The sequence below is a fragment of the Primorskyibacter marinus genome (assembly GCF_003313245.1).
Classification (GTDB): Bacteria; Pseudomonadota; Alphaproteobacteria; order Rhodobacterales; family Rhodobacteraceae; genus Primorskyibacter; species Primorskyibacter marinus.
In genome coordinates this window covers 1-57,671 of sequence record NZ_QJSD01000017.1, presented here as the reverse complement: position 1 = coordinate 57,671, position 57,671 = coordinate 1, and the positions used below count along the sequence as shown (strand labels likewise).

Below are 57,671 nucleotides of genomic sequence, written 5' to 3'. Positions count from 1 at the left end.
TCAAGCCCTTCGGTCGGCTCGTCCAGCAGCAAGACGGAGGGGCGGCGCAACACCGCGCGGGCAAGGGCCAGCCGCCGCGCCTCGCCACCCGAAAGACCAGTTCCGCTTTCGCCAAGCGTGGCGTCCAGCCCGCCAATGCGTTGGACCACGCTGTGCAATTCGACTGTGGTTAACGCCTCCCACGCGGCGCTGTCGTTCAGGTCGTCGCTGGCGATGGCAAGGTTTTCGCGGATCGAGCCGCCGACGGGCCGCGCGCGTTGCGGCACCAGCGTCAGATGCCTGCGCAATTGCTCATCTGGCCAATCCGAAATGGAGGTGCCGAGCAGCGTGACCGTACCCGATAGCGGCGCACTCACAGCGGCGATGGCATCCAGTAGCGTGCTTTTGCCCAGTCCGCTGTGCCCCGTCAGCGCCGCCGTTTCGCCGGGGCGCAGGGTCAGCGACAGCGCCGTCATAAGCGGAGTTTGGCGACCGGGTGCCGCAACCGTGACACCATCAAGAACAAGGGCCGTCTGATGGTCTGGCGACACCTCGGGCAGGGGCAGGGCTGCGGGCTTTGGCGTTTCAGATGGCAATATGCGACCGGCGGCATCGTGCATCCGCCCCAGTTCTGCCAAACCGCGCCGCAAGGGCAGCAGGGTTTCGGCAAGGCCAAGTGCCGCGAAAAATCCGATGGCCGCTGCGGCGGGGCTTAGCGTGCTCAGCCCGACAGCAATATCACCGGCGAGAAGGGCGGCGGCGGCGGTCAGGGTGACAATAAGGTTCAGCGCCAACCCGGCGCGTTCGTCGATCACATTGAGGCGGCTCTCGGCATTTTGTTCCGTGCGCTCGCTTCGGGTCAGTTCATCCCGTCGCCGCGGTAGCAAGCCTTGCTGGATCGTCTCGCGCTGGCCTCGAAACAGGCCGATCACTTGACGGCGCAGGGTCTGGCGGCTGCGTTCGGCGGTTTTGGAGGGCACAAGCGCGGCGCGCGCCGTCAGCCACAGGACAAGCCCGCCACCGAAGATGTAGCCGCCCGCAATCGACAGCGCCACGCTTGGCACGGTCAGCCACCAGAGCATCGCAAAGGCCGCGATATGGGTCAGCAGCCCGGCAAGAAGCGGCAGGATCAGGCGCAGCACCAGCCCGTCAAGCGCATCGACATCTGCCGTGATCCGGGTCAGTTCGGCAGCGCTGCGCAGACGTCGCAGTTGGTCAATCGGCCAGTGCCGCAACCGGTCGAGCAGTGCCAGACGCAGCTTCGCCAGCGCACGCAGCGTGGTGTCATGCGTCAGCAACCTCTCGGCATAGCGCGCGCCGGCGCGTCCCAATGCCAGAAACCGGACCCCGGCACTGGGGCGGAAGACGTCGAAGGCAATGCCGATCCCGGCCAGCCCGGCAGCCCCCGTCGCCGTGATGAACCAGCCCGACAGGCCCAGCAAAGCGGCCCCCATGACCAGCACCGTCAGCGCCGCCGCAGCGCCGCGCCACATCGCCCAAGGGGACGCCTGCCAAAGCAAGCCTGCGACACGCCAGAGCCGCCTCATGCCTGTACCTCCGGCAATGCCACGGCGCGGTCCATCGCATCTATCAAAAGCGGGTCATGCGATGCGACGATGACGGTCTTGCCGCTGTCCTGCGCGCGGCGCAGCGCATCGATGATCAGACCAGCCGTGACCGCGTCAAGATCCGCTGTAGGTTCATCGGCAAGGATAACGTCCGCCCCGCTGAAGAAAGCGCGCGCCAGAAGCAACCGCCGCGCCTCGCCACCTGAAACGCCTGCGCCAAGTTCTCCCAATCGGGTATCAAGCCCGTGCGGCAGGGCGGCGACGATGTCGCTTGCATGGGCGATCCTCAACGCGGGGCCGGGATCGCCTTTGGTGCCGTGCGGGTCAAGAAAGTCGCTCAGGGTGGTGTCGGGAATATGGATGTGCTGCGGCATCAGGGTCAGGCGCGCGCGCCACGCGTCGGCGTTTTGGGCATCCAGGGTCTGATCCATCACGGTGATGCGTCCGCAAGACAGGGGCAGCAGTCCGGCCAAAGCAATCAAACAAGTCGATTTCCCCGATCCGCTGGCACCTGTCAGGGCCACGCTTTCGCCGGGTCCAATGGCGAAATCGGGCATGCGGACACGGGTGACGGTGTCGGCCTGCTCAACGCAAATCGACACCGGGCCGGGCAGCGGGGTTGCTTTTGCACCCAGCCCAAGGATCGGCAGGGCCGGGGCGGTGTTCAGTCCCGCAAGCTCGTCCGCGACGGCCTCTGCCGCGGCCTTGTCATGCCAGGCGGCTGCCAGATCACGAAGGGGCTGGAAGAAATCGGGCGCAAGAAGCAGCAGAAACACACCCTGAGAAATGCTCAACGGTGCCCCCCATGTGCCAAATGTGATTTCGCCCAGAAGCGAGAACCCGACATAAAGCGCAACCATCGCCACGCCGATGGCCGAAAACAGCTCCAGCACCGTCGAAGACAGAAAGGCGATGCGCAGAACCGCCATGGTCTTTTCACGCAATGCGTCCACGCGGGTGACAAACAGGGCGCGCGATCTGTCGAAACCCCCAAGCAACAGGATGTCCGGCAAGGCGGCGATCCGGTCCACGAGAAGGCGGTTCACGGTCCCAATCTCGACCATCTGGCGGGCGCTGGCATCGCGGGCGGCCAAGCCTATCAACGCCATGAAAACGGGGATAAGTGGACCTGTTACCAAAAGCACAATCGCGACCGCCCAGGATTGGGTCAGCGCAATCAGCACAAACGCCACAGGCACCACCCGCACTCGGATCATCGCCAACCGAAATCGTGTGAAATAGGGGGCCAGAAGCGGGATTTTGTCACAGACAAGCGCGGCGATTTCTGCCGAAGACAGGGCTGCGTCAATCCGTACCGTCTGCGCATCAAGCAACCTGCGCCGCGTGTCTTGCACCACCCGCTGTCCAAGATCGAAGACAAGTCGTCCTGCGCCATATGACAGCAGGGCGCGCAGAACACCGGTTGCGGCAAAGAGGATGACAAGGGCGACCCCATGGTCACCATCCCTTAGCCAGCCGGCGATCACTTCGGCAACTGCATAAGCCTGAACCACCCACAGCAAATCGGCACAGATGCGCAGGATCGCGCAGATCCGCAATCTGTCGGCTTGAGGTCTTGTCAGGGTCAGCACATCTCGCATCGGCTTGCCTTGCCACCGTATCTATCTTGCAAGCATATAGCCCAAGCCAGAGGCAGATTTGTTGTGTCATATTGACCGAAAGCGGATGGTCAAAACGTCATCGCTACGATGACCACTTTGCCGAAGGAAGGCATCGGAACCAGACAGCGACGCGCACGACAACCGGCAAACGCTTGTCGTCCGAAGAAACTCCGCACGGTACAATGTCCGACAAGCGGTGTAGACGGCGGTGACAGTGTCTGCTTTCTGGGACGTGGAAACAAAGGAGTGCAGCAATGGATGATGAACAACGGATTGGGGTTGCGTTGATCGGCGCGGGCATGATCGCCAAGACCCATGTTGCCGCGCTTTCCGCAGCGGGCGACCGGGTTCGGTTGGTGGCCGTTGTCTCTACCCGACCGGAACGGGCCGAGCACTTGGCTGCGCAATACGACGGTGCGGCACCACTGTTCACCTCGGACCTGTCGAAAGTGACGGATGATCCGTCGATCCGGATGGTTATCGTCGCGACGCCGCCCAGTGTGCGGATCCCGTTGATTGAAACGCTCGCCAAGGCAGGCAAGCATATTCTGTTGGAAAAGCCGGTCGCGCGGACGCTGGACGAGGCTGTGCAGGTTGTCGAGATTTGCGAAAGCGCGGGTGTCACGCTGGGCGTTCTGTTCCAGCATCGCGTGCGCTCGCCGTCCAAGGCGGCAGCACAGCGCATTGCAAGCGGTGCGTTCGGCAAGCTTGGACATGTCGAGATCGCCGCACCGCTGTGGCGGGATCAGTCCTATTACGAAGAGCTTGGGCGCGGCACCTACGCGCGCGACGGCGGCGGGGTATTGTTGACACAGGCGATCCACACGATCGACCTTGCGCTTAGTCTGACCGGACCTGTCGCGTCAGTGCAGGCGATGACCGCAACGACGCCTCTGCACCGGATGGAAGCCGAGGATTTCGCCGTGGCGGGCTTGCGCTTTGCGTCGGGGGCAATCGGCTCGCTTGTTGCCAGCACCGCCAGTTTTCCACAGCGAAAAGAGAGGATTACACTTCATTTCGAACATGCGTCTCTGCGTCTTGGCACGGATATGCTGGAGGTTCTCTGGCGTGATGGTCGCATTGACGACGAACCCCTTGCAACCGGCAGCGCGGGCGACACTGGTCCGATTGTGAACAACCACGAATGGCATCAGGGCATGATCGAGGATTTTGTCGACGCGATCCAGGAAAACCGGCCGCCCGTGGTCACCGGGCGCGCGGCGCTGGCGTGTCACCGGCTGATCGACGCCATCGAAAGGTCGTCGCGTGACGGGTGTCCGGTCGACATTCGGCAGTAATGGCCTCCGGCGATAGGCCGCGACAAATCCGGGCAACGCGGCGCGGATCCCGACGATAGCATCAAAGCCAGGCCGCAGGGTCGGTGGGGGCGGCTCTTTGGCCGGCAAATTGTTGCGGCCAATACGGTTGCCAACCGGTATATTGCGCACCGGCGGGAGCCGGAGAATTCAGCCCATCATCGCGCGAGAGAGTGATGGCTCAACTTTAAGAAAAATCCGTCGAATCGACGCAGTTCTTGATTTTTTAACGAGACTGCGCCAACAATCTTCTATCAATCTTTTATTTTTATCTGGGGTGGGGAAGTTGTTTCGTTCGATTGTCTTGGCGTCTCAAATCATCGTCCTGCTGAACGTCGCCCTGCCGGCTGTCGGTCAGGGAACGGAACCGGCCGCGACGGAGAATGTAAACCAGCTTTCTCAGAAAGCGTCAGCGTTCAGAAAGATCATCGCGACTCTTGAAAGCGAGTCCGCCGGGATCGAGGCCGCACTGGAAGAGAAAAAGGCCGTGCTCAGCGATCTGGAAAGCCAGATCGAAACATCGCGGGCGCAAGTCGGTGAGGTTCAGGAAACCCTCGTCGCCGCGCGATCAGAGGTGGATGCCCTCACGACCAGCCTTGCCGAAAAGCAGTCGGAATTGGCGGAGCTTGAGTCCGACGCGCAAGCTCGTGCAGGTGCTGTCGCCGAGCGGCTTCAAGCGGTGCAGGCCGACATCGCCAAGGCTGAAGAGACCAAAGCCGCGCTTGAAGCCAGGAACGCTGAACTGACCGCGCAGGCGGACGCGCTTGATGGCGAGATTGCGACCGCAACATCCACGCTGGAGGCGCAAAAAGCCGATGCTTTGGCGGCACAAGAGCGCGCTGCGGCGCTGCAAGAGCAACAGAAAACCGCCGAAGCCGAACGCGCCAAGGCGCGCGCGCAGGCTGACAAACTGGCAGACAACATTCAGGCGGCCGAAGCACAGCTGAGCGATCTTCAGGCCGAAATTGATGCCGCGGAAAGCACCAAGACGACCGCACTGCAAGAGGCGCAGACAGCGCGTGAGGGTGCCCTTGTCGCGGTCGAAACCGCCCAGGCAGATGCTGAAACAGCGCGGACAGAGACAGCAACGGCGATTGCCGAAAGAGACGCGCGCAGAAAAGAGCTGGAGGCGGTCACCGCGCAGCTTGAAACGGTACAAACCGACGTTGCCAAGGCCGAAGAGCGCGCGGGTGAGTTGGCGCAGGAAATCAAGACCGCCGAAGCCGCCAGTCAGCAGAGCAAGGACCAACTGGATGCCGCCGCGCAAGAGCGCAACGCCCGGTTGGAGGCAGAGGCTGAAGACCGCGCGGCCCGGATTGAGGCTTCCGCGCAAGAGCGGATGGCGCAGGTCGAAGCCGACGCGCAGGCCCGCGAAGCAGAATTGGAAGCTGAAGTGGCGGCCAGAATCGCAGGGCTTGAGGAAGAAGCGCAAGCGAACAGGGCGCGGCTAGAGGCGGAAGCACAGGATCTGGCGGCTCAGGTGGATACCGCCAATCAGCGTTTGGCACAGGTTCAGGAAGAAACGCGGGCGCGGGTCGCGCAGATGGAAGCCGCTGCACAGGAACGGATTGCCCAGATGGAAGCCGATGCGCAGGAGCGTGCGGCACAGTTGGACGCGGAAGCGCAGACCCGTCTGGCCGAGATTGAGCAGACCGTTTCGACACGGCAAGCGGAACTGGATGCACAAGCGCGGCAAGCTGAAGCTGCCCTGTCTTCCTTGAATGCTCAGGTTGCGTCGGGCGAGGAACGTCTGGCCGCGTTGCAATCGGAGTTGATCGAAGCGCGCGACATGCTTGCCACTCAGCGTGCGGCACTTGAAAGCACAGAAGAAGCGCCCACAAGCACGCCCGCTGCGGCGCAACCCATGGCAGCACCTCGCGGCAATCCTCGGCCTTTCGGACTGGTGGCAAGCACTGTGTCGAACGCCCCCGGTCTGGCAACCGCAACACAAGAACAAACCCAGCAATTGTCCACCTTGTTGAGCGAGGGCGCATGTACCCATGAAGCACTTGCCAGTGTCTTTGGAACCGTGAACCGTCAGACGCTGCTGTTCCTGCTTCAGGATCTGGGACGTTGTTGATGATTAGCATGAAACGAGAAAAGGGGATGGCAATGGACGTCTTGCACAGATGCATGCTGCATGTTTTTGCGACGGGCCTTGTTCTGTTATTGGGGGTCTCCTCTGCGCAGGCTCAGGAATTCGAGAAGAATATTCTGACCGGATCGCCAACGGGGACATATATTCAGTTCGGAAACGATATTGCCAATCTGATGGCCGAATGTGACCAGACGCTGAATGTCGTGGAAAGCGCCGGCTCGCTTGAAAATTTCCTTGGGGTGCGCAAACGGCGGGCGACGCAATTCGGGATCGTGCAAAGCGATGTGCTCGAATATCTCAAGACCTATTCGGCGAATGATCCGGCAATTGCCCGCGCGATTGCAGGGGTGCGGATTTCCTTTCCGCTCTACAATGAAGAAGTGCATTTGCTGGCGTCCAAGGGTATCGCAAACCCGGCGGATCTGAACGGCAAGCGCGTGGCCATCGGCGTCGAGGACAGCGGCACCTTCCTGACCGCTTCGTTGATACTGGACCTTCTGGGCATCACGCCCGCAGAGGTGCATACTATCGGCCCGCAAGAATCGATGGATCAACTGCTGGCGGGCGAGCTTGACGGCTTTTTCTATGTCGCGGGCGCGCCGACCAAACTGTTTCAGGATACAAGGATCGACGCGGAGCGTTTTCATCTCGTGCCGTTCGAAGACCCGCTTCTGCAAGCGGTTTACGTCCCGACACAGATCCCGGCATCGACCTATCCGTTTCAGGCCGATGTTGTTCCGGTCGTGGCGGTAAAGGCCGTTCTGATGACCTATGAGTACGCGCCGCGCCGAAATTCCTATCATGCTGCAAGCTGCAAGGCCGTGTCCGATGTCTCGCATCTGATTTTCACCAGATTTGGCGATTTGCAGAAAAACGGGCATCCCAAATGGAAACAAGTCGACCTGACGGACATTCCTCCGGGATGGGATGTCGCCGAATGCGCGAATGCGGGCCTCGCGGCAAACTATCCGCTAAGCTGCTCCTCTGGTGGGATGGAGGCGGTTCCGGATAGCGAAGCGAATAGCGCCTACCGTCAGCGCATCTGTTCTGTCATCGGCTGCTAGTCAGACACTTTCCGCACCCCATGTTCAGCCCCCTTTCACGGGGGGCTTAGTCGTTCCGGAATGGGATGGCTTGCCAGTCGAAGGACGCTCCGGATCCTGTTGTTACACGCCAGAACGCAGCCTGTTCCGGCAGCTTCACGCTAAGAGCAGTCAATGACGAGGCTGCAACACCGATGGGTGTTTTATCCTGATTGGCCAATTCGACTGAAAACACGTCGGCATTGCCATCCCAGATAAATTCGGCGGTCCCGTCCGTCACGAAAACTGTCAGCGGCCGAACGCTTTGCTGCCCGGCGGCGACGCTGCCCGGCGCGATCTCTGTCTGAAACACCATGTCGGCGTCATCGGCAACCGCGTACCAGCGTTGCGCAATCCCCGAGGCAAGCGCCACACCATCGCCGGTATCGAACAACTGACCGAGATATTCGGCGGCGCGCGGATGTCCCCGCAACGCCGCACGCGTATAGTTGATCGCGCTGTCCCTGGGGGTGGCGCTGTCCAGCCCGGCGTGGAAATAACCCAGCCGCTCTTCGTCATTCGTGGTCAGGCGCACAGGTTCAAGCCGCGCGGGTTTCGGTGGCTCGGTCTTTGACAGGCCATGCGGCCCGAGCGGCTGGATCGCGGATCTGGACACTGCTTGCGTGACATCGATCCTGCCAACTGGTGGTCTTTTTTGTTCGAACACGGCGGCCAGATCGGATGCCGGATCGGGTGTCTCTGCGCCTCCGGCGTCGGGTCTGTCTTGCTGCGTGTCCGTCTCGCGACCCTTGTCCGGGGTCTGTGCTATGCGGTTTGTGACCTCCTCGCTGTCGCTGCCGGCTGCCGAAGGTGTTGCCTGAAGATTTTGTAATTGCCGCGCAAGTTCAGCCTCTAACGCCTGCTGTTCTGCCTTGGCCGCAGCGATGGCTTGTTTCAGGATGTTCAACTCCTGCGCCGTCGGCTGAGCGCCCGTGTCGGGTGCAGGCGCAATAGCTGTTTGAGCGGGCACCGAAACGGACTCTTTGGTGGTGGTCGGTGACCGCGACGCATCGCCGGCCTGCTGGATCGATCCGGTCGGTGGCTCTTGTACCGGCTCATTTATCAGGTTCAGAACAAGAAGGGCGGGAACGGCGCAGGCCGCCGCAGCCAATCCACCCAGAACCAGCCGTGTCCTGCGACGACGGGGCAGGGGCGGCGGATCGGAGTTTTCAGACGGCGTTTGGGCTTCAGGGGCGGGCGATCTTTCTACCACCCAACCTCGCGGCGTCTTGGGGTCAGAGGGCAAAGTGTTTTCGGACGGCCGTTCGTTTGTACTCGGTGCGGCTGCCGCAATCTTTTTCGGCAGCGTTGGTGGTGCGTCTGGCTGACGAGGTGCAGCTGTCGAACCCTCCCGCGCAATTGACGAGGGCGGTGACGACAGCGGTTTGAAATCCGGTGAAGGGGGCGAATGATCCAAGGTGATCGGGGCACCGCCGGGTGGGTTCCACTCCTCCTGCACTTCACGGATAAAGGCCGCGTCAATTGTTTTGCGGCCCTGCTTCGCCGCACAGAAAAGCGCCAGATCACACAGCTTGTTTATCAAGCGTGGCGTGCCTCGCGAATATGCATATATCTCGTCGAGCGCATCGCCTTCGAACAGACGATTGCCTGCATAGCCAGCCAATGCAAGCCGCCCCTCGACATAGGCCGCAATTTCGTCCCCAGGCAGTTGTTGCACCTGAATCCGATCGTCGATCATGTCGGCAAGGGGTTTCATCGACGCCCGTGCGACAAGCTTCCGAAGTTCGGGTTGTCCGGCAAGAATGATCGAGCAGCGCAAGTCTGCTTGTGGCTCGTCCCATGCAATATGAGCCAACAAGAGTGCCGCATCGTCAGCCAGGGTTTGGGCTTCGTCGATAATCAGCAGCGGCGGCATTTGTTCCGCAGCCGTTCTGGCCATCTCGGCTATCGCAAATGCCGCCAGTTCTTCGGTCGGGCGGTTCGCGAATGGCCTTCCCAGGCTCAACAGGATTTGTTGAGGGACCTCTCTGGCTGAATTCAGGCGGCTTGAAATCAGGATGACGCGACGCCCTTGCTCAATCTCTCTCGCCTTCATAAGTGCCTGAAGGATGGTGCTTTTTCCACAGCCGACCTCACCGGTGAACAAGGTCATGTTCGCTCCGGTCAGGACGTTTCGCACTAGTTTTTGGTAGACAGTTTTATGCTGCGTTGTCCAAACCAGAAAATCTGGATCCGGCACAATCGCGAATGGGCGACTCTGAAGATTGAAAGAATCTATATACATAGCGGTTTATGTTAATCCCCCATAAATTATGAACTATCGCGGCGAATATTGCGAGTCTCATAACACTTGGGGTTGTGAGGGGGCTGGATGGTCATACTGTGTGGTCGTTGGGCCGCCCGAATATGTGACCGTCGCTCCCAATGTCGCGAAGAAAAACCTTTCGTCAGTTGCAACGCATGATCAGCAGGTTTCGGTCTGTTGGCGTAGCTCGCAACAAGTTGCCAGCGGACCTGCCGACGCTTGGCGGGTCACCCGCAGAGTTGCCCGATACTACTTGGAAGATTGATTAAATATGTTCACTGACATAACAATATAGTTGAATACTAATTGAGTTCCGGTGGGATTTCGTGGCGACCGATGAAACGACGGCCACAGGTGCAGGCACCGATCCAGACCGCGCGCCCTGTCTGCGTCCGGCATTCTGCCGGTGACATCTGAAAATCCGGCGAGGGACCGTATGACTTTAGCGAATGACACTGACGAAGACAACTCGGCCCAGCCGTCTGACAGGTTGTTGCGTCAGTTCGTCGGCTACAACATAAAACGGGCCTATATACAATTACAGGGCGATTTGACCCAAACGCTGGCACCTTTTGGCCTGCGGATCGGCACATTTTCGGCGCTTGCAGTTGTGGTGGGCAGCGAAGGCATTTCTCAGACACAGCTTTCGGAGGTGCTGAATATCAAGCGGTCAGGTGTCGTGGTGTTGGTCGACGAACTGGAGAATCTGGGCGCAATTGACCGCAAGCCCGTCGAAACCGATCGCCGCGCCTACGCGTTGCGGGTGACAGCAAAGGGTTGGCATCTTTGGCAAAATGCGGAGCGTGCCGTGCAATTGCATGAGGATGCGCTGTTTGACAAGCTTGCGGTCGAGGACATCCGCACGCTTCGGGAATTGCTTGTGCGTGCGACGCGCAGCGCGACACGGAAACGACAGGAAGCGGGCGAATGAAAGACCCGGTCACAGGTCTGAGGCTGGTGCCCCATTCCGTCGAAACGCAGCACGAAGGGCCCCATATCTTTCTGACGTCGAAGGTGCCTCTGGACGCCGTCGTGGACCGTACATCTGATTGGCTGCATCACTGGGCGCGTGCGGCACCCGACCGTGTGTTTCTGTCCGAGCGGGCAGGCGATAGCTGGCGCGAGGTTACCTATGCGCAGGCACTGCGGCAGGTGCGCGCCGTCGCGGCGTCACTGGTGGCGCGCGGGCTGACGCAGGATACGCCCATCGTCATCCTGTCAGGCAATTCCATCGATCACGCGCTGCTGTCTTTCGGGGCGCAATATGTCGGCGTTCCGACCGTGCCACTGGCCGAGCAATATTCGCTGATCCCCGAGGCACATGGACGGCTGACTTATGTTCTGGACAAGGTCAATCCGGCGATGGCCTTTACAGACGATGTCGGGCGCTATGCCACTGCCCTGATGCTGCCGCAGTTCGACGGGGTAGAAGTTGTGGCCTCGAACCCCACCGGCGCGCCGCGCGACGTGACAGCCTTTGCCGATTTGCTGGATGGCGATGCGACCGTCGATCTGGGCACCCGCCATGCCACGGTAGGGGCTGATACCGTCGCCAAGATCCTTTTCACCTCTGGGTCGACCTCCGATCCCAAAGGCGTGCTGACCACGCAAGCGATGATGTGCACCAATCAGGCGCAGATGGCGTCTGTTCTGCCGTTCCTCAAGGATCGTCCACCGCGGATTTGCGACTGGCTGCCGTGGAACCACGTCTTTGGCGGGTCGCATAACGTCAACATGATGCTCGCCCATGGCGGCACATTGGTGATCGACAGCGGCAAGCCGACCAAAGACCTTTTTGCCGATACCGTGCGCAACATCATCGAAAAACCCGGAACTTTGTCTTTCAACGTGCCCGTGGGATTTTCCTTGCTGGTGCAGGAAATGAAAACCAACGCCGCGCTGCGCGAGGCATATTTCCGCGATCTCGATCTGATCTTCTATGCCGGTGCCTCGCTTCCGCAAGAAGTCTGGACCGGGCTAGAGGACATGGCGCGCGAGGTGCGCGGCAAGCTGCCCCTGATGATTTCCAGCTGGGGCATGACCGAAACCGCGCCCGCAACGGTGATGTTGCACGAACCTATCGGACGGTCGGGCGTGATCGGCGTGCCGCTTCCGGGGACCGAGATCAAGCTGACTCCCGACGCTGAAATGCGCTGCGAGCTGCGCGTGAAAGGCCCCAACATCATGCCGGGATATTACGGCGATCCTGACAAGACGACGCAGGCTTTTGACGACGAGGGATTCCTGATCACCGGCGATGCTGTCCGCTTTGTCGATCCCGGCGACCCGGATCGCGGGCTGAGTTTTGACGGGCGCGTGTCCGAAGATTTCAAACTGCTGACCGGGACATGGGTTCAGGCGGGCAAGCTGCGGATTGACGCGCTGGAAGGGCTGCGCGGGCTGGCGCAGGATGTGGTGATCTGCGGCCATGACCGCGGCGCAATTGGTCTGTTCATCATCCCGCAACCCGATCAACCGCGCGGCGGCAACATTTCTGAAGGGGCGGTGATCGATGCTGCGCTTCAGGCCCGGATCGAAGAGCGTCTGCGCGAGATGGCCCGCGCCGCCACCGGATCGGCCAGGCGCATCAGCCGCGCGATCATTCTGGCCGAACCGCCCTCGCTCAAAGATGGCGAGATTACCGACAAAGGCTCGCTCAACGTGCGCAAGATCATCACGCGCCGTGCCAATTTGCTTGAGCGGCTTTATGACAACGAAGACCCGGCGCTGATCCGCGTCTGAAGGAGGCAACCATGGTCGATTTTTCCAAGGTCCGCGCGATCGACATTCACACCCATGCAGAAGAACCCTGCGGTTGCCATGCCGATGACGGATATGACGAGTTGCAGCGCACGATGGCGGGGTATTTCGGTGCACCGTGGGAACATCCCCCGACCATCCCCGAGACCGCCGCACATTACCGCGAACAGAACATCGCGGCGGTGATCTTTCCCGTCGATTCCGAGCGTGAGACCGGCTACCGGCGCTATTCCAACGACGAGGTTCTGGACCTGGTCAAACAGAATGACGACATCCTGATCCCCTTTGCCTCCATCGACCCGTGGAAGGGCAAGATGGCGGTGCGCGAGGCACGGCGGCTGGTTGAGGATCATGGCGTCAGGGGCTTCAAGTTCCATCCGACCTTGCAGGGGTTCTATCCCAATGACCGGATGGCCTATCCGTTCTACGAGGTGCTGGCAGAGCATAACTGCGTGGCGCTGTTTCACACCGGGCAGACAGGCGTTGGATCGGGGATGCGCGGTGGCAACGGAATGCGGCTGAAATATTCCAACCCGATGTATCTGGATGATGTGGCGGTGGATTTCCCCGACATGAACATCATCGCCGCCCATCCCAGCTTTCCCTGGCAGGAAGAGGCGCTGGCCGTCGCCCAGCACAAGCCCAACGTCTATATCGACCTGTCGGGCTGGTCTCCGAAATACTTCCCGCCGATCCTGGTGCGCTATGCCAACAGCCTGCTGAAGAAGAAGATGCTGTTCGGATCTGACTGGCCGATGATCTCGCCCGAGAAATGGCTGAATGCTTTTGAGAAGGCGGATTTCAAGGACGAGGTGCGCCCGCTGATCCTGAAGGAAAACGCGATGCGGCTGCTGGGCGTTTCTGGCTGACCGGGCCGGACACCCCCGGCGGGGGCATCCAGTAGTTCTTGCAGGGTGGTGCCAAAGGCCAAATCTGCCCGGTTTGGAGTGGCGACCGTTCGCGCGATGATCCAAAGGCGCTTGCGGACGGCGTATGACGCCGCCCGACAAGTTCAATCCGGCGTCGCGCGTCAGGCGGTTACATCGACGACGACCCGGCCCTTGACCTGACCTTTCAGGATGTCGCGGCCCAGACCGGGCAGGTCCGCAAGCGTGGCGGTCTGTACCATCGCCTCCAGCTTGTCCATCGGCAGATCCCTGGCGATCCGGCCCCACGCGCGGACGCGGTTCTTATACGGTTGCATCACGCTGTCGATGCCCAACAGATTGACGCCGCGCAGGATGAAGGGCGTGATCAATGCGCCCTCAATCGCTGCGCCGCCCGCCAGGCCAATCGCAGCGACGGAGCTTCCATATGTCATCTGCTTCAGCACACGACCCAGCATGGCACCAGCGACGGCATCGACGCAGCCGCCCCAAAGCTCTGCCTCCAGCGGTTTGCGGGTGACCTCCGTCAAGTCCTCCCGCGCGACGATCTGCGTGGCGCCAAGGCTTTTGAGGTAGTCCTCCTGCTCGGGGCGTCCGGTAACGGCGGCGACCTCGTGACCCAGATGGGCAAGGATCGCGGTCGCGACCGACCCCACACCGCCCGCAGCACCGGTGACAAGCACCGGGCCATCCTTCAGCCCCTGATCCTCCAGCGCCATCACGGCCAGCATCGCGGTCAGACCGGCGGTGCCCACGGCCATGGCCTGACGGGTGGTCAGGCCGTCGGGCAGCGGCACCAGCATGTCGGCCTTGACGCGCGCCTTTTCGGCATAGCCGCCCCAGCGGTTTTCGCCGACACGCCATCCGGTCAGCACGACCTTGTCGCCGGGCTTGTAGCGGTCGTCCTCCGACGCCTCCACCGTTCCGGAAAAGTCGATGCCGGGCACATGGGGGTAGGTGCGCACCAGCCCGCCACCGGGGCCGATGCACAGCCCGTCCTTGTAGTTCATGGTGGAGTATTCGACCGCAACGGTGACATCGCCCTCGGGCATTTGATCTTCGCTGATGTCCTGAACCGAGGCAGAAGTCTTGCCCTCGTCATTCTTTTCAACAAGCAGAGCCTTGAACATGGTGTCCTTTCCTGAAAGCCAGTCTTCTCGTGAACGGGTCCGGGGCGCAGGCCATCGGGCGCCCCGGCCGTATATGTGGTCTTGTCGCGTGCGACTGCTGTCGCTGGTTCAGCGTGGCCCGTGCCAGTCAATCTGGCAGATCTCGGCCGAGCGGCCTTCGAAATCCCAGACCCGGCCATGGGCGCGGACGCGCGCTTTTGTGGCTGTGGCGACGGTGATGTCTGGCCCCATCCAGTAATCGGTGTTGGAGATCACGATCTCTTTGCCGCCATTTCCGGTGACGGGAACGACCTCGCCCTGGATTTTCTTGCCTACCATCAGCCGCCGAGTGGTTCCTTCGGTCTCGAAGGATACAGGCGCGCGTTCGGCCCCCAGAAACTCAGAGACCAACATGCCGAACAGGCCCGTCGTGCCGCGCGCCGCGCCGCTGAAAATTGCGACCAGCGCATCATAGGCGGCCTCGCTTGCCCTCTCGTCGATATAGGCGGCTGCCTTCCAGTTGCCACGGCCCATATTGCCGGGGATGTCCATGATCAGCCCGACACTGAGACCTGACAGCACCTCGTCGCCGAACGCACCTTCGTCGATGCGGATGCCGACCCAGGCCTGACAGTAACCTTCGGTCGGAGGGTGTTTGCCAAGGCTGACGACGCAGGGGCAGAACACCGTGCAGTTGCAGTTCAGGATCAGCTCTCCCTTGAGCGTCCAGTCGGGAATGGTGGTGGCGTCCAATGCCATTGCGGGGCTCCTCCCTTTCAGAATAACGGTATTGCAAGCCCGGCGACGATCAGGGCGACGCCAAGCGGTTTGGTCAGGTAGCGCCCAAGTTCGGGCAGTTTCTCCAGCGTCATCAGAACCATGGCCAAGCCCATGAAGGCCAGGTTCATGGTGCCGCCGACAAATCCCAGCAGCATCAGCGCCCAGCAGCACCCGACGCAATCCAGCCCCAATCGCAATCCGTTGCGGAAGGGGCCTTCGTCCCAATACTGCATGAAGAATGTCAGCGGTGCACGGCAGCGCGACAGGCAGGCGTCTTTCAGTGCGCTGAATTGATAGAGGCCCGCGCCGATCAGCAGGGCCATCGTCAGCGGGACGGACACGCTTTGTCCAAGGCCGCCGATCAGGCCCAGCTCGAACAGGCTGACCTGAGCGAGCGCGGCGATCGCGGAAAATCCGAACCATGCTGTCAGGTAGCCCCCCATCAACTTGCCAAAGCCTGTTGGGGTGACGTGACCGAGATCGTCATAGGTGGCAAAGGCGGGCAGGGCGGTGGGGGCCATCATCGCGGCGCTCATCAATGCCCACATCGCGAACGCAGATGCAAAACCGGACGCGCCGAACCCGCCGCTACACAGCAAGTCGATAAATGACGCGCCGTATGTGGCCTCAAGGCTTCGCAAATCTGCCGGGATTGCCATGCGGAACAGCACCGCCCAGCACAGCAATGTGCCGGCAAAGAAGGCAAGCCAATGGGCCCCGCGCAGGGATCTGATACGCAATGCGAGCATGGCCCCTCCTTCCTGTCCTGCATCCGACGATGAAGCTTGAAATCAAAATGCCTGACATTTAAATGTAAGACAAATGAAAAGAAACAAGCGAAATCAAACACCAGATCTGCCCGCGCAGATTGCCAAGGCAATTCGCGATTCCATTCTGGCCGGTGATTTGATGGCCGACGACCGTCTGCCGTCAGAGGCAGATCTGGCCGAGACATTCGCAGTGTCGCGCCCGACAGTGCGCGAGGCGCTGAAACGGCTCGCCGCGCAATCGCTTATTCGCACGGAACGGGGGGCCTTTGGCGGGGCTTTCGTCCGACGCCTGTCCTACGAGGAAGCGCAAAGGCTGCACGCGACGGCCTCGACCTTGCTCTTGTCGATCAACGAGGTCGATTTCGACATCGCCTGTGAGGCACGTTTCGCGATGGAGAAATCCTGCACGGCACTGGCTGCGCTTCGCAGGACAGGGGATGATCTGGCGGCGATGCGGGCCGAGATTCACCGCCAAAGCCAACCCGATCTCAGCGACGAGGCGTTCTGTGCGTCGGATGTCGCCCTGCACCGCGCGCTGGTGGATGCGGCGGCCAATCCGATCCTGTCCTATCAGCTTGCCGGTGCGGTCGAGGCAATGCAGCCCTTGATGAACATGATCACCTTCAGCGCCCGGTCGCGGGGTCAGATCGTTCGCCTGCATACAAGGCTGACGGATGCGGTAGAGGCCCGCGACGCGATTGGCGCCGATACCGTGCTGTCAGAGCTTGAGAGCTACACGCTGGAGTTGGGCAAGCGGTTCATCGCGTCGCGCGCGGCCTCGGGGTAGCAGTGGGCACGGCGCGTACGGTTTCCCGCCTGGTCATCTGACGGCCCTGCTGAAAATGCGAGCCGGAAAGCTTCCAGCGCGGTTTCAGGGTCACCTGCGGCAAAGGCTTCCATCCCGACCGGGCCATGATACCTCAACTCGATCAGTGCCCGTGCAACCACGGCAAAGTTGATCTCTCCGGTGCCCGGTTCACAACGGCCCGGATTGTCAGCGACCTGTATCTCGCCGATCCATGGCAGGCATTTTTCACACCAGCGGATCAGATCCCCTTCGCCGATCTGCGTGTGGTAGAGGTCAAGATTGATCCGCAATTGCGGTCGGTCCACCGCAGAGACCAGCGCCAGCACGTCCGCCGTGCTGGCGAACGGGCAACCGGGGTGATCCAGAGAGTTGAGGTTTTCCAGTGTGAAAACGACGCCTTCTTTCTCTGCCAGATCGCATAGACGGTGCAGCGTATCCCTAGCCTTCAGCCACATCGCGCCACTGACAGTTTCCTGTTGCCGGATCGGGATGCCGCCATCGCCCAATCCCGTGCCATGCAGGTTCAGCCGATCCACGCCCAGACGTTTGCCGACCTGCGCGGCCTCGCGCGCAGAGGCCAGCAGCATGGTTGCGCCTTCCTCATCGGCCAGCCGACCTTCAAGATAGCCGTTCATAATGGTGAAGTTTGCACCGGTCCTTTCCAGCGCGTCCAGATCCCAGGCGGGCCAGTTCCAAAGGCCGACGCCAAAGCCCATCTCGGTCAGGCGCGCCGCGCGCCACTCCATCGGTCTGTCCTGCCACAGCATCTCGGCGCAGGCCGCAAGCTGGAACGGTTGGCACATCGGTTGATCTGCTGTCACGCGTCGCGTTCCATGATCCATGCGACCGGTGGGGCCGGAACAAAGCGCCATTTGCGCAAGGGGCCGGCCATGACGTTGAGGTAATACATCTCGAAGCCGTAGGGCGCGCCGCACGGGTGGTGGCCGCGCGGCACCAGCACCACATCGCCATCGGCCACGGCCATGGTTTCGTTCAGGTGCAGGTCGTCGGTATAAACGCGCTGGATGCCGAACCCGTCTGCGGGGTTCAGGCGGTGGTAATAGGTCTCTTCGAGATAGGTGATGCGCGGAAAGTCGTCTTCATCGTGCCGGTGGCTGGGGTAAGAGGACCAATGGCCCGCAGGCGTGAATACCTCTGTCACCAGCAGGCTGTCGCAGTAATCCTCATTCTCCATGGCGATATTGTTGATGTGCCGCGTATTCGTGCCCTTGCCGCGTTCGGTCAGGGTGATGCCGTCCGGGCCGATGCGGCGCGCCGCGTGGCCGCCTTTGCCGGGGGCGGCGCAGACCGCGATCACGCAATCGGTTGTCGCCTCGGCCTGCCAGTCGGTGCCGTTGGGCAGGTACAGGCAATGCGGCGGGGATTTCTCGAACACGTTCATCCGGTCGCCCAGCTCGCCCCAATCCTGATCCGCGCCGGTGATCCTGGCCTTGCCCTCGACCATGACAAGGATCACCTCATTGTCGCCGGTCGCCTCTGCGGCGGTGTCCCCCGGTTTCAGCCGGTAAAGCGAAAAGCCGACATAGCGCCAGCCCGCGCTTTCAGGGGTGATCGCATGCACCTTGCCGCGCGTGCCGAAGGGTTTTCGTTGCAGGTCCGCCATTGGAGGCTCCTTCAGGTTCTGGTGTCGATGGTCAGGCCGGATTTACCGCAAATCTCGACGATATGATCGTAGCCCAGTTTTGAATAGGCATAGGGATTGGCCTTGCCCGGATCCTGTTCCGCCTCGACCACGATCCAGCCCGCATAATCCAGCTTTGCCAGCGCGTCGGTGACGGCCTGGAAGTCGATGCAGCCCTGCGGGTCGCCCGGTACGGTGAAAGCACCCGCAATCACGCCGTCCAGAAAGCTGCGGTTCTCGGCGCGGATCCCGGCGGTCACATCCGCGCGCACATCCTTGAAGTGGACATGCCGGACGCGATGCCCCCATTTATCCAGCGTCGCCATCACATCGGCCCCGCCAAAATGCAGATGGCCGGTATCGAACAGCAACGTCACCGCGTCCGAACTGCCCTCCATCAGCCAGTCGATGTCGTCCTGATCTTCGATCATCGAGCCCATGTGATGATGATAGGCCAGCACCATGCCCTGATCCGCCATCCATTTCGCAAGCTCAGACAGCTTGGCAGCATAGCCCGTGATGTCGTCCCGCGACAGTTTGGGGCGGTTGTTCACAGGCGTGTCTATCTGGCCCTGCACGGTGTTGGAACATTCCGCATAGACAAGGCAGGGCGCGTCGAGTGCCACGAATTGCGCAACCTGCTGGCGCACCGCGTCGATTTCCTCGGCCACGCTGGTCCCCATCAGATTGCCTGAACACCAACCGCCGCATAGTGCGATGTCATTCGCGTTCAGATATTGGCGCAGCCCGTCGGTATCCGGCGGCATCCGGCGGCCCCGTTCGACACCGGTATAGCCGATCTGCCGTGCCTCTTGCAGGGCCTGCTGCATCGTGAAGCGTGCCGTCAGATCCGGCAGGTCATCGTTCTGCCACGCGATTGGCGAGATGCCGATCCGGACGCTCATTGGGTTTTTCTTTTCTCAAGGGCCGCCTCATAGGCCGCGCGTTTTTCATTGACCTCGGGCCGGGTGCTGACCTCGGGCACGGCAACCTCCCACCATGTGCCGCCATTGGGCGTGGAGGGGTAGGGATCGGTGTCGATCACGATGACATAAGGCCCGGTGATGTCGCCGCGCTTGGCCAGCGCGTCCTCCAGTTCCGCAATCGAGGCGACCTTGACCGAGGTCGCGCCCATCGCGCGGGAATGCGCCGCAAAGTCGATGGCTGCGGGGGTCTCGTGGATTGTGTGGTCCAGCAGGTTGTTGAACTCTGCCCCGCCGGTGCCCATTTGCAGCCGGTTGATGCAGCCAAAGCCGCGATTGTCCGTCACCACGACAGTAAAGCCGATCCCCATCATCGCGGCGGTCGCAAGTTCGGAATTGGCCATCATATAGGTGCCGTCGCCGGTAAAGCAGATCACGTCGCGGTCGGGCTGTGCCATCTTGATGCCCATCGCGCCTGCGATCTCATAGCCCATGCAGCTAAAGCCGTATTCCATGTGATAGGCACCGGGGCGGGGGGCTTTCCACAGCTTGTGCAATTCGCCCGGCATCGTGCCCGCCGCGCACATCGCGACGGTATTGTCATTGGCGGCGCGTTGCACTGCGCCGATGACCTGCATATCCGTGGGCAGCGCATTGCTGTCTGTGGGCGCATCTGTCAGCGCATCCACCGCCGAAAACCAATCGGCCTTCAGTCTGGGGGCAGGCGCGTCGGCCTTGTAAGCGCCAAGCGCGGATGTCAGTTCCGAAAGCCCTACCCGAGCGTCCGATTGCACGGGCATAGCGCCGTGTTTTTCAGCGTCATAGGCGGCGGTGTTCAGGCTGATCAGCACACGGGCAGGGTTGGCGAACAGCCCCCATGATCCGGTGGTGAAGTCCTGAAACCGCGTGCCGACACCCAGCACCAGATCGGCCGTTTCGCAGATCTTGTTGGCCGGATCGCCACCGGTGACACCAATCGGGCCAAGGTTCAGCGGGTGGTCCCAGGCCAGCGCGGATTTCCCGGCCTGCGTTTCGGCCACGGGGATGTTATGCGCCTCGGCAAAGGCTTGCAGCGCCTCGGTCGCGCCGGAATAATGCACGCCGCCGCCTGCAACGATCACCGGGTTTTTCGCCGCCTTGATGGCGTCAACCGCGCGGGCCAACTCGCCTGCATCGGGACGGATGCGGCGCTGATACCAGACTTTCGGCTCGAAGAAGCTGACGGGATAGTCATAAGCCTCTGCCTGCACGTCCTGACAGAAGGCCAGCGTGACCGGGCCACAATCTGCCGGGTCGGTCATGGTGCGAAAGGCGCGGGGCAGGGCGGTCAGCAGATGTTCGGGCCGCGAGATCCGGTCGAAATAGCGGCTGACGGGTTTGAACGTGTCAGTGGCCGTGACGGTGCCATCGCCGAAGCTTTCGATCTGTTGCAGCACCGGATCGGGGCCGCGATGCGCGAACACGTCGCCGGGGATCAACAGCACGGGTAGACGGTTCACATGCGCCAGGGCGGCGGCGGTGACCATGTTTGTCCCGCCCGGCCCGATCGAGGTGGTCACAGCCATTGCCCGCTTGCGCCCCGACTGCTTGGCATAGGCAATCGCCGCATGCGCCATGGTCTGTTCGTTATGGCCCCGCCAGGTAGGCATCTGGTCGCGCGCGCCGTGCAGTGCCTCGCCAATCCCCGCCACATTGCCATGACCGAAGATCGCCCAGACACCGGCGATGAACGGCTCGCCCGTCTCGGTCATTTGTGCGGTCAGATAGCGCACCATCGCCTGCGCCGCGGTCAGTCTGATTGTCTTGCTCATCGTTCTTATCCTCTTGCTGCGATGCGTGCCGCATCCCAGATGTCGCAAAGCCGGGCGTAGCGCTGGGCCATTTCCTCTATCGCATCCGCATCCGCCATTTCGCCCGCCATCCAGCGGCGCGCGACTGTGCCAAATATGGTCCGTCCCACCGCGAAGCCTTTGACCAGATCGTGCTGCGCGGCCAGTTTGAAGCTTGCCGCCAACGCGTCCTCTGGCGCATCAAGGCCCAGCACCACGATGCCGCGGGTGTGGGGGTCATTGTGGGTGATGGTCTCGACCGTTCTGGTCCAGGCGGCTTCGGTCTTCAAAGGCTCCAGCTTCCACCAGTCGGGATAGACGCCAAGATCGTAGAAGTGCTGGATCAACGTCGCGGTCGTGTCGTCGTCGATCGGCGCCACTTTCGACGGGATCACTTCGAGCAGAAATTCCAGATGATTGCGGCGGCAGGCATGGAACAGGCGCAGGATCGTCGCCTCTTGGTCGGCCCAGATGGTCGCATCATCATCGGGGTGGCAGAAACACAGCACCTTGACCACCTGATCGCGGGGCCATTCGCCCAGCCCGCCCAGATCGGGGCCAAGCTCTGCCTCCAGCGTCAGGGGGCGCGATCCGGGCCATTCGGTCGGTCGTCCGACCCAAAGCCCCGACCCGCTGGCCGCGTGCAACGCGTCCCGGCCGATCCGGTCGTCACACAAGATGCCGTATCCCGGCTTGTCGTTCTGGACCTGTCGTGCTGCCTCAAGACACAGGGTTTTGAACGCGCCGCCCTTTTCCTTCGTGTATCCATCGATGTCCTCAAGCTGCATTCGGTGGTCGAACGCAAAGACCCGCATCGTCGACCAATCCCCTCGACGGTTGGTGGACCAGTGGACCTGTTCCAGTTCCGCATCGTTGCGCAGATCGGGTCGCAGGATGCCGCGTTTCAGGAAAAACTGCATCTCGTCCCAGGACGGATAGGCGGGGGTGCACCCATGGCGGCTGACCGCAAAGGCACCGCAAACATTGGCGTATTTCAGCGCGGTGGGCCAATCCTCGCCATCAAGCCAACCTTTGAGAAGGCCCGACATGAACCCGTCGCCCGCGCCCAGCACGTTGAACACCTCGATCGGGAAGCCGGGCCCGGCCTCGCCATCGTCAAGGCTGTCGGGGATCGCGCCAGTAAAGGCCACGGCACCGGCGGCGCCGCGTTTGCAGACCAGCGTGGCGGCGGACACCTCGCGCACGGCGCGCAGGGCCGCGACAGTATCCGTGGTGCCGCCTGCGATGTGGAACTCTTCTTCCGTGCCCACGATCAGATCGAACAGATGCAGTGTCGATTGTAACTTGGCCGTGACCATTTCACTGGCGACAAAGCGGCTTTCGCCATCACCATGCCCGGCCACGCCCCACAGATTGGGCCGGTAGTCGATATCCAGCGCGGTCTGCATGCCGTTCGCACGGGCGATTTCCAACGCCTTCAGCGTCGCGGCCTCTACCTTCGGGTGGCTCAGATGGGTGCCGGTGGCCACGACAGCCCGCGCCGAGGTAATGAAATCCGGATCAATATCATCGACCGTCAGCCCCATATCGGCGCAGTTTTCGCGATAGAAGATCAGCGGAAAGCTGTCGGAATCGCGGATTCCCAGCAGCACCAGCGCGGTCAGCCGGTCCGGATCGGTCTTGACGCCCGTTGTATCTACGCCTTCGCGTTCCAGTTCCTCGCGGATGAACCGGCCCATATGCTCGTCGCCCACGCCGGTGATGACGGCGGATTTCAACCCCAGCCGCGCCGTGCCGCAAGCAATGTTCGTAGGGCTGCCGCCGATATATTTGTCAAAGGAGCGCATATCCTCCAACCGGCCACCCACCTGGCCACCGTAAAGATCCACCGATGACCGGCCAATCGTGATCAGATCAAGTGTTTTCACAGTCTTTGCCTTTCAAAACGGTCAAGCGCATTCAAACGCCCAAGCGCGGAAACTCAGATGCTCGACCCGGATGCAGACGCATCAGCCGAGCGGTGTCTTGGAGCGGTGCGAACCGCGGCGCGAGGGGCAGTCAGGACGGCCACCTCGCGGCCCGTGCGCCAACCCCGGATGCGGAAGGGCGAACGGGTTCATCCTTGTCAGTGGTAGGTCAGACCGTACCGCCAAGCGACCCTTCAAGCGCCGCCATCTCTTGTCCACCGGCCATCAGATCCTGAAGCTCTTCGGGAGAGATATCGCCGCGTTTCGCGGTGCCTAGCGTCTGGCCCCGGTTGAGCACGGTAAACCGATCCCCCACCGCCAGCGCATGGCGCACGTTGTGGCTGATGAAGACCACGCCGATGCCCTGGTTGCGCACCTTGTCGATGGTCGCCAGCACGTTCGACGTTTGCCTTACCCCCAGCGCCGAGGTCGGCTCATCCAGGATCAGAACCTTGGCACCGAAATGCACGGCGCGGGCAATGGCAACGGTCTGACGCTCGCCACCCGACAGGGTGCCCACGGCCTGATCGGGACCGCGCAGATTGATGCCCATCTTGCGCATCTCGACCATCGTGACTTCGTTTGCATAGTCGATATCAAACCGTTTCAGCAGACCTTTGCCCTTGGTGGGTTCGCGCCCCATGAAGAAGTTGCGCGTCACGCTCATCAGCGGGATCATGGCAAGATCCTGGAACACCGTGGCGATCCCCGCCTCCATCGCATCGCGCGGGGTGGAAAAGCTCATCGGTTTGCCTTCGAACAGGATCTCGCCTTTCGTGGGCTTGTGAACGCCCGACATCGTCTTGATGAAGGTCGATTTGCCAGCGCCGTTATCGCCCAGAAGGCAGTGGCATTCACCGGGCCGGACATCAAAGCTGACCCCGGCAAGGGCGATAATATTGCCGAAATGTTTTTCGATATTCTTCATCTCGACAATGGGTGCTGCACCCGTAGCGTCGCCGTGATGGAATGTGCCGTCATCAGTCATATCAACGCTCCCCCGTGACGCGCTTGCGGATCGCGTTGTTGAACAGGACCGCGATCAGCAACATGCCCCCAAGGAAAACCTGGAACCAATCCTGATCGAAATCCGTGTAGGTCAGGCCAATCACCACCATGCCGAAGATGATCGCCCCGAAAAACGCGCCGATGGCCGACCCGTAGCCGCCGGTCAGCAGGCAGCCCCCGATCACGGCCGCGATGATCGCCTCAAATTCCTTCTGGAACCCACGGCGGGCATCGGTCGAGCCTGCATCGATCACCGTGATGATGGCCACCAGCGCCGCACAACAGGCCGTCAGCATGAACAACGAAATCTTGACCCGCGTGACAGGGACGCCGGAATTGGACGCCGCAGTGGTGTCGCCGCCGGCCGCGAAGACCCAGTTGCCCGCGGGCGTGCGCAGCAGAACATAGGTGGCCAGCAGGGTGATCACGACGAACCACAGGATTTCCACCGGGATGCCGGGCACTTTGGGGGTGCCGTTCTTGAAGGTTTCGACCCACCCGTTTTCGGCCAGCCAGGCGAAAAGGCCGGGAAAGGCATCGCCCGAGAAGAACGGCGTCAGCCAGTCGGTCTCGGTCGCGTCACGCACGCCGCGCAGCTGGGTGGACCCGCCGGTTGCCGCCTTCAGCCCGACAAGCGACAGGCCGCGCAGGATGAAAAGAAACGCCAGCGTCACGATAAAGGATGGCAGTCCGGACCGGATCACGATGGTTCCGTTGATCGCGCCCACACAGCCCGCGAAGACAAATGTCAGCGGGATCGCGACGGCCAGTGGCAGGCCCCAGTTTATCACGCAGACGGCAAAGAACAGGCCCGCAAAAGCGACCATGGATCCGATGGACAGGTCAAATTCACCGCCAATCATCAACAGGGCGGCACCGATTGCCAGAATACCCAGTTGAGAGGCCGGAGACATGAAATTCATGAAACCCGACAGGCTGAACATGGAGCCATCCGCCGTGATCGAGAAAAAGATGACAACCAGAATGACACCTGCAATCGCGCCCAACTCTGGCCGTTGCATCAGTTTTGCGAAAAAGGGCTGGGATTTCACCCTTTCATCGACAGGTGGGGTAGATGAATTTTCCATGTGATCCTCTTGGGTTCCACGGGGTCGGCATCGAAATGCCGAACCCTTTGGTCTACTCAGTCAGCTTTGGATCAACGAATGCCCTGAGCCGACAGTTCTACGACCTGTGCGGCCTTGTCGGACGTGACCAGGTTTGGACCCGATGGCACGTTGCCGCCCGGCATCAGGCCATATTTGGCATTCAGCGCCATGAAATTGACCGAAAGATAGCCTTGCAGAAACTGCTGCTGGTCGACCGCGAAGGCCGCGTCGCCATCCACCACGGATTGCAGGAAGTTGGCGGACAGGTCGAACGACGCGACATTGACGTCGCGACCCGATGCTTTGGCCGCGGCAACCGATGGCTCGCCCGCGGTGCCGGCACCCAGTGCCATCACGGTGTCGACGCTTTCGTCCGATGCCAGCGCGGCGCTGACTTTCGACTCGATTTCAGTCGGGTCGTTGGAGGTGGGCAGAACGGTGACATTACCGCCAAAACCTTCGGCGAACCCGTCGCAGCGTTGGTCAAGCGAAACGTTGCCGACTTCGTGGTTCACACAGATGCCGTTTGTGCCGCCCATCTCGGCCAACTTTTCGCCGGCGGCCTTGCCTGCGTCGAATTCGTCCTGACCGACATGCAGAAGGGCCCCAAGTTCTTTGGAGACATCAGAGCCGGAATTGATCGAGATCACCGGAATACCTGCCGCAACCGCACGTTCGATCGATGGCCCCAGCGCATCCGCGTCGGGGATCGAGACGATCAGCCCGTCAGGTTCCTGATTTACCGCCGCGTCGATCAGCTGGGACATGGCCACCATGTCAAAGGTTTCCGGTGCGCGGTAATCGACGTTGATGCCGGTATCCTTGCCGGCCTGCTCGACGCCGTTCTTGACGACATTCCAGAACGCGTCATTTGCCTGACCGTGTGACACCACAACGATGTCTTGAGCGAATGCCGGTGTTGTCAGTGCAATCGCGCTGGCTGCCAGTGCGCCTTTCAATAGAGTGTTCATTGTCTTCCTCCCAATGAGTTATGGTAATGTGGGCCATCCCGACCCCAAGCCGAAGCCCGCAAGCAGTCCCCGGCTTATCCGGCTTTTGCCGGATTATGTTTGGCTTGAAACGCTGATCTACCTCCTTCTGATCCCGAACTTCGGCCACATTGCAACCGGTTTCAACAATATTCCGACAGCTTGACCGGCGCGCCGGTTCTGGCGGAACGCGTGGCGGCCTCTGCCATCGCCAGTGCGGTGACGCCGTCATCCAACGTGACAGGCATGGGGGATCGGGTCGTGACCGCCTCGACAAATGCCGACCATTCGGCAATGTAGGCGGGCATGTAGCGCGCCAGGAAAAAGTAGGTGGGCTTTGCTCCGGTAACGCCTGAACTTGTCGATTTAACCACCGTGTTTTCCAGCATATTCTGCGCCTGTAACAAGCCTTCGGATCCCAGTAATTCCACCCGTTGATCGTAGCCGTAAACGGCGCGGCGCGAGTTCTTGATAACGGCGATCCGGCCATCGGCGTAGCTCAGCGTGACCACGGCTGTATCGACATCCCCAGCCGCGCCGATCGCCGCATCGACGACCGAACTGCCCACCGCGCTGATCGAAACCGGTGCGTCGCCCATTATGAAATTTGCCATGTCGAAATCGTGGATCATCATGTCCCGGAACAACCCGCCCGACACTTTGATATAGCTGACTGGCGGCGGTGCGGGATCGAATGAGGTGATCGACAAAAGCTCGGCCTTGCCGATCTCGCCCGCATCCAGCGCCGACTTGAGCGCCCCGAAACTGGGATCGAACCGGCGGTTGAAGCCGATCATCACCGGCATGCCGGTCTTTGCGACGGCCCGTTGGCAGGCTTGCGCACGTTCCAGACTTAGATCAACGGGCTTTTCGCAAAGCACGGCCTTTCCGGCGGCGGTTGCTGCTTCCATCAGATCCGAATGGGTGTCCGTGGAGGTGGCAATCAGGATCGCGTCGATTGTCGGATCTGCAATGATCTCATCCGAGCTTTGCGTCTTTGCGCTGAATTTCGTCGCCAGTCTGTCCGCGTTTTCCGCAGTCACATCAGACACGGCCACCAAGCGGCTACCCGAGTGTGCCGAAATGGCCCGTGCGTGTACGTTGCCGATGCGGCCCGCGCCCAGAAGCCCAATATTCAGCATGTTTCCCCCGAATCCTGTTGTTGCGGGCCATCGTGGCAACGTTTGCACACGCGTGCAACAAAAAACTGCACGCGGGTGCAAATGTTCTGGAGGCTGGTTGCTTAATCAGCTAGCCTGACAATAAGGAGGCGCGGAACATGCCATCAAATGTCGAACAAGACAGCATCACTGCCGACGATGTCGCGGAACTGGCAGGCGTGTCCCGTTGGACTGTAAGCAGGGCGTTCAAGAAAGACGCCTCGATCTCTGCCAAGTCCCGAAAGAAGGTTCTCGAAGCCGCGACAGAGCTTGGCTATGCGCCGGATCTGTTGGCGGCGAGCCTCGCGTCGGACAAAAGCAACCTTGTTGCACTTCTGGTCGATGATTTTGCCAATCCGCACAAGCTGGTGATGATGGAGCGGCTGACACGCATCCTGCGCAAGAATGGCTGGGATACGTTGCTGGTGAACACTCTGGACGAAAACGATGCCTCTGCGGCTTTGATGAATGCCAGCCAGCGCAGAGTGGACGCGGCCGTGCTGATCGGTGTGAATTTCAACGATCAGGAACTGGCTGCGGCGCTTGGCGCGCGCCGTGTCAAAAAGCTGATCGTGTTTGCGCGCAGCTCTGAAAATCCCGATACGATTTCGATCTGCTGCGATGATCGGTCAGCAATGGCAGAGATCACCGGCCACGTCATCCGCAAGGGCTATCGGCGACCATTGTTTCTGGCCGGTCCGCAGACTCAATCCGCCCACCTGATGCGGAAGGAAACCTTTGTCAGACTTTGGCATGAGGCCAATGGGGACAGGCCGGATTTCATCTCCGTCGGCAGTTACGATCCGGCGCTGGCCTACCAAGCTGTTGCGGATCGCCTGCGAAACAGCACGGCTGACGCCAGGCCCGACGTCGTCGTTTGCGAAAACGATGCGCTGGCGATGGGGGCCGTGGACGCGATCCGCTATGAGCTGGGCCTGAAAGTCCCCCAGGACATTGCCGTGACCGGCTTTGACGACGTCCCCCAAGCGGCCAGCCCGCATTATTTGCTGACCACCTATCGGCAACCGATTTCCGCGATGGCCGAAGGGTTGGTGCAGGTTTTGAAAGGTGAATCCGACACGACGGATCTTTGCCGGTTCTCGGGGCAGCTGATCATTCGCGACAGCGCCTGATTTACGCAAAGCACTGAACTGCGGATCGACCGCTGACAACTCTGCGGACAGGTTGGTCTGCGCCGGAGTCACGCCGTGACGAAAAGATCCTTGTAGGTCTCGCGCAGCAGGTTTTTCTGGACCTTGCCCATCGTGTTGCGGGGCAGGGCATCCACCGTGACGATCTTGCGCGGGTGCTTGAAACGGGCCAATTGCTCGGCGCAGGCCGATAAAAGCTGATCGGTGGCGGCTGTCTGGTCTTTCTGGGGCACGATCACCGCAACCACGGTTTCGCCATAATCCTTGTGCGGAACGCCGATCACGGCGCTCTCGGAAACAGCGGGCTGAGCGTCCAACACCATTTCTATTTCTTTGGGATAGATGTTGTAGCCACCGGAAATGATCAGATCCTTGTTGCGCCCGACAATGGTGACGTAGCCATCTGCGTCCTGAATGCCCAGATCACCGGTGATGAAAAACCCGTCGGCGCGCAGCTCTGCGGCGGTCTTTTCGGGCATTTGCCAATAGCCTTTAAAGACGTTGGCGCCGCGCACCTCGATCTGTCCGACCTCGCCGCGCGGCAGTTCCTTGCCCGTGTCGGGATCGGTCACCTTCAATTCGACGCCGGGCAGGGGGAAGCCGACAGTGCCCGCCCGGCGCTCGCCCTCATAGGGGTTGGAGGTACTCATGTTCGTTTCCGTCATCCCGTAGCGTTCCAGAATGCGGTGGCCGGTGCGGTCCTCGAACCGGATATGCGTTTCGGCCAATAGCGGCGCAGAGCCGGATATGAACAGCCGCATATGCCGGGCAAGATCGCGGTCAAAGCGCGCCTCCTCCAGCAGCCGGGTGTAGAAGGTTGGCACCCCCATCATCGTGGTGGCTTCGGGCATGCGCGCAATTATCATGTCCGGGTCGAATTTCGGCAGAAAGATCATCGCCCCGCCTGCCAGCAGCGTCACATTGGTCGCCACAAACAGCCCGTGCGTGTGGAAGATCGGCAACGCATGTATCAGGACGTCCTGTGCCGTGAAGCGCCAGTGCTCCACCAGCGTCTCGGCATTGGACAAAAGGTTGGCCTGGGTCAGCATCGCCCCTTTTGATCGCCCGGTCGTGCCGGACGTGTAGAGAAAGGCGGCCAGATCATCCTCTGTGCGGTCTGCGGTCTGGAAGGTCTCAGGCTGCGTTTGCGCGGCGTGCGGCAGACTGCCCGTGCCGTCGCCATTCAACGTCACCAACTGAGCGGCCAAGCTTTGGGCCATCGGGCGCAGATCGTCCTCATCGGCACCGTCGCATACCATCAGCCTTGCGCCCGAATTTTCGACGAAATATTTCAGTTCGTCACGGGTATAGGCGGTGTTCAGCGGTAAAAAGACAACGCCCGCCTGCACACAGGCCGCGTAAAGCGCCAGCGCCTGCGGCGATTTTTCGACCTGCGCGGCCAGCCTGTCGCCGGGCTGCAAGCCTGCATGTGTCACGACATGGGCGAATTGCGCCGCCATTTTCAGGAAATCGCCGTGATGCAACACGTCGCCGGAAGGCAGCAGCAAGAACGGCGTGGACTTGCCTTCGTGAGCCCCGAAAAGACGATCATAAAGCGGGTTCATGGTGCGGTTTCCTTCAATCTCGCCTCACCGGCCTGGGCCAGGCTTCGCAGATCCGGCGAGGTGGCAATGGTGCCGTCAGAGGCAAATTTTTCGTGGTTTTGCGACACGCGGGCCAGATCGTAAAGATAATTGACCATCACGCCCTCAGATTGGGCGCGCCCCTTGGGCGAGGTGTCCGCCCCGGCATGCAGGGCATGTACCACCGCGCCGTTGCCCAGATGAAACCGCGCCACCGGGTCCAGCGGCTTGCCGTTCTCGCGCTTGGCGCGGGTCAGATAGTAGGCTGCCAATTGGCGCAGGGTTGTGTCGTCCTGGGGGCTGTCGGGCAGATTCTGGTCGGCCAACCAGCGCACAAAGCCGGGGATCGGTGACAGCGTGACGAAGGTTTTCAATCCCGGCAGTTGCGCAGACAGATCCGCAGCCACTTGTTTGATCAGTGAATTGCCGAAACTGATTCCGGCCAGCCCGGACTGGCAGTTGGAGATCGAATAGAACACCGCCGTGTCGGCCTGTTCAGGCGCAAGCGCGCTGCGGCCCTCGGCCAACAGTTTCTGGATAGAACCGGGCACGCCTTTGGTCAGCGCGACCTCGACGAAGATCAGCGGATCGTCCGGCATGGCCGGGTGAAAGAAGGCAAAGCACCGTCTGTCGGCAGGTTGCAGGCGGCGGCGCAGCTCATTCCAACTGTCGATGGCATGCACGGCCTCATAGGCGATGATCTTTTCCAGAATATGCGCAGGGCTTTCCCAGCTGATCGGCCGCAACACCAGAAAGCCGCGATTGAACCATGACGCAAAAAGGTGACGAAGGTCGAGATCCAGTGCCATCAGCGCGTTGTCCTCCTGTCCCAGCCGCAGAAGATCGGACCGCATCGACACCAAAAGATGCGTGGCTCCGGGGACTTGATTCAGGCGGCGGACAAGTTCTTGCCGGGGCGGCTCGGCAGCGGCCATGAAGGCGCGATAGCTGGTCTTGCCCGGCGATGCCTCATAGGCATCCAGTGCCACGCGCACCGCCTGGGGGTCCAGATCCATCCCAAGCGCCATATGTCGGAAGAAATCCAGCTTTTCGGCGTCACCCCATTTGGCGTAGCGGTCAAGGATCTGGCGCGCGACGGCCTGCCCGGTGACATCGCCCGAGGCGCTGACAAGATCGTCCGTCAGCTCTGACAAGGTGCGGTCGTCCTCGCGCGCGAGACCAAAGCGGTAGCGACGGTCGAAAATGTTGCTTAACAGATCGGCAAAGATGCTCACAATGTGGCTCCCATCACGATTTCAGGCCACAGGATTGCCCGTTCCGCAAACAGGCACAACAGGGCAATCGCCGCAAGGTGGCTAGCGAGTTGGGAACGCTTTCACGACCCAAAGCGGATGAGCGCTTTGGGTCGAGGTGTTTGCTTTCAGGCGTTGGCCTTCGCATCTGCCCGACGTTCTTTCGGAAAGAAGCTGTAATAGAAGACCGGTGCCGCGATCAGGGTCAGGACAGAGGCGAATCCCAGCCCGCCCATGATGGTCACCGCCATAGACGCAAAGAACGCGTCGGACAGAAGCGGGATCATCCCCAGGATCGTCGTGGCTGCCGCCAGAACGACAGGGCGCAGACGCGAGGTTGACGCGTCCAGGATCGCCTTGCGGAAGCCGACGCCTTCGGCACGGACCAGATCGATCTCTTCGACCAGAACGATGCCGTTCTTGATCAGCATCCCCGAGAGACTGAGCAGGCCCAGCAACGCGGTGAAAGAGAAGGGCAGGCCGGTGCCCAACAGACCCAGCGCCACGCCGTTCACGCTCATCGGGACAAGCAGCCAAATGATAACCGGTTGCCGGATCTTTCCGAACAGCAGGACAGAGATCAGCACCATGGTGATCAACGACAGCGGCAATTGCTTGCCCAGCGATGCCTGCGCTTCGGTCGAGTTTTCATACTCGCCACCCCATTCCATCTTGTAGCCTTCGGGCAATTCAATCCCTTCGACCGCTCCGCGGATCTGGGAAAAGACCGTCGCGGCATTCACGCCCGCCGGAACGCCGGCCTGAACGGTGATCGTCTCCACCCGGTCACGGCGCATCAGAAGTGTATTCTGCGCCTCCCAAGCGAAGCCGTTGGTGATCTGTGATACCGGGATGTAGGATTTGGCTGCCGCCGAATAGACCGGCAGATCCGACAAATGCGCGCTGCCTTCAGACGCGGCGCTGTCAGTGCGCAGAACAATCGGGATCAACCGGTCACGTTCGCGGTAGACGCCGACACGAATGCCTTCGGACCCCAGTTGCAGCGATTGCGCGACATCCTCACGGCTGACGCCGGCGGCTTTTGCCCGTTCGTCGGCGAAACGCGGTACGATCACCAATTCACGTTCCCGCCAATCGGTGCGCAGATCCTGCAACTGATCGGAGGTTTCGGTCAGCACGGCGGTTGCCTCTTGTGCCAGACGGCGCAGCACAACCGGATCGGGGCCGGAGAATCGCGCCGCGATGGGCGAGCCGCCACCCGGCCCGAAGGCCAGCCGCTCGGTCCGGAATTCCCCGGAGGTCAAAGTGCTGCGGCCGAAAGCCTCCAGATCCTCGCGCAAGTCCGGGATCTGTTCCAGCGTGTCGGTGCGGATGATCAGGTGCCCGTAGGTCGGAAGCGCTTCTTCCGGCGCGTAGGTCAGCATGAAACGCGTGGCACCGCCGCCGATGAAGGTCGAGACAGTGACAACCTCGTCGCGGTCCGCCAGCCAATCCTCAAGCTGCGCCATATCATCGGAAACACGGTGAATACTGGTGCCCTGTGGCAGCTTGTAATGGACATAGAAGAGCGGCGTGTTGCTGTCTGGAAAGAACTGCTGCTTGACCTGCCCGAAGCCGATATAGCAGGCGGCCGTGATGCCGATCAGCGCAAGGATGACCAGATAGCGCAAGCGCAGCGCCGCGGACAGCACCGCGCGGTAGGTCCGGAACAGCGGCCCGCCATATTGGTCGCTCACCTCTCCGCTGCCGGTCTTGAAGAAATAATGCGCCAGAAGCGGCGTTGCGGTGATCGCCAGAATCCAGGACAGCAGAAGCGAAATCCCGATCACCGCAAAGAGCGAGAACAGGAATTCGCCCGTCGCGTCCGGTGACAGGCCGATCCCTGCAAAGGCCATGATGCCGATCACCGTGGCACCCAGAAGCGGGGTTTGCGTCTTGGCGGCGACATCCTCTGCGGCATCGCGGGCAGTCTTGCCTTGCGCCATGTCGCCCTGCATGCCCTCGGCCACAACAATGGCATTGTCCACCAGCATGCCCATGGCGATGATCAGCGCGCCAAGCGAGATCCGTTCCATCTCGATGCCGAAAAGGGCCATCAGAAAGATCGTGCCAACCACCGTCAGCAACAGCGTTGCGCCCACAACCACAGCCGCGCGCCACCCCATGAACAGCGCCAGCACCAGCACGACGATCCCCACCGACATCGCCAGATTCAGCAAAAAGGCATTCGACGCTTCATCCACCACCACATGTTGCTGGTAGACCGGGTGCAGTTCGACCCCTGCCGGCACGTCGCGCATGATTTCGGCCAAGCGTACATCCACCCGTTTGCCAACATCGACGATGTTCAAGGCGGTCTTGCCCGCGACACCCAGGGTAAAGGCCTCCTGGCCCTGAAACCGGATGATTTCGGTGGGTTCTGTCACCCGGCTGCGCGAAACTGTCGCAAGATCCAGCATGTCGATGACCTCGCCACCGACACCGATGGTCAGGTTGGCGATTTCCTCGACGGTTTCCGTGCCCTCGGGGGCCTGAATGCGGATCTGCTGCCCACCTTGGGTGACGCTGCCTGCTTCTGTGCGTGTGTCGGTATTCGACAGCGCACCTGCAATTGCGTCTGGTGCAATCCCCAGATTGGTGATGATCGAGGTGCTGGCATCGACATAGACCGCTTCTTCGGGCAGGCCGGCCACGGCGACATCCGCCACGCCGTCCACCGCCAAAAGTTCGCGCCGCAGGTAGTCCGCGATTTCATGACGCTCTGCATCGGAAAAACCGGGTGCTGTCACCGCATAGAACACACCGTATACGTCGCCGAAATTGTCATTGACGATGGGTGTGCCAGCCTCAGGCGGCAGGCTGCGTTGCGAGTCCGCGACGCGGTTGCGCAGTTTCGTCCAGATCGCCGGCAGTTCGGTGCCGTCATAGGTCGATTCGATATTGACCGAGATGCGGCTGACGCCGGGTTTGTTGGACGAGGTGATAAAGTCGATCTCACCCATTTTCTGGATCTCGGATTCGATGGGTTCCGTGACTTCGCGCGCCACCTGTTCTGCGGTCGCACCGGGGTATTGCGTGAAGATGATGGCGTTCTTGATCGTAAAGGCCGGATCTTCGAGGCGGCCGATTGTGGCGAAGCCCCAGATCCCGCCCAGCAAACATGCCAGCATCAGAATCCAGGTGATCAGCGCCTTGTCGATGGACGCGCGCGCGATGGACATGGGCTTATTCTCCGACGCGGGTGAAGGGGCGAACGGCCTGGCCATCCGTAAGCTGTGAAGCACCGGTCAGGACGATCTGCGTGCCGTCCTTTGGGCCGCTGATCATGTGGAGCTGTCCGTCTTCCTGCAACTCGATCTCAACCGGGGCATTTCGGACCTTGCCATCCTCGAACACCATGACCGACGGGGCACCCGCTGCGTCATAGATCAGGGCTGTTTCTGGCAGGATGATGCCGTCGGGTTGGGTGCCTTCGGCCGAGGCGTAGACCGTCACCGACGCGCCGGGAAGAACGTAGTCTCCGGGGTTTTCGGTGAAGGCGAGGGTGATCGTGTAGGTCTGCCCGACCGAAGATGTCTCTGCTTCGAATTCGCGCATGGCGAGCGCAAAGCGTGTGTCGTCGCCGGGCAGCTCTGCCGCAAATGTGACACCGCCGCCAGCCCCGGCCTGCCGGAACAGGACCTCCGGCACTTCGATGTCGACGCGGATTTCCGAAACGTCATGCAGGCGCACAACCGGCGTACCGGCTGCCACAGTGGTGTAATTCGCCACCAGCCGTCGCGCCACCAAGGCATCGAAAGGGGCGTGCAGGGTGGCATGTTCCAGATTGTCCTGCGCGCCGGCAAGTGCGATATCGGCCAGCTGAAGCTGGGTTTCAGCGTCGCGGACCTGCACTTCTGATACGGCCTGACCACGCAGCGATTTCAGGCGATCCGCATCTCGCTGGGCTTTGTCGTAATTCGCTTGGGCCTGCGCAAGGGCACGTTCGTACCCGTCCAGATCAAGCCGGGCAATCAGGGCACCGCTGGCCTTTTTGCTGCCTTCATCGGCGTTCAAGTCCACAATCTGTCCACCCACCTGAAACGCTAGGTCGACGGTCTGGCGTGCCTGCACTTGCCCGAAAAACTGACGTTGCAGGACGACGGGGCCAGAACGTAGCTCTATCAATTTTACGGGTTTCACCACCTCTTGTGCGGTAAGCGAAGAGGCGGCCAGAGCGAGGACTCCGAGAAATGGAAGAAAAAAGCGCACGGCATGTCCCTTTTGTGTGGTTCCGCGATTCGCTGCACAAATATGCCAAAGTTGGAAAAATGCAAACTGATCGGTTCAGTTATTTTGCCGCAGTTCCTCACTGGCGATGTGTCGAGCCGCACTTGATAGCAGGTATTGTCGGACTCTCGCCGCGCAATCGCAAGGGGAAGCGTCTTGAACGGAATTGTTCACGCCTGATCTTGCAGCCCGGCAGTGCGCCTTGGCAGGAGCGTCAACTTCGGCGATCCAACCAGTCTTCAATGTCGCGAAGGCGCGTCCGCGCAACCGGAACCACAGTCTTGTCCTCCAGCACCAAGACATGCCGACTGCCTTCGCGATCCAGACGCGGCTTGGCGTTCCGCGACACCCACCAGGAGCGATGCGGCTGAATGCCATCCTCTGGCGCGGTCTGGGCAATCAGATCACTCAGACGGGCGCGGTGCCGGATATGGCTGTCTTGCAGTTGGATGCGGATAAAATGTTCCTGTGCGCAAACGTGATGGAGCGATCTATCGGAAGGCGATGGTGCCCAACTGCAATGTGGCGCGGCTTTCGCTCCAGCGTACGGATCTTCACCGACCGCGTTTTCCTTATGACCTCGGGCAGGACATAGCGGGAGAACACCGTTTCCAGCACCTGAACGGTCAGAAATAGTGGCAGGAACCTTTTCGGAGCGAAGATGCGAAGATCTGTCCCGGTGAATGAATCGGCAAGCGCCGTTGTCAGAGAAAGTGCCGGTATCAGCACCAGAATGCTGAGCAGCGGCAGCGGCACAAGAAGACGTGGAAAGCTGGTTTGCAGCAGAGCAACAACCAACAGTGCCGGAGTATAGAGCGCAAGATAGACAACGAAGCCCGCTACCCAATAGCCGGCAGTGACCGGAAAAGCATAATGGACGCTGATTTTGGACGGATCGGCTGCCAGCAACACGACGATGCTCAGCGCGTAAAACAGCAAGGTTTTACGATGCAATAAATAATCAGGCACATCTTCCAGCCGAACGTTGACAGATCTGCCAAGAATATCGACGAGACGTATATCCGGTTCGAAATTGCCTATTTTTTTGTCACGCGCCAAATCCAAGCCATCGAGGCGATACGAATTGAGTCTATCGTCTCTGTCGGTGGGCGCGAATGGTTCCCATGCTTGACGGCCTGTGTTTACAGGGGACTGTCGCTATTTCGCGTCACTTTGTTTTGCCCCCGGCCTGCGCCTTGGCTTTGTTCGCGCAGGCGTCGGATTAAGAGGTCGGCAAGGCGCATTTCCGCGAAGTGGAAAAAATGCGCCGTGCAGGCTGCGGAAACTGCTTGACGGTCGGCAGACAGCGCCATAGAAGACCGCTCACGCCCAAGGTTCGGGTGTGCAGCGGGCGGTTGTAGCTCAGATGGTTAGAGTACCGGCCTGTCACGCCGGGGGTCGCGGGTTCGAGCCCCGTCAACCGCGCCACCGCTGCCAATTTCGAACCAGGGTCAGGATCACAGTCGAACGTCGTGTTCGCGATCCGATACAGATGCGCGGTTGTAGCTCAGATGGTTAGAGTACCGGCCTGTCACGCCGGGGGTCGCGGGTTCGAGCCCCGTCAACCGCGCCACTTCTATATGAAATCATAATTTTTGTTGGATCTCGGGAACTTGCAAGCCCGCGGCGGGTTGATCCTGCATGATGGACGTTTTCAGGAAATCGCAGCCATTTGACTGCCAGAAGACCACGCCGATGGTCCCAGGGTGGCCCGACGAAAAAAGGCGCCCTGAAGGACGCCTTGACGGAAGAACTGAAAGGGCAGAAGTCTGTTCTGCAAAGATCGCGCTAACGGCCCCAGCTGCGGACCGGACCGCAATCCATATGCACGAAATCGGACCGCGAATAGCGTCCGACGCCACCTGCACGACAGGCGGTTGCCGCCCTTGCCATCTGGTTCACCGAGCGCGATCCCAGTCGCAGATCCGCAGCCTGCCCCTTGAGATGCAAGGAATTTTTCGCAACACCCGACGAGCGCGCGCGCAACATCGCATTGGTTTTGGGGCTGCGATACCCGGACAGCAGCATGTAAGGCTCGCTGACATCCATAAGGTTATGCGCGGCTGCCATGATGTCGATAGTGCGCAAGTCGATCTGCTTAACGTCATTCGTGCGCCAGTCGCGCATGAAGTGGTGAACTTCTTTCACGGCATCGGCGATATAGTTACCTTCGATCCAATAGATCATGTCAAGCCGTTCGCCGGTTCGCCCGGAATACATGCGGATCCGTCGGATGTCGCCACCGCCGCGCAAAAAGCCGGCTGCGTTGCTGAAGGTTGGTGTCGCCGTGACCATGGTTGCAGCGAATGCACCAAGCAGGTGCCGCCGCGATACTCCGCGAGTGCGTATGTCAGTCATGTTATTAGCGCCTGTCCCGTCGCTCGGTTTCGTGATGCCCGTGTCGTTGCACGGGCGTGATGTAACATCCCCGCTGGAGTTATTGCATATTCCGATTCGACGACCAAGGCCGTTTTCGGTGTCCCTGCGAAGGATCAAGAGGTTTGAGCAACTTTTTGCTGAAATTGGTAAAGATGTGGCTAATGTGTCCGCAAACAGGTGCGGGGCTGCACCACGAAGATCTGTTTGGGAAGAAGTTTACCGTTTGTGAATAGACTTGTGGGCAGATTTGGGCGAGATGCGTTTAGATGGAGATATCAGTTGTTGTAAGGGGGTTCGTATGAGCCAACGTTTGTCGGTCAATCTCAAACTGCACCTGCGGGTCATCTCGGTCGTCACCATGCTTGCATTGACATGGCCTTTTGCCGCGACGGCGCAGGTAACGGCGTTCAAACAGGCCGTGGCCGAAGCTGCTGCGCAGGATACTGATATCGCTGCCTTTTATCGGGCCAACGATTTCGATCCGATCTGGACCGGAAGCTCCTCTGACGATAAGGCGCGACGACAGGCATTGCTGGATGCTGTCGTGACGGCGAACGCCCATGGGCTACCTGCGGGCCGTTATGACGCGACGATGCTGAAGTCCAAGATGCAGGAGGCGACCGATCCGCGTGCCCGCGGTCACGTCGAGGTCGAACTCAGCAAGGTCTTTTTGCAATTCGCCCGTGATATCCAGAGCGGGATTCTGACCCCCTCGCGCATTGACAGTGAGATCAAGCGCACTGTTCCACTGCGCAATGGAACGTCCTATCTTGCCGCCCTTACAACAAGCCGCCCCGCCGCGTTTTTCAAAACCTTGCCGCCGCAATCGCCCGAATATGCGCGTCTGATGAAAGAGAAGCGTGTGCTAGAAATGCGGCTCGCACAGGGCGGCTGGGGGCCAAAAGTGAATGCTGACAGTTTGAAGCCCGGTCAAACGGGCAATGCGGTGGTTGCATTGCGCAACAGGTTGATATTGATGGGATATCTTGGCCGGACGGCTCAGGCCGGTTTTGATGGGCAGATGCAGGCGGCCGTGCAATCATTTCAGCAGGACAACGGGTTGTCGGCCGATGGTGTGGCCGGGGCCGTCACAATGGCCGAGATAAATCGCGACGTCGAGGACCGGCTGGCCTCTGTCATTGTGGCGATGGAACGTGAGCGCTGGTTAAACCTGCCCGAAGGCCTGGGTGAACGGCATATCAAGGTTAACCTCACCGATTTTTCCGCCAAGATATACGATGATGACAAACTGACCTTTGAAACGCGTTCGGTGATCGGTGCCGATCAGGGCGACCGGCGCAGCCCCGAATTTTCCGACGTGATGGAGTTCATGGTCATCAATCCAAGCTGGTACGTCCCGCGCTCGATCGTGACCAAGGAATATTTGCCAAAGCTGAAATCCAACCGCAATGCGGTCAGCCATCTGATTATCACCGACCGGAATGGCCGACGGATCAACCGTGGCTCGGTGAATTTTTCGGCCTACAACGCCCGGAATTTCCCGTTCTCGATGCGCCAACCGCCGAGTCCCACCAATGCATTGGGTCTGGTGAAGTTCATGTTCCCGAACAAATACAACATCTATTTGCACGACACCCCGTCAAAAAGTCTGTTCGATCGCGAATCGCGCGCGTTCAGCCATGGGTGTATACGCCTGCAACAGCCCTTTGAATTTGCCTATGCGTTGCTGGCCAAGCAGACTTCGGATCCGCAGGGGCTTTTCCATTCCCGGCTGAACGGCGGCAAGGAACAGCGCGTGACGCTGGACGAACCGGTGCCGGTGCATTTGATCTACCGGACGGCGATCACCAAGGCGAAGGGCGGGTTGGAATTTCGTCGTGATGTCTATGGCCGTGATGCCCGGATCTGGGGGGCGCTGCGCAATGCAGGGGTGGCCCTGCGGGCGGTTCAGGGATAAACCACTCCGCGCAATGGTCCGGAGGATGCGATGAGCCACACCATCGGTGAGATAGCAGGTGCGCTTGGTCTGAAGGTTGCAGGTGACGCGAGCATCCGGATAACGGCTGTTGCAGAACCTGCCGATGCGCGCGCCGAAGACCTGGCGCTTGCGATGAAGCCGGTTTTCGCAGCGGATATTGGCAAAGGACAAGCGCGTGCCGCGATGCTGTGGGAGGATGCGGACTGGCAAGCAATGGGGCTTCAGGGTGCCATTCTTGCGGCGCGGCCGCGCCACGCGCTTTCGGGCCTGTCCAGCATGCTGGACCCCGGACCGGGTTTTGCGCAGGGTATTCACCCCACGGCATGCATAGACGACACCGCCGTTCTGGGCACCGATGTATCCGTGGGACCGTTCACGGTGATCGGACGGAATGTGCAAATCGGCGCGGGGTCTGTCATTGGCCCGCAATGTCATATCGGCGAAAGCGCGGTCCTGGGCGAACGTGCGGAGCTGCGCGACGGGGTTCGCATCGGGGCGCGCGTTATCATCGGGGCGCGGTTCATCTGTCAGTCAGGCGCGGTAATCGGCGGCGACGGGTTTTCATTCGTCACGCCCGAACAATCCGCTGTGGAGCGCGCGCGTGGCACCCTGGGCGATCAGGGCGAGATTGCCGCGCAACCCTGGGCGCGGATCCATTCGCTCGGCGCGGTCAATATCGGTGACGATTGCGAAATAGGTGCCAATTCCTGCATTGACCGCGGCACTGTGCGCGATACGCGGGTGGGCAATGGCACGAAGCTCGATAATCTTGTGCAGATCGGCCATAATGTTGTGATCGGCGACCATTGCCTGTTATGCGCACAGGTTGGTGTGGCGGGGTCCACTCGACTGGGCAATCACGTCGTGCTGGGCGGACAGACCGGTGTTGGTGATAACCTTTTCATCGGGGACCATGTGATCACCGGTGGCGGCACCAAGGTGCTGGCCAATGTGCCGGGGGGGCGTGTGATGCTGGGTTATCCGGCCATTCAGATGCAGAAACACATCGAAATCTACAAGGCCATGCGCCGGTTGCCACGGCTGTTTCGTGACGTCGCTGCTTTGCAGAAATCGGTTTCAAAGCCCGACCAGAACGGCTAAAGCCTCGCACAGAACGTGACAACAGGAGCGGTGCCATGGAGATCAGGGAAAAAGTGATCGAAATAGTGGCCGAACAGGCTGTTCTGGAGCCTTCGGACGTGACGATGGACAGCACGCTGGAGGAACTGGGGATCGACAGTCTGGGGCTGGTTGAAAGCATCTTTGCGATCGAAGAGGCGTTCGACATTTCGGTACCGTTCAATGCCAACAATCCGACCGAAAGCGAATTCGATATCTCGACCGTGCGCACCATCGTCGCCGGAATCGAAAAGCTGGTGCGAGACCAAAAGCCGTGAAACGTGTCGTCATAACCGGCGCGGGAACGATCAATGCGTTGGGCGGTGATGTGCCCGCGACGCTGGAAGCGATGCGCGAGGGGCGCTGCGGTATTGGCGAATTGGACATCCGGGATGTGGACCGTCTGGCCGTCCGCATCGGTGGTCAGGTCCGCGAGTTCGAGGCCGAAAACGTCTTCAACCGTCAGCAGCTGACGCTCTATGACCGCTTCACGCAATTCACCTTGGTGGCCGCAGCTGAAGCAATCGCCCAATGCGGATTGGAATTTACCGGCGAGCTGGCTGCGACAGCGGGCGTCATTCTGGGCACGGCGGGGGGCGGCGTGTCTACTTGGGATGACAATTACCGTTCTGTCTATGAGGACGGAAAAAACCGCGTGCATCCCTTTGTCGTGCCAAAGTTGATGAACAACGCCGCCGCCAGCCATGTCTCCATGCAGTACAATCTGAAAGGGCCAAGCTACACGGTGTCCACGGCCTGTGCGTCGTCGAACCATGCCATGGCGCAGGCGTTTCAGATGGTCCGGTCGGGCATGTCGAAGGCGATGGTGACGGGGGGATCGGAATCCATGCTGTGCTTTGGCGGGGTGAAGGCCTGGGAAGGGTTGCGCGTAATGAGCCGCGATGCCTGCCGGCCCTTCAGCGCCAATCGCAACGGCATGGTGCAGGGCGAGGGCGCAGGCGTTTTTGTCTTCGAGGAATATGAACATGCACGCGCCCGCGGTGCCGAGATCCTGGCCGAAGTGATCGGCTATGCGATGAGTTCGGACGCGGCCGATATCGTGATGCCGTCCAAGCAGGGTGCCGCACGCGCGATTGCGGGCGCGCTGGAGGATGCGCAGGTGTCGCGAAGCGAGGTAGGCTATATCAACGCGCATGGCACCGGAACGGCCGCGAATGACAAGACCGAATGTGCGGCTGTCGCGGATGTCTTCGGACCGTATGCCGATACGCTGATGATCTCTTCCACGAAATCGATGCATGGCCACCTGATTGGTGGCACCGGCGCGGTGGAGCTGTTGGCCTGTATCATGGCGCTGCGCGACGGGGTGATTGCGCCCACCATCGGCTATCAGGAACCTGACCCGGAATGCGCGCTGGACGTGGTGCCGAATGAGGCGCGCGATGCCGATGTCAAGGTGGCGCTGTCCAATGCTTTTGCGTTTGGCGGGTTCAACGCGGTTCTGGCGCTGCGCCGGATCTGATCGCATAGCCGGGCTTGACCTGGCGGAGCGCCTTCGGCGCGCTTTATGTCTCGTCAAAGGCCTTGCGGCCTTTTCCTCGGGATGCGGCCAAAGGTGAGGTGACGCATTTACGAGAGCGCGGCGCCAAGGTCATGGCAGCAGGTGAAGCCAGCCCCAGATCGTCACGATGGACAGTGCGGTTGAGATAAGCACCGCAGACGCGGCGACGCGTTTGGCCCGTCCGTACATGTTGGCAAAGAGGTAGGTATTGACGCCGGGGGCCATGCTGGCGGTCAGCACGGCTGAGCGCATTTCCGCAGATGTAAGGCCTGTGCTGCGGCCCAGCAGGTAAGTAATGGCCGGATGCAGGATCAGCGACAGCGCGCAGACAAAGGCGATAACGCGCAGGTCGCCTTCGGGGCGATAGCGGTAGAGGATGCCGCCCAGACCGAACAGCGCGCAGGGCAGGGCGGTTCGGACCATCATGTCGATCGCCTCTGCCGCAGGACCAGGCAGGCCGATGCCGCCCAGATTGAACGCAAACCCCAGTGCGATCCCGAGAATAAGAGCGTTGCTGAACATGGCACGGCCGACGGTCATTGGCAGCCGTGCCAATCCTTCGCCCCGCCCACGCGCGCGGGCGACCTCCATCGCGGTGATGCCGACGGCGTAGCAGAACGGGGCGTGCACCGCGACAATCGCATAGTTGGCTTCCAGCGCCGAAGCCCCGTAGGCGCGTTCGGTGATGGCCAGCCCCAGCATCAGCGAATTGGAAAACAGGCCGCAGAACCCGATGGCAATCGAATCTTCGATGTCCCGGCCGAACAGGTAGCGCGCGCCAAGATAGCCAGCGCAGAAACCGGCCAGCGCGCCAGCGTAGAAGCTGCCCAAGAGGGCGATATCGAAGCTTTGGCCAAGGTCAAGCTGCCAGATCGCGCGGAACAGCAGGCAGGGAAGGGCAAAGTTCTGGGTGAACTTCATCAATCCATCTACGGCGTCATTGCTGAACCAGCCGCGCCAGACCGCAGCATAGCCTGCTCCGATCACCAGAAAGACCGGCAGGATGACGTCGATCAGCGCCTGCATGGATGTGGTCTGATTTCGAAAGCCGAAGGGGAGCTTGTTGAGAGAACACAGCGGGCCGAAACATGCGGCACCATCTTTCCGATCACAGCTTGTAGCGGATCACCATACCGTCGAATGCGGGGGTGATATGGTCGGGGGTTTCAGCTTCAATGGTCGCATAGTCGAGGTCGTTATGCATGTTTGTCAGGACTGCACGGTGGGGCGCCGCACGGGCGATCCAGTCCAGCGATTGCGCAAGATGCGAATGGGTCGGATGCGGCTTGCGGCGCAGCGCGTCCAGCACCCAGCAGTCGAGGTTTTCGACCTGCGTCCAGGCCTCATCGGTCATTTCTGCGACATCGGGCAGGTAGGCGAGGTTTTCAATGCGAAAGCCCAAAGCGTCGATTGAGCCGTGATTGACCTGAAACGGAGTCAGGGTAATCGGGCCGCCCGCGCCGTCGACAGTAAAGGGACCGTTGATCGTATGCATGTCAAGGATTGGCGGGTAGGGGCTGTCTTTCGGCTGGACAAAAGCATAGCCAAACCGTGAATAGAGGCCGTTTTGCGTGTCGCCATCGGCCCAGACCGGCAAGCGATTGCGAATGTTGAAAACGATCATCCGCAGATCGTCGATGCCGTGAACATGGTCGGCATGACCATGCGTGTAGGCCACTGCGTCAAGTTCGCCGACACCTGCGTCCAGCAATTGCTGGCGGAGGTCTGGTGAGGTGTCGATCAGCACGCGGGTGGTGCCGTCCGGGGTCTCGCGCTCGACCAGCATAGAGCAGCGGCGGCGGGTGTTCCTGGGATCGTCGGGGTCGCATTCGCCCCACTGTCCGCCAAGGCGGGGCACGCCGCCCGAGGATCCGCAGCCAAGGATGGTGAAGCGAAGTTCCCGGGTCATGGCGCGGCCCGGTCGCTGGCGGCCTTAGCAAAGAGGCGGTCGAAATTCATCTCTGTCTGTTGGGCAAACGCGGCATAGTCTAGACCGAAGACCTCTGCGCCGACGCGCGCGGTGTGGGTGGTATAGCCCGGTTCGTTTCGCCGCCCGCGATGGGGCGGGGGGGCGAGGTAAGGGCTATCGGTTTCGACAAGGATACGGTCGACCGGGGCGGCGGCGAAAATATCGCGCAAATCCTGGCTTTTGGGAAAAGCGGCAATGCCGGACATCGAAAGGTAGAAACCCAGATCAAGCGCTGCCTTGGCCAGTTCGGCGCTGGAGGAAAAGCAGTGCATCACGCAGGAATAGGGCTGATTTCGGTAGGTGTCGGTCAGGATGCGGGCCATGTCATCGTCCGCCGCGCGCGCGTGGATGATAAGGGGAAGGCCGGTTTCCTGCGCCGCCTCGATATGGACGCGCAGGGACTTTTTCTGAACATCGGCGCTTTCCGACGTGTAGTGATAGTCAAGCCCGGTCTCGCCGATACCGACGAATTTGGGATGCTGGGACAGGGTGACAAGGTCGTCGAGCGATGCAAGAGGCTCTTCCGCTGCGCTCATCGGGTGTGTGCCAGCGGCGTAGAAAACCGGCGCGTGCGCCTCGGCAATGGCGCGCACCTGCGGTTCGTTCCGCAGCCGCGTGCAGATTGTCACCATGCGGTGAACGCCTGCCTCCAGCGCACGGGCAATGACCGCGTCGCGTTCCTCGTCGAAATCGGGAAAGTCGAGATGGCAATGGCTGTCGGTGATGCGTGGGATCTGTGTCATGGTCATCCGTGCTGCCGCGCCAGATCGGCGGCGGTACTGCGTAGTTTAAGCAGGGTATCAAGGATCAGCGCGGCGGGGTCAAGGTTGACCGCCCGACCATGGCGCAGCCGTGCGCCAACGGTCTGGGCGCTCTCGGCCCAAGCGCGGGCGGCACGGGGTGAGGGGGCCAGCCGTGTCAGGATGCCCGCCTCGTTCGGTGCAGCCTCGATCACCGGTGGCTGGCCGGTGGCACCGGTGCGTGCGACACGGGCAAGCGCCAGATCCAGCAGCCCCAGCATCAGCGCATAGCGATCCTCTGCGGTGCGGCCAGCGGCGCTTTCGCCCAGACGGATGGCGCGCGTCCGGTCAAGATCGGGCAGGCTGCCCAGAAGCGAGATGATCTCGTCATACAGCGCCAGCCCGTTGAGGTTGACCAGCCGGATCGCCTCGCCCACGGAGCCGGCGGACAGTTCGGCAAGGGCGGCGGTGTTGGCTGTCTCCGTCTCGATCCCGGCAAGCGCAAGGGCGTGCGCCATGCCCTGCGTGTCCAGACTGCCCAGCCGCAATTCGCGGCACCGCGAACGGATGGTTGGCAGCAAGTGCGACGGTTGATGGCTGATCAGTAGAAGCGTGGTGTCGGCGGGCGGTTCCTCAAGCAGTTTCAAAACCGCGTTTGCAGCAGAGACGTTCATCTCGTCGGCCGTGTCGATAATCACCACGCGGCGTCCGCCATCGACCGCCGAGAGCGAGAAGAACCCCTTGAGCCGCCGCACCTCGTCCACGGTGATCTGGGTCTTGAGCCGTTTCGACTTTTCGTCATAGGGGCGACGCAGAAGAAAGAGACCGGGTTCGGACATGGCCAGAATGCGCCGCGAGACCGGATGTTCGGGACCAATGTCGAGCGTTTGCGGCGCGGCATCGGGCAGGGCGTCGCCAAACAGGCCCGCACCCCCTTCGGATTGCGGCATCGGCGTGGCCAGAAGAAAGCGCGCGATGGTCCATGCAAGCGTCGCCTTGCCAACCCCGCGCGGCCCGGTGATCAGCCATGCGTGGTGTAGCCGTCCGCTGTTGAAAGCTTCAAGAAAGGCCGCTTTGGCCGCATCCTGTCCGATCACCTTGGGCGTTTCGCGCGGGTGGGGCGCGCCGGGGGCACGATCGGATTCGGGTAGGGTGTCGTCACTCATGGCAGACAGGTTTCTACCGCATCCAGAACGTCCTGTGCCACCGCTTCTTCCGAGCGATTGCCGTCAATGACGCGGATGCGATCCGGAAATTCCTGTGCCAGCGCCAGAAAGCCCGCGCGCATGTCTTCCTGAAGTGCCACGCCAAAATCCTCGAACCGTTCCTCGGCGGTCTGGCGCGCTTTCGCGCGGGCCAGACCGGCGGCGGGGTCCATGTCGATCAGGATCGTCACATTCGGTTCCTGCCCGATCATCAGGTCGTGCAACTGGTCCACCGCACCGCGCAGATCGCCACGGCTGAGACCCTGATACATGCGGGTGGAATCGGCAAAACGGTCGCAGATGACAATGCGGTGCGCGTCCAGTGCCGGACGGATGGTGCGTTCCAGGTGGTCGCGGCGGGCCGCGGTGAACAGCAACAGTTCTGTCTCTGCCGACCAGCGGTCAGGGTCGCCTTGCAGAACAAGCGCGCGGATTTCCTCGGCCCCCGGACTGCCGCCGGGTTCGCGCGTCAGCACTGTTTCATGCCCCCGCGCGTTGAGCGTTTCGGCAAGGCGTCTTGCCTGTGTCGATTTGCCGGATCCGTCGATACCCTCGAAACTGACGAACAGGCCCTTAGGGGTCACAGCGCCCCCTCGGGACCTTCGTTCAGGCGTTTGATCAACACCTGGCTGACCGTCATCATGCGGTTGACAAAGCCGCCGCGCGCCACATCACGATCCGCCACAAGGGACAGCCGATGTTCCGGCAGGCCTTCGGGTTTGATGATCAGTTCGGCAAGCTCCTGTCCCTGCTGCACAGGCGCGGTGATCGGGCCTGTATAGACAACCTCGCCCTTGACCTCGTCACCGCCCAGTACCGGCAAAAGCAGATCAAGATCCTCGGCCACGGTCAGGCCGACCTTGGCCGTATCGCCCATCCAGACGTCGGCTTCGGCGATCACGGTGCCGGCGCGTGCAACCGACTTGCTGGCGAATTGCCGAAAGGCCCAGTTGATGATCGCCTCGGCCTCTTCGGCGCGAGACCGCTCCGTATCCAGCCCCGAAATCACCACGACAACGCGCCGGTCGCCCTGGATTGCCGACCCGACCAGACCGTATCCGGCCTCTGTCGTGTGGCCGGTCTTCAGCCCGTCTGCACCGATCCCCAAAGTCAGAAGCGGGTTGCGGTTGCGCACGTTCTGCGGCGCGCGGCCATCGAACTCGTACCGTTCTTCCGCGAACATCGGGTAGAATTTCGGAAAATCGGCGATCAGCCGCGTGGCCAGCAGACCAAGGTCACGCATCGACATCTTGTGTTCCGGCGCGGGCCAGCCGTTGGAGTTGGCGAACACCGAGTTGGTCATGCCCATTTGCCGCGCGCGCTGGGTCATGTGGCGGGCAAAGCCGCGTTCCGTGCCATCCGGGCTCAGCGCTTCGGCGATCACCGCGCAGGCATCATTTCCCGACAGGACGATGATCCCGCGCAACAGATCCTCGACCCGGACGCGGTCCGTGGTGTCCAGAAACATGGTCGAGCCGCCATAGGACATGGCGTGGCTGGAGACGGGCAGGCGTTCGTCAAGGCTGAGCCTGCCGTCGCGGATCGCTTCGAACGCCATATAAAGCGTCATCAGCTTGGACATTGACGCGGGCGGCAGGGGTTGGTCGGCATTCTTGGCCAGCAGCACCGTTCCGGTGGTCTGGTCCAGCACATAGGCCGCGCGGGCCCGGGTGTCGAATGCGTCCGCAGGCAGTGCAAACAGCATTGCGGCGGCAAGGGCAGGGATCAATCGGCAGAGTTTTGGCAGCATTGCGGCGCGTTCTCCAGTCAGTTGCGAGTGCAGTTGATTGCCACATCGGCATCGGTCACGCCAGAGGCCCGCTGCACAAGATATTGTCATGCGTCACCCTTTGCCTGCTCGGACCTTGAGATCGCGCCGGTTGTGCCGGTCCCATGCTCAACAGGCGCGGGAAAGCGCCAACGGCCAAAGCCTACAGCGTCATTCCGCGCATGGAAAGTCCACCCGGCGCTGTCGGCGGAAAAACCCGCCCGCAAAGTTTGCTTTCAGAATCATTCAGACCGGTCTAGACGACACTCCACCACGCGCCGGAGGAGTGGCAGAGTGGTCGAATGCACCGGTCTTGAAAACCGGCGTGCGTGAAAGCGTACCGTGGGTTCGAATCCCACCTCCTCCGCCAACCTTATAAGTTGCCGTTAAATTGTTGATTTTAAATGATTATAGGTCGGTGAGTTTCGATCTTACCACATATGTTTACCACACATGTTGGCTGGCGATTACCACACATGTCGGCCGGTTATTGCGCTAGGGCCATCGAACGTAGCCCCAGCGAGTGATGAAGAGATGCTAGATTCTGTTTTGGACAATCCGATGCACAGACCTCTCCGAGATACCCAACTCACGGGCGACACCTCTCTTGCTTTGTCCCTCAGCTAAGAGGGCAACCACTTGGTCGCTCTTTTGCCGTGCCGTGGGCTTCCTGCCTTTGTACTTGCCCTCAGCCTTCGCCTTAGCGATGCCTTCCTTCTGTCGTTCCAGCATCATCTCTCGTTCGAACTGAGCGACTGAGCCAAGGACGTTGAGCATCAGCTTGCCCGTGGCGGTGGTGGTGTCCAGACCAAGGCTAAGGACCCTCAGCCCGACTCCCTGAGCCTCCAACGCTTCTATGATCTCGCCAAGGTGCCGAACAGATCTAGCCAACCTGTCCAGCTTGGTAACGACGAACACGTCACCTTGCCGACAAAAGGTCATAGCCTCAGCCAGCTTGTCACGCTTGGACACGGAACTGGTCTGCTCGCTCCAGATCTTCTCGCATCCCGTCGCTTCTAGTTCTTTCTGTTGTACCTCCAGCCCTGCCAGTTGCTCGAGGGTTGAGGTTCTTGCGTAACCGATCAGCATTTGTCGGCCTCCTTCTCTGCCAATGATGTGTAAGGGTTTGCGGCAGGGTGTCTGCCAAAAGCCGAAACCGACTTCACTGTCCTTCCAACGCACTACATTGGAGGGCTGACACACGGGCAAGGTCTATTGGCAGAGGGGTAAGGGGTTGGGATGTTGTAGGTTTTTCTGGTCCGAAGAGGCGGCGGGGGTGTTTTCAAAGTGATTTCAAAAACGAGGGGGCTTTACTGTTTTTATTATTTGGGTTTTTCAGAATGGTGACGACGTAGAGAATGGGCCGCAGTCATGGAGACGCCAAGTGGCCGGGAAATCTAGGGGCACCTAAGCCTGACTAGGGGCCCAAGGACCTTTCCACTGGTTCACGAATCTGCGGCGCAGCTTCACAAGATAGCCGTTCATAGTTGTCTCCAGTCAATTTCGGAGTCGCCTCTTGGCTAATTGCCGTTCGAATGGAACTCTATAGTCTCGAAACGTAGTACAATCGAAACTTGGAAGCAAAATGGACGTAAAATCATCACAAGCAACCGGTAATGCAGCGATGCACTATGCTGCTTGGCAACTCTCGCGCAAGGGTTGGAACGTAATGCCAACGGCCCGAAACGCAAAGGGCAGTGATCTATTCTGTGCTAACGACGATGAATCCGTCATTTTTGGTGTGCAGAGCAAAGGACTTTCAAGACGCGCTCCCGTGGGTTTAGGGGCAAACTTAGAGAACTTGCGTTCCGAATGGTGGATCATCACGATCAATGCAAAGCAAGACAACCCCATTTGTTTCATCTTGTCGTTGAATGAGGTCAAGGAACTCTGTTTCCACAGCGATCCAGTGAAAAGCAAGACAGGTTTGAAATCGCACTGGTTGCAACCTAAAGCCTACGACCAAGACAGATTCAGGGACGCATGGCATAGGCTGGGTTAGGCAAGACGGGCAGTAAATCAAACGGTTCACAGCGGTCGCTCAGCCCCTCATCCGAATGCTGCATCCGCAGCCCGTATTGCCGAAATTCGCAGTATCTGGACAGTATACAATCTGTCCGAATACACGTTATGTAGGGCATTCGCTTCGTATCCTGCTCCACTGAGGCCCACCAGTTGGCGCACTCTGCCTTTGATAGCTTGCCATACGAACTCAACTTTGCCATGGTCTTGGTATCCAAGATAAACATAAAATGAGCACGTATCATGAACGCGTCGAAGCCGTCCGCTTTTGTAGCCTACACTGGCCGAGACAAAGAACTATCCCAACTTATTTTTAACGGAATTAGCAAGGCAAATTCGGTCGATGCTTGCCCCACGCGATATGAACCCTGGAAATACAATGACATTGCGGGAACTCATATATTGTCGCCCATTCTTGAAGGAATTGATGCATCCCCTTTCGTTGTTGCCGACATTACCTATTTGAACCCGAACGTGGTCTACGAAATTGGCTTTGCAATCGGTCGGAAGAAGAAGGTCCTTCTGATCAGAAATAGCGCATACGAAGGAGACGGAGATCTCTCAAAGACCGTGGGTATCTTCGATACAATAGGGTATTCAAGCTATCGGACTGAGGATGATCTGCGCAATAGATTGACCAGCCATGTTTCCATCCATCCTTTACCATTTGAAGTTACAGTTAACAGCAAGGCTCCTGTTTATGTAATGCCTAACAATGAAAAGTCTGCAGCTTCTACACATTTAATTAGCCGCGTAAAGAAAGCGCGGTACCGTTACAGATCATTCTCGTCGACAGAGGATGTGCGACTTTCTGCAACTGACGCTATTGCGCAAGTGGCTCAATCGGCTGGCGTAATTTCGATGCTGGATGTTGATAATGTCGAGCAGACAGTTCGTGCACTATTCATAGCCGGTCTAGCCGATGGAATGAATAAGCCATCCCTCCTTCTGTCGCCGTATATGGCGGAAACTCCGGTAGACGTTAGGGATAGGGCAAAACCATATAAAGATCCGAACGATATAGCGGATATTGTTGCCGCTTTTTGTCCCGAAATTAATGCTAAACTCCAAGAGTCATCGCCCCCCCCAATCATCGCCCCGAACTTGCTAGGGCGGATTTCCGTTGGAGATCCCACAGCCGAGAATGAGATGACAACTCTGGAGAACTACTATCTGCAAACAGATCAATACCTCAGAGCCTCCAGAGGCGAGGTCAATCTTGTGGTCGGACGAAAGGGCGCTGGAAAAACTGCACTTTTCATTCGTTTGCGGGATACGACCCGGGCAGACAAGAGGAATATTGTCGTTGACTTGAAGCCCGAAAGTTACCAACTCCTCAAGCTTAAAGATGAGATCTTAGAGCATTTGGCGGAAGGGTCAAAACAGCATCTAATAACTGCATTTTGGGAATACCTAATCCTCTTGGAAGTCACCCACAAACTTCTCGAAAAGGATCGAAATACTCATAGGTTCAACCACAACATCCATGATCTATACGAGAAGCTAGAGGGCATTTATGCAGGCAGCGAGGGGATTGCAGAAGGGGATTTTTCCGAGCGTATTATGCAGCTTTCCCAACGTTTGTCTGAAAATTACTCTTCTAAGGTTCACGAGAATGCGACCAAAATCACCGGGCAAAATCTGACCGAGTTGCTTTACTCCCATGATCTGAAATCACTCAAAGAAGTCTTGTCGCAGTATTTGGAACACAAACACAACGTTCTAGTTCTATTCGACAACTTGGACAAGAGTTGGTCCACAATTGGGGTGGATAGGACCGATGCGACTACGCTTAGGTGTTTGATTGACGCCAGCCGGAAGGTTGAACGAGATATGCAAAGACGGGGCCACACGTTCCGATGCATCGTGTTTGTTAGGAACGATGTTTATCAGCATTTGATGGCAAATTCACCAGACTATGGGAAGGAAATGCGGGCGACTCTTGATTGGAGTGACGCCGATTTACTAAGAGAATTGTTGCGACTAAGATTGATTTCAAGCTTGGGCGAAGAGTTTGAAGAGGCCAGCTTCCATGATATTTGGGCAGGGATTTCGGAATCTCACGTCTTTGGCGAAGAAACCTCTAGTTTTATCATTGATCGATCACTTATGAGGCCTCGAAATGTACTAAAGTTATTTGGTCACGCTCGGGCATTTGCTGTGAATTTTCGGAAAGAGAAAATCGACCAAGAAGATTTCTACAAGGGGCTAAAGGCCTATTCGCAGGATTTGCTCGTTGAATTGGATAGAGAGTTGAGCGACGTTTTCCCAGATGCACAGGACCTGCTCTACTATTTTATCGACAGCCCATCCGTCGTCACTTTGGATCGACTTTATAGAGTCATGTCAGAGGCGGCCATTCCGGAAAATAGACAAGAAACTTTACGAGACTTCTTGCTTTACCATGGGGTTATTGGCCTACATTTGGACGATAAGGATCAGTATATTTTTGATGTTGGGTATGACTTGAAACAAATACTTATTAGGGTGAAACGTCTTGGCGCGGAGGCGAATTTCGTGTTGAATCCCGCGTTCGCCCCTGCTCTTGAAACAAAAGATCAACTGATCGAAAAGCAGTCATCTTTTGCTCTAAATTAGAAAATTCCATTACATATTGGTCTCCTAGGGTTATCCGTTGAATGTAGGCCCAGCTTTTTGAGCCGAAACAAACCTACCCTAGAATGGACACCTGAATTTTTTGTTGTAGCTGCGCTCGCTGATTTGGAACGTCCGTTTCCATCTTTGTTGCTGGTCTTTTCGCGCATGTAGCGAAGGTTGGCTCTCCGCCCTTTCTTGTGGGTAGGAAAGCCTATGTCCTAAGGACTTTTTCAGGGGCTGAGTGCTTGCGAGTGATGGATGGGAGGGGCTTCCTAGAACAATCTCTCAGCCCCACTCAACCCCTGTACATCGGCTCTACAGACGCATCAAGGCCTGTCTGACCGTCTCATAGTCCTCCGCCAACTGCTCAACCTTCGTCGTGTTCTGCTTTTCTTTCAGCACCTCCAGCACCCCACGGCATTTCCGATGGAAGGACACTGCATCCCATTTGTCCCGGTTGCTTTTCCTGACTGCAATGACCCATTGGTCCGGCCAGAGTTGAACCCTGATCCTGCCGTGTTGGGCTAGGATGCCTTGGGCGTCTTCTAACCCATGCCATTCGGTAGTCCATTTTCTTGTGGGCTGAGTGGGGGCTTTGGCTTTTCGGGGGTGTCGGGTCGTGAAGTGCTGGGATGGCTCTGTGCCCTCGGTGTATTGGCTCTTAGGGGTGATCTGGTTCATATTGGTCTCCTGTTGAATGTAAAAAAGACCGGAGAGAAGATTCCCCGGCCTAGATTGCGGTTTTGGTTGTTGATTGAATTGTGTGCTGGTTGTTTTGGGGATGCTGACGCTCAGGAGTGATCTGGACCGACAAAGGGAAAGAATCCTAGCGTACAAGGTAATGCTTCAGGGAAGGTTTGATATAACCAAAGACCCACTGAGGACCCACTGAAGGGACTACCAAGATGAGATGATTTATCTCTATAAAGCATAAGAATACTCCCTAGGATAACCCTAAGCCCCAAGGTATTTACCTATAGCAGAACTCCTTATGATTGATATTCCTACGTGTCTGATACCCAAGCAGGAAATCAGCCCTGTTCAGGTCGTGTCAGAATAAGCAGTTGGCCTGTTCTGCTATTTTTCTTCGATTCTGGGATAGATTCCGCACTGATACCAGAATGCTTGCTCCAAGATCTCGGTTGCCTCTGACGCTTTGTTTGCAGGAACAATCAGACTGTCGTGAACTGGCAAGGAAGGTGTATCCAGATTATCTCTCAGGATGCGCATCGCCCGAAAGAGGGCTTCGGATTCTTTGAACTGTAGCTTGGACCAATCCAAAGCAGCATTGGAAAGCCGTGCAAGGCAAGGGTGATGCTTCAGCACGATTTGGTTGGCCTCTATGCCCGTTAAATCTGGAAAGGGCTTGCCGGTTTCGGCCTCATAGTCTGCTTTGGTGCCTCTGGGCCACCTTGCCAGCGGCTTGCCACTCCCCAAAAAGGCCACCACCACCTTCTTCGCCAACCATCTATCCAGACCCGGCATGATGTAGGGGTCTTGATCCACATCCAGATACTCACGCAGCAATCCGTAGGCCAAAGTGAGGTGGCTTGCCCTTACGTCAAGTTCTACTGTGGCCTGACCGTTTATGGTGATCTTCCTCCGCCCCGCCGATTTCATGCTCTGGTAATTGTTCGAACCGTTGGCATAAAACCTCCCACCCTTGTTCCAGCGGAAATCCGTATCATCGCCATTGTTGAAGCATCGCGATAGCAGGGGTTGGGGCATCCCTTCGAATTCCTGCGCTGCCAAGTACGCGTTGAACTGCCGGATTTCTTCGGACAGCTTTTGTACCTTGGCCGTGTTGGGAAACGCCATGATCTTACCCTTTTGGCGTTCACCCCAACCGGACCTTCTTGCTCTGAGCCTGAGAGGTTTGAAGCGTTCCAGATTGGTACAGAAATGCTGATCCAAGGTGTCTGGGTGAATGCTGTAAATTGCGGCCATGTCCAGAAGTTTGGGTGTTGCTCGGTATCTTTTCGCCCAGCGCTTGCCTTTGATCTTGTCACCTTCGAAAACTTCGGCTTGTTGAAATGCTTTCCGGTCTTGGTGAAGGCCCAGATCCCTCCAAGTTTCACAGATGCTTCGGAACCCTCGGTCAGTCATGCAGGTCCCTTTGGTGTTATCCTGACAACTTGGGCTGAAGAGATATCCCTGTGCATCTGCATTTTGACTGTGGCGGATCAAGGCAGCAGCCCATGTGGCAAGACAGGCTTTGAAGATCTTGATTTGATCCCTGTTTCTTGGTCTCTTCCTGTTGCCCTTTACCATCTCATGGCTTTGGGTCAGATCGAAGAGGTCCTGAACGAACTGTTCGGCTTCCTCAGATATCACGGTCCAAGACAAGTGGGCTTTTCCGGCTTTTCTTAAGACCTTTCCCATGTCGTGGTTGCTTTGGTCAAACGGCATGTGTCTCTTTCTCCTTGTACGAAAACAGAAAAAGGCAGCCCCAGATGTGGAGACTGCCCTTGTGGGTTGATTGGTTTTTGGAGTGTCAGTGTTAGAAACCCTTGGATCCGAAAGGCAGGATTTCCGCTTGGCTGTAGTTCGATTGCAGATGTTTGGCAGGGTCACTTCATCAAGATAAAAGACCCCACCTCAGCCCTTCGCATATTGGCTCACAGAAGGCATTGAGACTTGGTCCCGCTCTTCAAAGCCGGTTGGGCAGGGAGTTACCTGTTTAGGTAAAGCGGAATTTCGTTTGCTCCGACTGACCCAAGGTAAGGCAGAAGCAGAACGTTCCCTTCATCCTATGGAGTACAAACCTTGTCAGTAGCCGGTAGCATTAAACAGGATAGGACAACTTCAAGATCGTTGTCCGCTTGTTTTCAAAGCTAGAACCACCGGAATAGAGACCGTAGGTCATGGTCTTTTTTTCATGTCCTACAATATCGGCAACCACGTTTTCTGGTGCACCTGCTTGCTCAAGCTGAGTCACGACAGTTTTTCTGATGCTGTGGAACACCAGTTGCGGGCCGAACCCCAGCGAAGTCTTCAACCGTCCAAACCGCTTACCTATGGCGTCAGAACGATTGCCATATTTATTGCTTGGTAGATCCGAAAGAAGAAAGTTGTCGCCCCCTTGGCTACTTAAGCGCTTGAAGGCATCAGATAGCTGTGGATGTATTGGAATTTCGCGCCATCCGGCATTGGTCTTGCCATCCCTTATCTGAAAACGATCATCCGAAATATCACCCAATTTCAGAGAGCACAGTTCTTCGATGCGGCATCCAGTCCACATTGCACACCAGATCAGATCACCTAATTGAGTGTCACCCTTATCGTAAGCTGCCCTCCAAGTGCGTACTGCCTGTGCAGCGGTAAACGGCGCTCTTCTCGTGTGGGCAGAGTTCCTTGTCGCCTGCTTCTTGGTCGGACTTACTCCGGCGAAGGGGTCAATTTCGTCGGCCACGATTTGAAGGGTCTGGAGATATTCCCAGTAGCCTTTGCAAGCGGAAATGATACGCCGAACAGTTGCAGCCGACAGCCCTTCACTCTGTTGGAGTTGATCGACCCACAGTCGGCTACCTTTTCTTGTTACATCACTGCTGTAGGGAAAGCGCTTGGCAAACCGGGCCACGTCAGACCGTTTCATGTCTAAGGTCTTTTGCTTCTGTCCAGTTAACGTTGAAATCCAAGCGTCCAGCTTTTCATTCGTGCGGATCGTTTTCCCGGTGACAAAAGCAACAAAGCGTTTTTCTGCTTCTTCATTAGGCAGCCGACTCATAAAACTCGATCCACAGCCTGACCGATGCCAATTTGATCATCGACAGGAAATTGCGTGACGTCTTCTCGTATCGGGTTGCGATACGGCGGAACGAGGCTTTCAGCCTGCCAAAGAAACGCTCGATTTTGTTGCGTTCCCGGTAGATTGCAGCATCAAATTCGGCGGGTAGTTTGCGGTTGGCCTTGGGAGGGATCACGTCGATAGCGCCCTGTTCCCAGATCAAGTCTCTGATCCAGTCTGCGTCATATGCTTTGTCCGCGAGCACATGTTGGCCAGGTTGCAAATTGTCCAGTAGCGCCTTGCACGGCGGCGCGTCATGAGCTTGGCCGGGTGTCAATTCATATCGGATCGGCAGCCCATCCTGATTGGTAAGTGCATGTATTTTCGTTCCTAATCCGCCCCGTGAGCGACCTAAACAGCGGCGCGGGTCTTTTTTTGAGAGTCGTGGCGGAATGATGCGCGCGCACGCTGGTCCCGTCGACCATCACTGTGTCCACGTTATGCGCGTCGGCGATGGCGTCCATGATCCGGTCCCAGTGGCCCGCATAGCTCCACCGGTTGAAGCGATTATAGACCGTTGTCGGTGGGCCATATTCGCTGGGCAGATCGGCCCAAGGGATGCCGGTGCGCAGGACGTAGAAAATACCGTTGATCACGCGGCGGTCATCCACCCGCTTCTTGCCGCGCGTTTTGTTAGGTAAGACAGCTTTGATGAATTCCCATTCCAGATCGCTCATGTCTGATCGTGCCACTTCCATCCTCCCGCCCGTTGTTTAGACGAAATGAATCACAAACTTATGCTCCTAAACAAGAATTAATGGGTGTGCTGCCTA

The 57,671-nt window shown here is 59.3% G+C and carries 48 protein-coding genes and 3 tRNA genes (1 of these 51 running past the window's edge); 18 read left to right on the top strand and 33 right to left on the bottom strand.

Features of this window, described 5'->3' with window-relative positions:
• On the bottom strand, positions 1–1,526 hold the 5' portion of the coding sequence (locus tag DMZ65_RS16135; RefSeq protein WP_116599895.1) for an amino acid ABC transporter ATP-binding/permease protein. Its footprint begins 142 nt before the window's first position; the window shows 1,526 of its 1,668 coding nt (coding positions 1–1,526); it begins with the start codon at positions 1,524–1,526; its stop codon lies off the left edge, out of view.
• Positions 1,523–3,148 carry an ABC transporter ATP-binding protein/permease gene (locus tag DMZ65_RS16130; RefSeq protein WP_116599894.1) on the bottom strand — a complete coding sequence of 542 codons (1,626 nt, stop codon included), beginning with the start codon at positions 3,146–3,148 and terminating at the stop codon, positions 1,523–1,525. The genes DMZ65_RS16135 and DMZ65_RS16130 overlap by 4 nt, the downstream gene beginning before the upstream one ends.
• Positions 3,149–3,423: 275 nt before the next feature.
• Here DMZ65_RS16130 and DMZ65_RS16125 point away from each other — a divergent pair, with 275 nt between their 5' ends.
• The 3 genes from DMZ65_RS16125 to DMZ65_RS16115 all read left to right on the top strand — a co-directional run bounded on the left by DMZ65_RS16125 (position 3,424) and on the right by DMZ65_RS16115 (position 7,647).
• The gene (locus DMZ65_RS16125) at positions 3,424–4,467 is read left to right on the top strand and encodes a Gfo/Idh/MocA family protein (RefSeq protein ID WP_116599893.1); all 1,044 of its coding nucleotides are present in this window, start codon (positions 3,424–3,426) and stop codon (positions 4,465–4,467) included.
• 322 nt (positions 4,468–4,789) lie between these two features.
• Positions 4,790–6,565: a coiled-coil domain-containing protein gene (locus tag DMZ65_RS16120; RefSeq protein ID WP_157960659.1), complete on the top strand. Its 1,776-nt coding sequence runs from the start codon at positions 4,790–4,792 to the stop codon at positions 6,563–6,565.
• A 53-nt stretch (positions 6,566–6,618) separates the two neighbouring features.
• Entirely contained in the window at positions 6,619–7,647 is a 1,029-nt protein-coding gene (locus DMZ65_RS16115; protein ID WP_232825038.1) for a TAXI family TRAP transporter solute-binding subunit, read from the top strand.
• A gap of 46 nt (positions 7,648–7,693) precedes the next feature.
• On the opposite strand, the gene DMZ65_RS16110 is transcribed toward DMZ65_RS16115, so the two are convergent.
• The gene (locus DMZ65_RS16110; RefSeq protein WP_157960658.1) at positions 7,694–9,778 is read right to left on the bottom strand and encodes an ExeA family protein; all 2,085 of its coding nucleotides are present in this window, start codon (positions 9,776–9,778) and stop codon (positions 7,694–7,696) included.
• A gap of 589 nt (positions 9,779–10,367) precedes the next feature.
• Between DMZ65_RS16110 and DMZ65_RS16105 the strand changes: the two genes are divergently transcribed.
• The 3 genes from DMZ65_RS16105 to DMZ65_RS16095 are packed head-to-tail and all read left to right on the top strand — an operon-like array spanning position 10,368 to position 13,560.
• Positions 10,368–10,862, top strand: coding sequence for a MarR family winged helix-turn-helix transcriptional regulator (locus tag DMZ65_RS16105; RefSeq protein WP_116599890.1), 495 nt, complete (start codon positions 10,368–10,370; stop codon positions 10,860–10,862).
• Complete coding sequence (locus DMZ65_RS16100) at positions 10,859–12,673, top strand: feruloyl-CoA synthase (protein ID WP_116599889.1); 1,815 nt, start codon at positions 10,859–10,861, stop codon at positions 12,671–12,673. Before DMZ65_RS16105 ends, DMZ65_RS16100 begins: the two co-directional genes overlap by 4 nt.
• Before the next feature lie 11 nt (positions 12,674–12,684).
• On the top strand, positions 12,685–13,560 hold the full coding sequence (locus tag DMZ65_RS16095; RefSeq protein ID WP_116599888.1) for an amidohydrolase family protein: 876 nt from the start codon (positions 12,685–12,687) through the stop codon (positions 13,558–13,560).
• Positions 13,561–13,721: 161 nt separating this feature from the next.
• On the opposite strand, the gene DMZ65_RS16090 is transcribed toward DMZ65_RS16095, so the two are convergent.
• The 3 genes from DMZ65_RS16090 to DMZ65_RS16080 form a co-directional block, all read right to left on the bottom strand.
• Positions 13,722–14,708, bottom strand: coding sequence for an MDR family oxidoreductase (locus DMZ65_RS16090; protein WP_116599887.1), 987 nt, complete (start codon positions 14,706–14,708; stop codon positions 13,722–13,724).
• Between the two features lie 108 nt (positions 14,709–14,816).
• On the bottom strand, positions 14,817–15,446 hold the full coding sequence (locus DMZ65_RS16085) for a DUF1326 domain-containing protein (RefSeq protein WP_116599886.1): 630 nt from the start codon (positions 15,444–15,446) through the stop codon (positions 14,817–14,819).
• Between the two features lie 17 nt (positions 15,447–15,463).
• Positions 15,464–16,216: a DUF2182 domain-containing protein gene (locus tag DMZ65_RS16080; RefSeq protein WP_198662716.1), complete on the bottom strand. Its 753-nt coding sequence runs from the start codon at positions 16,214–16,216 to the stop codon at positions 15,464–15,466.
• Between the two features lie 73 nt (positions 16,217–16,289).
• Between DMZ65_RS16080 and DMZ65_RS16075 the strand changes: the two genes are divergently transcribed.
• Entirely contained in the window at positions 16,290–17,024 is a 735-nt protein-coding gene (locus DMZ65_RS16075; protein WP_116599885.1) for a FadR/GntR family transcriptional regulator, read from the top strand.
• Here the strand turns inward: DMZ65_RS16075 and DMZ65_RS16070 are convergent.
• From DMZ65_RS16070 to DMZ65_RS16035, 8 genes are all read right to left on the bottom strand, one after another.
• The gene (locus DMZ65_RS16070; protein ID WP_232825037.1) at positions 16,970–17,866 is read right to left on the bottom strand and encodes a TIM barrel protein; all 897 of its coding nucleotides are present in this window, start codon (positions 17,864–17,866) and stop codon (positions 16,970–16,972) included. The two genes, DMZ65_RS16075 and DMZ65_RS16070, sit on opposite strands and share 55 nt — an antisense overlap.
• Positions 17,863–18,669, bottom strand: a complete 807-nt coding sequence (gene iolB, locus DMZ65_RS16065) for a 5-deoxy-glucuronate isomerase (protein ID WP_116599884.1) — start codon at positions 18,667–18,669, stop codon at positions 17,863–17,865. The genes DMZ65_RS16070 and iolB overlap by 4 nt, the downstream gene beginning before the upstream one ends.
• Positions 18,670–18,680: 11 nt before the next feature.
• The gene (iolE, locus tag DMZ65_RS16060) at positions 18,681–19,592 is read right to left on the bottom strand and encodes a myo-inosose-2 dehydratase (RefSeq protein ID WP_116599883.1); all 912 of its coding nucleotides are present in this window, start codon (positions 19,590–19,592) and stop codon (positions 18,681–18,683) included.
• The gene (gene iolD, locus DMZ65_RS16055; protein WP_116599882.1) at positions 19,589–21,421 is read right to left on the bottom strand and encodes a 3D-(3,5/4)-trihydroxycyclohexane-1,2-dione acylhydrolase (decyclizing); all 1,833 of its coding nucleotides are present in this window, start codon (positions 21,419–21,421) and stop codon (positions 19,589–19,591) included. Before iolD ends, iolE begins: the two co-directional genes overlap by 4 nt.
• A 5-nt stretch (positions 21,422–21,426) precedes the next feature.
• Positions 21,427–23,328, bottom strand: coding sequence for a bifunctional 5-dehydro-2-deoxygluconokinase/5-dehydro-2-deoxyphosphogluconate aldolase (locus tag DMZ65_RS16050; protein WP_116599881.1), 1,902 nt, complete (start codon positions 23,326–23,328; stop codon positions 21,427–21,429).
• 208 nt (positions 23,329–23,536) lie between these two features.
• The gene (locus DMZ65_RS16045) at positions 23,537–24,355 is read right to left on the bottom strand and encodes an ATP-binding cassette domain-containing protein (RefSeq protein ID WP_116599880.1); all 819 of its coding nucleotides are present in this window, start codon (positions 24,353–24,355) and stop codon (positions 23,537–23,539) included.
• A 1-nt stretch (position 24,356) separates the two neighbouring features.
• A complete protein-coding gene (locus DMZ65_RS16040) occupies positions 24,357–25,463 on the bottom strand; it encodes an ABC transporter permease (protein WP_116599879.1) in 1,107 nt (368 codons plus the stop codon).
• 71 nt (positions 25,464–25,534) lie between these two features.
• Positions 25,535–26,455: a sugar ABC transporter substrate-binding protein gene (locus DMZ65_RS16035; RefSeq protein ID WP_116599878.1), complete on the bottom strand. Its 921-nt coding sequence runs from the start codon at positions 26,453–26,455 to the stop codon at positions 25,535–25,537.
• Between the two features lie 13 nt (positions 26,456–26,468).
• Between DMZ65_RS16035 and DMZ65_RS19515 the strand changes: the two genes are divergently transcribed.
• On the top strand, positions 26,469–26,639 hold the full coding sequence (locus tag DMZ65_RS19515; protein ID WP_157960657.1) for a hypothetical protein: 171 nt from the start codon (positions 26,469–26,471) through the stop codon (positions 26,637–26,639).
• Here DMZ65_RS19515 and iolG read toward each other — a convergent pair.
• Positions 26,617–27,615 carry an inositol 2-dehydrogenase gene (gene iolG, locus DMZ65_RS16030; protein WP_116599877.1) on the bottom strand — a complete coding sequence of 333 codons (999 nt, stop codon included), beginning with the start codon at positions 27,613–27,615 and terminating at the stop codon, positions 26,617–26,619. The two genes, DMZ65_RS19515 and iolG, sit on opposite strands and share 23 nt — an antisense overlap.
• Before the next feature lie 137 nt (positions 27,616–27,752).
• Here iolG and DMZ65_RS16025 point away from each other — a divergent pair, with 137 nt between their 5' ends.
• Positions 27,753–28,766 carry a LacI family DNA-binding transcriptional regulator gene (locus tag DMZ65_RS16025; RefSeq protein ID WP_116599876.1) on the top strand — a complete coding sequence of 338 codons (1,014 nt, stop codon included), beginning with the start codon at positions 27,753–27,755 and terminating at the stop codon, positions 28,764–28,766.
• Positions 28,767–28,834: 68 nt separating this feature from the next.
• Here the strand turns inward: DMZ65_RS16025 and DMZ65_RS16020 are convergent, their stop codons facing one another.
• The 6 genes from DMZ65_RS16020 to DMZ65_RS16000 all read right to left on the bottom strand — a co-directional run bounded on the left by DMZ65_RS16020 (position 28,835) and on the right by DMZ65_RS16000 (position 36,909).
• Positions 28,835–30,349: a malonate--CoA ligase gene (locus DMZ65_RS16020; protein WP_116599875.1), complete on the bottom strand. Its 1,515-nt coding sequence runs from the start codon at positions 30,347–30,349 to the stop codon at positions 28,835–28,837.
• Positions 30,346–31,602: a malonyl-CoA decarboxylase gene (locus DMZ65_RS16015; RefSeq protein WP_116599874.1), complete on the bottom strand. Its 1,257-nt coding sequence runs from the start codon at positions 31,600–31,602 to the stop codon at positions 30,346–30,348. The genes DMZ65_RS16020 and DMZ65_RS16015 overlap by 4 nt, the downstream gene beginning before the upstream one ends.
• 146 nt (positions 31,603–31,748) lie before the next feature.
• The gene (locus tag DMZ65_RS16010; RefSeq protein ID WP_116599873.1) at positions 31,749–34,802 is read right to left on the bottom strand and encodes an efflux RND transporter permease subunit; all 3,054 of its coding nucleotides are present in this window, start codon (positions 34,800–34,802) and stop codon (positions 31,749–31,751) included.
• A 4-nt stretch (positions 34,803–34,806) separates the two neighbouring features.
• Positions 34,807–35,763, bottom strand: a complete 957-nt coding sequence (locus DMZ65_RS16005) for an efflux RND transporter periplasmic adaptor subunit (protein WP_232825036.1) — start codon at positions 35,761–35,763, stop codon at positions 34,807–34,809.
• Positions 35,764–36,064: 301 nt separating this feature from the next.
• Positions 36,065–36,280, bottom strand: a complete 216-nt coding sequence (locus DMZ65_RS20160) for a LytTR family DNA-binding domain-containing protein (protein ID WP_369122636.1) — start codon at positions 36,278–36,280, stop codon at positions 36,065–36,067.
• Positions 36,259–36,909, bottom strand: a complete 651-nt coding sequence (locus DMZ65_RS16000; RefSeq protein ID WP_232825035.1) for a hypothetical protein — start codon at positions 36,907–36,909, stop codon at positions 36,259–36,261. Before DMZ65_RS16000 ends, DMZ65_RS20160 begins: the two co-directional genes overlap by 22 nt.
• Before the next feature lie 292 nt (positions 36,910–37,201).
• On the opposite strand from DMZ65_RS16000, the gene DMZ65_RS15995 reads away from it, so the two are divergent.
• Positions 37,202–37,278: transfer RNA gene (locus tag DMZ65_RS15995), tRNA-Asp, on the top strand.
• A 68-nt stretch (positions 37,279–37,346) separates the two neighbouring features.
• Positions 37,347–37,423: transfer RNA gene (locus DMZ65_RS15990), tRNA-Asp, on the top strand.
• A 215-nt stretch (positions 37,424–37,638) separates the two neighbouring features.
• Here the strand turns inward: DMZ65_RS15990 and mepK are convergent.
• On the bottom strand, positions 37,639–38,208 hold the full coding sequence (gene mepK, locus DMZ65_RS15985; RefSeq protein WP_116599870.1) for a peptidoglycan L,D-endopeptidase MepK: 570 nt from the start codon (positions 38,206–38,208) through the stop codon (positions 37,639–37,641).
• Between the two features lie 319 nt (positions 38,209–38,527).
• Here mepK and DMZ65_RS15980 point away from each other — a divergent pair, with 319 nt between their 5' ends.
• The 4 genes from DMZ65_RS15980 to DMZ65_RS15965 are packed head-to-tail and all read left to right on the top strand — an operon-like array spanning position 38,528 to position 42,770.
• Positions 38,528–40,147, top strand: a complete 1,620-nt coding sequence (locus tag DMZ65_RS15980; protein ID WP_116599869.1) for a L,D-transpeptidase family protein — start codon at positions 38,528–38,530, stop codon at positions 40,145–40,147.
• 30 nt (positions 40,148–40,177) lie between these two features.
• Entirely contained in the window at positions 40,178–41,269 is a 1,092-nt protein-coding gene (locus DMZ65_RS15975; protein ID WP_116599868.1) for a UDP-3-O-(3-hydroxymyristoyl)glucosamine N-acyltransferase, read from the top strand.
• A 35-nt stretch (positions 41,270–41,304) separates the two neighbouring features.
• Positions 41,305–41,565 carry an acyl carrier protein gene (locus DMZ65_RS15970; protein WP_084354399.1) on the top strand — a complete coding sequence of 87 codons (261 nt, stop codon included), beginning with the start codon at positions 41,305–41,307 and terminating at the stop codon, positions 41,563–41,565.
• Positions 41,562–42,770: a beta-ketoacyl-[acyl-carrier-protein] synthase family protein gene (locus DMZ65_RS15965; RefSeq protein WP_116599867.1), complete on the top strand. Its 1,209-nt coding sequence runs from the start codon at positions 41,562–41,564 to the stop codon at positions 42,768–42,770. Before DMZ65_RS15970 ends, DMZ65_RS15965 begins: the two co-directional genes overlap by 4 nt.
• Positions 42,771–42,899: 129 nt before the next feature.
• Here DMZ65_RS15965 and DMZ65_RS15960 read toward each other — a convergent pair whose 3' ends face one another.
• From DMZ65_RS15960 to DMZ65_RS15935, 6 genes are all read right to left on the bottom strand, one after another.
• Positions 42,900–43,835 (bottom strand): AEC family transporter, encoded by a 936-nt coding sequence (locus DMZ65_RS15960; protein ID WP_116599866.1) that lies wholly within the window; start codon positions 43,833–43,835, stop codon positions 42,900–42,902.
• 82 nt (positions 43,836–43,917) lie between these two features.
• Positions 43,918–44,718 carry an MBL fold metallo-hydrolase gene (locus DMZ65_RS15955; protein WP_116599865.1) on the bottom strand — a complete coding sequence of 267 codons (801 nt, stop codon included), beginning with the start codon at positions 44,716–44,718 and terminating at the stop codon, positions 43,918–43,920.
• A complete protein-coding gene (locus DMZ65_RS15950) occupies positions 44,715–45,521 on the bottom strand; it encodes a TatD family hydrolase (RefSeq protein ID WP_116599904.1) in 807 nt (268 codons plus the stop codon). The genes DMZ65_RS15955 and DMZ65_RS15950 overlap by 4 nt, the downstream gene beginning before the upstream one ends.
• Before the next feature lie 2 nt (positions 45,522–45,523).
• Positions 45,524–46,684, bottom strand: a complete 1,161-nt coding sequence (locus DMZ65_RS15945; RefSeq protein WP_116599864.1) for a DNA polymerase III subunit delta' — start codon at positions 46,682–46,684, stop codon at positions 45,524–45,526.
• Complete coding sequence (tmk, locus tag DMZ65_RS15940) at positions 46,681–47,307, bottom strand: dTMP kinase (RefSeq protein ID WP_116599863.1); 627 nt, start codon at positions 47,305–47,307, stop codon at positions 46,681–46,683. Before tmk ends, DMZ65_RS15945 begins: the two co-directional genes overlap by 4 nt.
• Positions 47,304–48,473, bottom strand: coding sequence for a D-alanyl-D-alanine carboxypeptidase family protein (locus DMZ65_RS15935; protein WP_116599862.1), 1,170 nt, complete (start codon positions 48,471–48,473; stop codon positions 47,304–47,306). The genes tmk and DMZ65_RS15935 overlap by 4 nt, the downstream gene beginning before the upstream one ends.
• 298 nt (positions 48,474–48,771) lie before the next feature.
• On the opposite strand from DMZ65_RS15935, the gene DMZ65_RS15930 reads away from it, so the two are divergent.
• Positions 48,772–48,861 (top strand) — tRNA-Ser (locus tag DMZ65_RS15930).
• Positions 48,862–49,028: 167 nt separating this feature from the next.
• On the opposite strand, the gene DMZ65_RS15925 is transcribed toward DMZ65_RS15930, so the two are convergent.
• Positions 49,029–49,580 carry a recombinase family protein gene (locus DMZ65_RS15925; protein ID WP_116599861.1) on the bottom strand — a complete coding sequence of 184 codons (552 nt, stop codon included), beginning with the start codon at positions 49,578–49,580 and terminating at the stop codon, positions 49,029–49,031.
• Between the two features lie 496 nt (positions 49,581–50,076).
• Here DMZ65_RS15925 and DMZ65_RS15920 point away from each other — a divergent pair, with 496 nt between their 5' ends.
• Both DMZ65_RS15920 and DMZ65_RS15915 read left to right on the top strand, forming a co-directional pair.
• Complete coding sequence (locus tag DMZ65_RS15920) at positions 50,077–50,493, top strand: hypothetical protein (protein ID WP_116599860.1); 417 nt, start codon at positions 50,077–50,079, stop codon at positions 50,491–50,493.
• Positions 50,494–50,756: 263 nt separating this feature from the next.
• Positions 50,757–53,111 (top strand): P-loop ATPase, Sll1717 family, encoded by a 2,355-nt coding sequence (locus DMZ65_RS15915; protein WP_157960656.1) that lies wholly within the window; start codon positions 50,757–50,759, stop codon positions 53,109–53,111.
• 315 nt (positions 53,112–53,426) lie between these two features.
• Here DMZ65_RS15915 and DMZ65_RS15910 read toward each other — a convergent pair whose 3' ends face one another.
• The 4 genes from DMZ65_RS15910 to DMZ65_RS15895 form a co-directional block, all read right to left on the bottom strand.
• Positions 53,427–53,792, bottom strand: coding sequence for a hypothetical protein (locus tag DMZ65_RS15910; RefSeq protein ID WP_116599858.1), 366 nt, complete (start codon positions 53,790–53,792; stop codon positions 53,427–53,429).
• A 396-nt stretch (positions 53,793–54,188) separates the two neighbouring features.
• The gene (locus tag DMZ65_RS15905) at positions 54,189–55,520 is read right to left on the bottom strand and encodes a hypothetical protein (protein WP_116599857.1); all 1,332 of its coding nucleotides are present in this window, start codon (positions 55,518–55,520) and stop codon (positions 54,189–54,191) included.
• A 376-nt stretch (positions 55,521–55,896) separates the two neighbouring features.
• Positions 55,897–56,838 carry a site-specific integrase gene (locus DMZ65_RS15900; protein ID WP_116599856.1) on the bottom strand — a complete coding sequence of 314 codons (942 nt, stop codon included), beginning with the start codon at positions 56,836–56,838 and terminating at the stop codon, positions 55,897–55,899.
• Positions 56,822–57,590, bottom strand: a protein-coding gene (locus tag DMZ65_RS15895; RefSeq protein WP_114963763.1) for an IS5 family transposase whose coding sequence is annotated in 2 segments (ribosomal slippage) — positions 56,822–57,269 and positions 57,268–57,590 — 771 coding nt in all. Because the reading frame shifts where the segments join, the coding sequence is not laid out codon by codon here. The genes DMZ65_RS15900 and DMZ65_RS15895 overlap by 17 nt, the downstream gene beginning before the upstream one ends.
• Positions 57,591–57,671: the final 81 nt, after the last annotated feature.

Bases quoted from the DNA above. Each gene is read 5' to 3' on its own strand.
- DMZ65_RS16130 (WP_116599894.1), bottom strand. From the start codon at position 3,148: ATGCGAGATGTGCTGACCCTGACAAGACCTCAAGCCGACAGATTGCGG.
- DMZ65_RS16125 (WP_116599893.1), top strand. From the start codon at position 3,424: ATGGATGATGAACAACGGATTGGGGTTGCGTTGATCGGCGCGGGCATG.
- DMZ65_RS16115 (WP_232825038.1), top strand. From the start codon at position 6,619: ATGCTGCATGTTTTTGCGACGGGCCTTGTTCTGTTATTGGGGGTCTCC.
- DMZ65_RS16110 (WP_157960658.1), bottom strand. From the start codon at position 9,778: ATGACCTTGTTCACCGGTGAGGTCGGCTGTGGAAAAAGCACCATCCTT.
- DMZ65_RS16105 (WP_116599890.1), top strand. From the start codon at position 10,368: ATGACTTTAGCGAATGACACTGACGAAGACAACTCGGCCCAGCCGTCT.
- DMZ65_RS16100 (WP_116599889.1), top strand. From the start codon at position 10,859: ATGAAAGACCCGGTCACAGGTCTGAGGCTGGTGCCCCATTCCGTCGAA.
- DMZ65_RS16095 (WP_116599888.1), top strand. From the start codon at position 12,685: ATGGTCGATTTTTCCAAGGTCCGCGCGATCGACATTCACACCCATGCA.
- DMZ65_RS16090 (WP_116599887.1), bottom strand. From the start codon at position 14,708: ATGTTCAAGGCTCTGCTTGTTGAAAAGAATGACGAGGGCAAGACTTCT.
- DMZ65_RS16085 (WP_116599886.1), bottom strand. From the start codon at position 15,446: ATGGCATTGGACGCCACCACCATTCCCGACTGGACGCTCAAGGGAGAG.
- DMZ65_RS16080 (WP_198662716.1), bottom strand. From the start codon at position 16,216: ATGCTCGCATTGCGTATCAGATCCCTGCGCGGGGCCCATTGGCTTGCC.
- DMZ65_RS16075 (WP_116599885.1), top strand. From the start codon at position 16,290: ATGAAAAGAAACAAGCGAAATCAAACACCAGATCTGCCCGCGCAGATT.
- iolB (WP_116599884.1), bottom strand. From the start codon at position 18,669: ATGGCGGACCTGCAACGAAAACCCTTCGGCACGCGCGGCAAGGTGCAT.
- iolE (WP_116599883.1), bottom strand. From the start codon at position 19,592: ATGAGCGTCCGGATCGGCATCTCGCCAATCGCGTGGCAGAACGATGAC.
- iolD (WP_116599882.1), bottom strand. From the start codon at position 21,421: ATGAGCAAGACAATCAGACTGACCGCGGCGCAGGCGATGGTGCGCTAT.
- DMZ65_RS16045 (WP_116599880.1), bottom strand. From the start codon at position 24,355: ATGACTGATGACGGCACATTCCATCACGGCGACGCTACGGGTGCAGCA.
- DMZ65_RS16040 (WP_116599879.1), bottom strand. From the start codon at position 25,463: ATGGAAAATTCATCTACCCCACCTGTCGATGAAAGGGTGAAATCCCAG.
- DMZ65_RS16035 (WP_116599878.1), bottom strand. From the start codon at position 26,455: ATGAACACTCTATTGAAAGGCGCACTGGCAGCCAGCGCGATTGCACTG.
- DMZ65_RS19515 (WP_157960657.1), top strand. From the start codon at position 26,469: ATGAGTTATGGTAATGTGGGCCATCCCGACCCCAAGCCGAAGCCCGCA.
- iolG (WP_116599877.1), bottom strand. From the start codon at position 27,615: ATGCTGAATATTGGGCTTCTGGGCGCGGGCCGCATCGGCAACGTACAC.
- DMZ65_RS16025 (WP_116599876.1), top strand. From the start codon at position 27,753: ATGCCATCAAATGTCGAACAAGACAGCATCACTGCCGACGATGTCGCG.
- DMZ65_RS16020 (WP_116599875.1), bottom strand. From the start codon at position 30,349: ATGAACCCGCTTTATGATCGTCTTTTCGGGGCTCACGAAGGCAAGTCC.
- DMZ65_RS16010 (WP_116599873.1), bottom strand. From the start codon at position 34,802: ATGTCCATCGCGCGCGCGTCCATCGACAAGGCGCTGATCACCTGGATT.
- mepK (WP_116599870.1), bottom strand. From the start codon at position 38,208: ATGACTGACATACGCACTCGCGGAGTATCGCGGCGGCACCTGCTTGGT.
- DMZ65_RS15980 (WP_116599869.1), top strand. From the start codon at position 38,528: ATGAGCCAACGTTTGTCGGTCAATCTCAAACTGCACCTGCGGGTCATC.
- DMZ65_RS15975 (WP_116599868.1), top strand. From the start codon at position 40,178: ATGAGCCACACCATCGGTGAGATAGCAGGTGCGCTTGGTCTGAAGGTT.
- DMZ65_RS15970 (WP_084354399.1), top strand. From the start codon at position 41,305: ATGGAGATCAGGGAAAAAGTGATCGAAATAGTGGCCGAACAGGCTGTT.
- DMZ65_RS15960 (WP_116599866.1), bottom strand. From the start codon at position 43,835: ATGCAGGCGCTGATCGACGTCATCCTGCCGGTCTTTCTGGTGATCGGA.
- DMZ65_RS15955 (WP_116599865.1), bottom strand. From the start codon at position 44,718: ATGACCCGGGAACTTCGCTTCACCATCCTTGGCTGCGGATCCTCGGGC.
- DMZ65_RS15950 (WP_116599904.1), bottom strand. From the start codon at position 45,521: ATGACACAGATCCCACGCATCACCGACAGCCATTGCCATCTCGACTTT.
- DMZ65_RS15945 (WP_116599864.1), bottom strand. From the start codon at position 46,684: ATGAGTGACGACACCCTACCCGAATCCGATCGTGCCCCCGGCGCGCCC.
- DMZ65_RS15935 (WP_116599862.1), bottom strand. From the start codon at position 48,473: ATGCTGCCAAAACTCTGCCGATTGATCCCTGCCCTTGCCGCCGCAATG.
- DMZ65_RS15925 (WP_116599861.1), bottom strand. From the start codon at position 49,580: ATGCTGATCGGTTACGCAAGAACCTCAACCCTCGAGCAACTGGCAGGG.
- DMZ65_RS15920 (WP_116599860.1), top strand. From the start codon at position 50,077: ATGGACGTAAAATCATCACAAGCAACCGGTAATGCAGCGATGCACTAT.
- DMZ65_RS15915 (WP_157960656.1), top strand. From the start codon at position 50,757: ATGAACGCGTCGAAGCCGTCCGCTTTTGTAGCCTACACTGGCCGAGAC.
- DMZ65_RS15910 (WP_116599858.1), bottom strand. From the start codon at position 53,792: ATGAACCAGATCACCCCTAAGAGCCAATACACCGAGGGCACAGAGCCA.
- DMZ65_RS15905 (WP_116599857.1), bottom strand. From the start codon at position 55,520: ATGCCGTTTGACCAAAGCAACCACGACATGGGAAAGGTCTTAAGAAAA.
- DMZ65_RS15900 (WP_116599856.1), bottom strand. From the start codon at position 56,838: ATGAGTCGGCTGCCTAATGAAGAAGCAGAAAAACGCTTTGTTGCTTTT.